This is a genomic window from Paraburkholderia gardini (genome assembly GCF_907164575.1).
GTDB classification, from domain to species: domain Bacteria; phylum Pseudomonadota; class Gammaproteobacteria; order Burkholderiales; family Burkholderiaceae; genus Paraburkholderia; species Paraburkholderia gardini.
Window position 1 is genome coordinate 171,777 of record NZ_CAJQYY010000005.1, and the last position, 45,778, is coordinate 217,554.

Annotated in this window: 43 protein-coding genes and 1 pseudogene (1 of these 44 running past the window's edge); 25 read left to right on the forward strand and 19 right to left on the reverse strand. The window is 63.9% G+C overall.

Annotated features, from left to right (window positions below; translation table 11 throughout):
• On the reverse strand, positions 1-310 hold the beginning of the coding sequence (locus LPA34_RS06135) for an ATP-grasp domain-containing protein (protein WP_228976018.1). It extends 770 nt beyond the left edge of the window; only the first 310 of its 1,080 coding nucleotides appear in the window; it begins with the start codon at positions 308-310; its stop codon lies beyond the left edge, outside the window.
• A 398-nt stretch (positions 311-708) separates the two neighbouring features.
• On the opposite strand from LPA34_RS06135, the gene LPA34_RS06140 reads away from it, so the two are divergent.
• From LPA34_RS06140 to LPA34_RS06185, 10 genes are all read left to right on the forward strand, one after another.
• Complete coding sequence (locus LPA34_RS06140; protein ID WP_228976020.1) at positions 709-2,085, forward strand: molybdopterin-binding domain-containing protein; 1,377 nt, start codon at positions 709-711, stop codon at positions 2,083-2,085.
• Entirely contained in the window at positions 2,082-3,791 is a 1,710-nt protein-coding gene (locus tag LPA34_RS06145; RefSeq protein ID WP_228976021.1) for a formylmethanofuran dehydrogenase subunit A, read from the forward strand. The genes LPA34_RS06140 and LPA34_RS06145 overlap by 4 nt, the downstream gene beginning before the upstream one ends.
• On the forward strand, positions 3,788-4,750 hold the full coding sequence (gene fhcD / locus LPA34_RS06150; protein ID WP_228976023.1) for a formylmethanofuran--tetrahydromethanopterin N-formyltransferase: 963 nt from the start codon (positions 3,788-3,790) through the stop codon (positions 4,748-4,750). The genes LPA34_RS06145 and fhcD overlap by 4 nt, the downstream gene beginning before the upstream one ends.
• The gene (locus tag LPA34_RS06155) at positions 4,747-5,565 is read left to right on the forward strand and encodes a formylmethanofuran dehydrogenase subunit C (RefSeq protein ID WP_228976026.1); all 819 of its coding nucleotides are present in this window, start codon (positions 4,747-4,749) and stop codon (positions 5,563-5,565) included. The genes fhcD and LPA34_RS06155 overlap by 4 nt, the downstream gene beginning before the upstream one ends.
• A 125-nt stretch (positions 5,566-5,690) precedes the next feature.
• Positions 5,691-6,257, forward strand: a complete 567-nt coding sequence (locus tag LPA34_RS06160) for a cytochrome b (protein WP_228976027.1) — start codon at positions 5,691-5,693, stop codon at positions 6,255-6,257.
• A 49-nt stretch (positions 6,258-6,306) separates the two neighbouring features.
• Positions 6,307-7,227: a pyrroloquinoline quinone biosynthesis protein PqqB gene (gene pqqB, locus LPA34_RS06165; RefSeq protein WP_228976029.1), complete on the forward strand. Its 921-nt coding sequence runs from the start codon at positions 6,307-6,309 to the stop codon at positions 7,225-7,227.
• Positions 7,228-7,273: 46 nt separating this feature from the next.
• Positions 7,274-8,011, forward strand: a complete 738-nt coding sequence (gene pqqC, locus LPA34_RS06170) for a pyrroloquinoline-quinone synthase PqqC (protein ID WP_228976117.1) — start codon at positions 7,274-7,276, stop codon at positions 8,009-8,011.
• Positions 8,008-8,307, forward strand: coding sequence for a pyrroloquinoline quinone biosynthesis peptide chaperone PqqD (gene pqqD / locus LPA34_RS06175; protein ID WP_228976031.1), 300 nt, complete (start codon positions 8,008-8,010; stop codon positions 8,305-8,307). Before pqqC ends, pqqD begins: the two co-directional genes overlap by 4 nt.
• A 5-nt stretch (positions 8,308-8,312) precedes the next feature.
• The gene (gene pqqE / locus LPA34_RS06180; protein WP_228976033.1) at positions 8,313-9,548 is read left to right on the forward strand and encodes a pyrroloquinoline quinone biosynthesis protein PqqE; all 1,236 of its coding nucleotides are present in this window, start codon (positions 8,313-8,315) and stop codon (positions 9,546-9,548) included.
• Positions 9,545-10,213, forward strand: a complete 669-nt coding sequence (locus LPA34_RS06185) for a response regulator (protein WP_228976035.1) — start codon at positions 9,545-9,547, stop codon at positions 10,211-10,213. The genes pqqE and LPA34_RS06185 overlap by 4 nt, the downstream gene beginning before the upstream one ends.
• Here the strand turns inward: LPA34_RS06185 and LPA34_RS06190 are convergent.
• Positions 10,177-11,199: an ATP-binding protein gene (locus LPA34_RS06190; RefSeq protein ID WP_228976037.1), complete on the reverse strand. Its 1,023-nt coding sequence runs from the start codon at positions 11,197-11,199 to the stop codon at positions 10,177-10,179. The two genes, LPA34_RS06185 and LPA34_RS06190, sit on opposite strands and share 37 nt — an antisense overlap.
• Positions 11,200-11,496: 297 nt before the next feature.
• Between LPA34_RS06190 and LPA34_RS06195 the strand changes: the two genes are divergently transcribed.
• Positions 11,497-13,836, forward strand: a complete 2,340-nt coding sequence (locus LPA34_RS06195; protein WP_228976040.1) for a TonB-dependent receptor — start codon at positions 11,497-11,499, stop codon at positions 13,834-13,836.
• A 79-nt stretch (positions 13,837-13,915) separates the two neighbouring features.
• On the opposite strand, the gene LPA34_RS06200 is transcribed toward LPA34_RS06195, so the two are convergent.
• Together LPA34_RS06200 and LPA34_RS06205 are read right to left on the reverse strand one after the other, a co-directional pair.
• A complete protein-coding gene (locus LPA34_RS06200; RefSeq protein WP_228976041.1) occupies positions 13,916-15,025 on the reverse strand; it encodes a beta-propeller fold lactonase family protein in 1,110 nt (369 codons plus the stop codon).
• 178 nt (positions 15,026-15,203) lie between these two features.
• Positions 15,204-15,692 (reverse strand): DUF3280 domain-containing protein, encoded by a 489-nt coding sequence (locus tag LPA34_RS06205; RefSeq protein WP_228976043.1) that lies wholly within the window; start codon positions 15,690-15,692, stop codon positions 15,204-15,206.
• On the opposite strand from LPA34_RS06205, the gene LPA34_RS06210 reads away from it, so the two are divergent.
• The 6 genes and pseudogenes from LPA34_RS06210 to LPA34_RS06230 all read left to right on the forward strand — a co-directional run.
• Positions 15,691-16,083 (forward strand): hypothetical protein, encoded by a 393-nt coding sequence (locus LPA34_RS06210; protein ID WP_228976047.1) that lies wholly within the window; start codon positions 15,691-15,693, stop codon positions 16,081-16,083. The two genes, LPA34_RS06205 and LPA34_RS06210, sit on opposite strands and share 2 nt — an antisense overlap.
• A 73-nt stretch (positions 16,084-16,156) precedes the next feature.
• Entirely contained in the window at positions 16,157-17,371 is a 1,215-nt protein-coding gene (locus LPA34_RS06215) for an NnrS family protein (protein ID WP_228976048.1), read from the forward strand.
• Positions 17,372-17,759: 388 nt separating this feature from the next.
• Complete coding sequence (locus LPA34_RS27060; protein ID WP_411178823.1) at positions 17,760-17,948, forward strand: DUF6984 family protein; 189 nt, start codon at positions 17,760-17,762, stop codon at positions 17,946-17,948.
• Between the two features lie 95 nt (positions 17,949-18,043).
• Positions 18,044-18,349 carry a DUF6966 domain-containing protein gene (locus LPA34_RS06220; RefSeq protein WP_228976050.1) on the forward strand — a complete coding sequence of 102 codons (306 nt, stop codon included), beginning with the start codon at positions 18,044-18,046 and terminating at the stop codon, positions 18,347-18,349.
• 312 nt (positions 18,350-18,661) lie between these two features.
• A complete protein-coding gene (locus tag LPA34_RS06225) occupies positions 18,662-18,919 on the forward strand; it encodes a hypothetical protein (RefSeq protein WP_228976052.1) in 258 nt (85 codons plus the stop codon).
• A gap of 177 nt (positions 18,920-19,096) precedes the next feature.
• Positions 19,097-19,291 (forward strand): annotated as a pseudogene (locus LPA34_RS06230) (transporter substrate-binding domain-containing protein); the annotation flags it as partial.
• Between the two features lie 143 nt (positions 19,292-19,434).
• Here LPA34_RS06230 and LPA34_RS06235 read toward each other — a convergent pair.
• Both LPA34_RS06235 and LPA34_RS06240 read right to left on the reverse strand, forming a co-directional pair.
• The gene (locus tag LPA34_RS06235) at positions 19,435-19,776 is read right to left on the reverse strand and encodes a zinc ribbon domain-containing protein YjdM (RefSeq protein ID WP_228976054.1); all 342 of its coding nucleotides are present in this window, start codon (positions 19,774-19,776) and stop codon (positions 19,435-19,437) included.
• A gap of 204 nt (positions 19,777-19,980) precedes the next feature.
• Entirely contained in the window at positions 19,981-20,379 is a 399-nt protein-coding gene (locus tag LPA34_RS06240) for a VOC family protein (RefSeq protein ID WP_228976055.1), read from the reverse strand.
• A 554-nt stretch (positions 20,380-20,933) separates the two neighbouring features.
• Between LPA34_RS06240 and LPA34_RS06245 the strand changes: the two genes are divergently transcribed.
• The 3 genes from LPA34_RS06245 (at position 20,934) to LPA34_RS06255 (ending at position 24,376) form a co-directional block, all read left to right on the forward strand.
• Positions 20,934-22,094, forward strand: coding sequence for an HPP family protein (locus tag LPA34_RS06245; protein ID WP_228976119.1), 1,161 nt, complete (start codon positions 20,934-20,936; stop codon positions 22,092-22,094).
• A 77-nt stretch (positions 22,095-22,171) separates the two neighbouring features.
• Positions 22,172-22,585 (forward strand): MarR family winged helix-turn-helix transcriptional regulator, encoded by a 414-nt coding sequence (locus LPA34_RS06250; RefSeq protein WP_228976057.1) that lies wholly within the window; start codon positions 22,172-22,174, stop codon positions 22,583-22,585.
• Positions 22,586-22,591: 6 nt separating this feature from the next.
• Positions 22,592-24,376, forward strand: coding sequence for a chloride channel protein (locus LPA34_RS06255; protein ID WP_228976059.1), 1,785 nt, complete (start codon positions 22,592-22,594; stop codon positions 24,374-24,376).
• A 40-nt stretch (positions 24,377-24,416) separates the two neighbouring features.
• Here the strand turns inward: LPA34_RS06255 and LPA34_RS06260 are convergent, their stop codons facing one another.
• From LPA34_RS06260 to LPA34_RS06270, 3 genes are all read right to left on the reverse strand, one after another.
• Complete coding sequence (locus LPA34_RS06260; protein ID WP_228976061.1) at positions 24,417-24,863, reverse strand: hypothetical protein; 447 nt, start codon at positions 24,861-24,863, stop codon at positions 24,417-24,419.
• A 143-nt stretch (positions 24,864-25,006) separates the two neighbouring features.
• Positions 25,007-25,252 (reverse strand): hypothetical protein, encoded by a 246-nt coding sequence (locus LPA34_RS06265; protein WP_228976062.1) that lies wholly within the window; start codon positions 25,250-25,252, stop codon positions 25,007-25,009.
• A 41-nt stretch (positions 25,253-25,293) separates the two neighbouring features.
• Complete coding sequence (locus tag LPA34_RS06270) at positions 25,294-25,824, reverse strand: lecithin retinol acyltransferase family protein (protein ID WP_411178816.1); 531 nt, start codon at positions 25,822-25,824, stop codon at positions 25,294-25,296.
• Positions 25,825-26,299: 475 nt separating this feature from the next.
• On the opposite strand from LPA34_RS06270, the gene LPA34_RS06275 reads away from it, so the two are divergent.
• Together LPA34_RS06275 and LPA34_RS06280 are read left to right on the forward strand one after the other, a co-directional pair.
• Complete coding sequence (locus tag LPA34_RS06275; RefSeq protein ID WP_228976065.1) at positions 26,300-26,587, forward strand: hypothetical protein; 288 nt, start codon at positions 26,300-26,302, stop codon at positions 26,585-26,587.
• 5 nt (positions 26,588-26,592) lie between these two features.
• On the forward strand, positions 26,593-27,363 hold the full coding sequence (locus tag LPA34_RS06280; RefSeq protein WP_228976067.1) for a PP2C family protein-serine/threonine phosphatase: 771 nt from the start codon (positions 26,593-26,595) through the stop codon (positions 27,361-27,363).
• A gap of 42 nt (positions 27,364-27,405) precedes the next feature.
• Here LPA34_RS06280 and LPA34_RS06285 read toward each other — a convergent pair whose 3' ends face one another.
• From LPA34_RS06285 to LPA34_RS06325, 9 genes are all read right to left on the reverse strand, one after another.
• Positions 27,406-28,737, reverse strand: a complete 1,332-nt coding sequence (locus LPA34_RS06285; RefSeq protein WP_228976068.1) for a sigma-54 interaction domain-containing protein — start codon at positions 28,735-28,737, stop codon at positions 27,406-27,408.
• Positions 28,734-31,790: a peptidase domain-containing ABC transporter gene (locus LPA34_RS06290; RefSeq protein WP_228976070.1), complete on the reverse strand. Its 3,057-nt coding sequence runs from the start codon at positions 31,788-31,790 to the stop codon at positions 28,734-28,736. The genes LPA34_RS06285 and LPA34_RS06290 overlap by 4 nt, the downstream gene beginning before the upstream one ends.
• Positions 31,791-31,794: 4 nt before the next feature.
• Positions 31,795-32,547 (reverse strand): peptidylprolyl isomerase, encoded by a 753-nt coding sequence (locus LPA34_RS06295; protein WP_228976072.1) that lies wholly within the window; start codon positions 32,545-32,547, stop codon positions 31,795-31,797.
• A gap of 78 nt (positions 32,548-32,625) precedes the next feature.
• Positions 32,626-33,999, reverse strand: a complete 1,374-nt coding sequence (locus tag LPA34_RS06300) for an HlyD family efflux transporter periplasmic adaptor subunit (RefSeq protein WP_228976074.1) — start codon at positions 33,997-33,999, stop codon at positions 32,626-32,628.
• The gene (locus tag LPA34_RS06305) at positions 33,977-36,475 is read right to left on the reverse strand and encodes an FHA domain-containing protein (protein WP_228976075.1); all 2,499 of its coding nucleotides are present in this window, start codon (positions 36,473-36,475) and stop codon (positions 33,977-33,979) included. The genes LPA34_RS06300 and LPA34_RS06305 overlap by 23 nt, the downstream gene beginning before the upstream one ends.
• A 211-nt stretch (positions 36,476-36,686) precedes the next feature.
• On the reverse strand, positions 36,687-38,069 hold the full coding sequence (locus LPA34_RS06310; protein WP_228976122.1) for an efflux transporter outer membrane subunit: 1,383 nt from the start codon (positions 38,067-38,069) through the stop codon (positions 36,687-36,689).
• Between the two features lie 393 nt (positions 38,070-38,462).
• A complete protein-coding gene (locus LPA34_RS06315) occupies positions 38,463-38,738 on the reverse strand; it encodes a hypothetical protein (RefSeq protein ID WP_228976078.1) in 276 nt (91 codons plus the stop codon).
• 374 nt (positions 38,739-39,112) lie between these two features.
• Positions 39,113-39,580: a DUF4399 domain-containing protein gene (locus LPA34_RS06320; protein WP_228976079.1), complete on the reverse strand. Its 468-nt coding sequence runs from the start codon at positions 39,578-39,580 to the stop codon at positions 39,113-39,115.
• A gap of 44 nt (positions 39,581-39,624) precedes the next feature.
• Positions 39,625-40,059 carry a DUF4399 domain-containing protein gene (locus LPA34_RS06325; RefSeq protein WP_228976082.1) on the reverse strand — a complete coding sequence of 145 codons (435 nt, stop codon included), beginning with the start codon at positions 40,057-40,059 and terminating at the stop codon, positions 39,625-39,627.
• A 354-nt stretch (positions 40,060-40,413) separates the two neighbouring features.
• Here LPA34_RS06325 and LPA34_RS06330 point away from each other — a divergent pair, with 354 nt between their 5' ends.
• Positions 40,414-42,345 (forward strand): SUMF1/EgtB/PvdO family nonheme iron enzyme, encoded by a 1,932-nt coding sequence (locus LPA34_RS06330; protein WP_228976083.1) that lies wholly within the window; start codon positions 40,414-40,416, stop codon positions 42,343-42,345.
• Between the two features lie 58 nt (positions 42,346-42,403).
• Here LPA34_RS06330 and LPA34_RS06335 read toward each other — a convergent pair whose 3' ends face one another.
• On the reverse strand, positions 42,404-44,554 hold the full coding sequence (locus LPA34_RS06335) for a serine/threonine protein kinase (RefSeq protein WP_228976085.1): 2,151 nt from the start codon (positions 44,552-44,554) through the stop codon (positions 42,404-42,406).
• Between the two features lie 424 nt (positions 44,555-44,978).
• On the opposite strand from LPA34_RS06335, the gene LPA34_RS06340 reads away from it, so the two are divergent.
• Complete coding sequence (locus LPA34_RS06340) at positions 44,979-45,254, forward strand: hypothetical protein (protein ID WP_228976086.1); 276 nt, start codon at positions 44,979-44,981, stop codon at positions 45,252-45,254.
• An 88-nt stretch (positions 45,255-45,342) separates the two neighbouring features.
• Positions 45,343-45,624: a hypothetical protein gene (locus tag LPA34_RS06345; RefSeq protein ID WP_228976088.1), complete on the forward strand. Its 282-nt coding sequence runs from the start codon at positions 45,343-45,345 to the stop codon at positions 45,622-45,624.
• Positions 45,625-45,778 lie beyond the last annotated feature (154 nt).

Consider the following 45,778-nt stretch of genomic DNA (forward strand, 5'->3'; position numbering starts at 1 on the left):
GCAGGCCGTCGCATTCCGGCGCGATCACCCACGCGTAATCGTGCTCGCGCGCCACGCGCGCAACGAACTGGCTCATCGGTTCGCCCGGCAGCGCGCGGCAATGCGCGAGCGACGCGTCGACATGCTCGAACCGTGAACTGGCGAACGTCACCTGCACGCCGTCGAGGGCGCGCAGGTCGGCGACGAGCGCATCGCGCATCGCGCGGCCTTCGACGATCAGCGCACTCAGGTCGGCGAGACTGCCTTCGCTGGCGAGATCGGGGTCGATGCCGCCGCCGGTCAGATACTCGTACACAAACAGCTCGGTCACGGGAGGTCATCCTTGCAGGTGAGATAGAGGCCTGTGTCGCGGAGGACCGCGCGCCACGCCGCTCCTGGGCCAGCGCCCCTGCACGACACAATATCCGTGCCACGCAGGCTGCGGGCGAGTGGCGTGTAATGCATTGGCAAGGCGGGGTGTTGCAGCGCGTAGCGGCCAGGTGACACAGTGTTTCAGAACGAAGCACATACTGTGCTGCGCGGGCGCGTGGCTTCCACCGGGTTTCACGTGCTTCACGCATGCCCGTTTCCCAGGACGGGCGACGCGGTCTGAAAATGAACGCGCTGTAATCCACATGTCGGGCGGATTCGCCACGCACGGGCTCACGTGCTCGCAAAGCCACGCGCCGATAACACGCTCCCGGCATGGTCCTTGCTGAAGACGCGACCATGCACCGTTCGTCCAACCATCCGTCGAGTGCCGGCCCGACGGGCGTGTCCACGTCCATCACGTCCGACTGGACCTGTCCTTTCTGTCCCCTGCTCTGCGACGACATCGCGGCAGGCGTGAACAGCGACGACAGCCTGAGCGCGCCCGCCACCGATTGCCCCCGGCTTGCCGGGGCGCTGGCGCTATACGGCGCCGCCGATACGCACTGCAAGGCATCGGTCGACGGCCGGGAAGCCGATCTCGATACCGCCCTCGCGCGGGCCGCCGACATCCTGTCGCAGGCACACAGGCCGCTGTTCGGCGGCATGGCCACCGATATCGCCGGTGCCCGCTCGCTGTATACGCTGGCCGCGCGCTGCGGCGCCATCGTCGATCATCTGCATGGCGACGCGCTGGCGGCCTCGACGCTCGCGCTACAGGATCGCGGTGCGTTCTTCACGACGCTCTCCGAAGTCCGCGCGCGCGCCGATCTGGTCATCGTGTTCGCGTGCCGGCCGTCGGCGCATCATCCGCGTTTCTACGCGCGCGCGACCGGCACGGCCGAAGGCGCGCCCGCGCTCACGCGCACGTTCAGGTTCGTGGGCTGCGAAGCCGATCCGGCAGTTGACGCACTCGATCACGCAGGCGCCACCTCGCTCCTTGCAGGACGCGACCTGTTCGACCTCCTCGCGCTCTGGTCCGCGCTGCTGGAAGGCCGTAGCGTCGAAGCGCTGGACGACGCGAGCGGCACGGCGCGCGAACTGGCGGCGCTCGTCGACGAAGTGAACGCCGCGCGCTACACGGTGTTCGTCTATGAGCCCGCTGCGTTGCCCGGGCCGCACGCGGCGTTGCTGATCGAAGCGCTGAACCGGATCATCAAGGCGGTGAACCGGACCGTGCGCGCCGGCGGTCTGGCGCTCGGCGGCGCCGACGGCGCGCTCAGCGCCAGCCAGACGTTCACGTGGCTATCGGGTTTTCCCCTGCGCACACGCATCGCCATGCCGGGACGTCTCGCCGAAGCGCCCCTCGATTACGACCCCACGCGTTATCGGACCGACACGCTGCTCGCGAACCATGAGGTCGACGCGTTGCTGTGGGTGTCGAGCTTCGGACCACAGCCGCTACCCGACACGCTCGATCCCGACGTGCCGGCGATCGTGCTCGGCCATGCGGCGATGGCGGCGATGGTCGCGGGCGCGGCCACCGCGCGTCGCGGGCCGACGGTCTTCATTCCTGTCGCGACGCCGGGCATCGACATCGGCGGTCACCTGTTCCGCACCGACGGCACGGTCGTCGTGCCGCTTTCCGCTGCGCGCCATGCCGCTCTGCCGGGCGTCGCCGACATCGCCACGCGCCTTGCTGAAAGCGTTACGAACACCACGCGGAGCGCGCCATGACCCTCGCGCGGCTAACCGGCGGCCTCATCTACGACCCGACGAACAATGTCGATGGCGAACGCCGCGACCTGTATATCCGCGACGGCCGTATCGTCGCGGAACCGCCAGCCGGCATGCCCGTCGATCATGACTACGACGCGACCGGCATGATCGTGATGGCGGGCGGCATCGACCTGCATTCGCACATTGGCGGCGGCAAGACGAACCTGTCGCGCCTGCTGCTGCCGGAAGACCACCGCAACGATGCGCCGCGCGGCGCGGATTACGAGTCCGCCGCCGATACGCAGGGCCGCTATCTGCGCATGCCGTCGTGCGGCATCTGCGCGCCCGGCACGCTCGCCACCGGCTATCGCTACGCCGAAATGGGCTACACGGCGGCGTTCGAGCCGGCGATGATGCCGTCCAACGCGCGCCACACGCATCTGGAGATGGGCGACACGCCGATCATCGATCACGGTGCCTATGTGATGCTCGGCAACGACGAACTGCTGCTGCGGATGCTCGCCGCCCGCGACGGTTTCGAGCGGCTGCGCGACTACGTCGGCTGGACGCTGCATGCCAGCAAGGCGCTCGGCGTGAAGGTGGTGAACCCGGGCGGCATCTCGGCGTTCAAGTTCAACCAGCGCTCGCTCGATGTCGACGAGGCGCATGTGCATTACGGCGTCACGCCGCGCGACGTGCTGCGCACGCTCTCACGCGCGCTGACGGAGCTGCGCGTGCCGCATCCGCTGCATGTGCATGCGAGCAATCTCGGCGTGCCGGGCAATATCGCCTCGACCATCGCGACGATGGATGCCGCCGACGGCCTGCCGATCCATCTCACGCACATCCAGTTTCACAGCTACGGCACGGAAGGCCCGCGCAAGTTTTCCTCGGGCGCGCGCGCGATCGCCGAAGCCGTCAACGCACGGCCGAACGTCTCGATCGACGTCGGCCAGATCATTTTCGGCCAGACCGTCACCGCTTCCGGCGACACGATGATGCAGTTCAGGAACGCGCCGCTCGGCTCGCCCCGCAAGTGGATCGTGGGCGATATCGAATGCGACGCGGGCTGCGGCATCGTGCCGTTCCGCTACCGCGAGCAAAGCTATGTGAACGCGCTGCAATGGATCATCGGCCTGGAAATCTTCCTGCTGATCGACGACCCGTGGCGCGTGTCGATGACCACCGATCATCCGAACGGCGGCCCGTTCACGAGCTATCCGCATCTGATCCGCCTGCTGATGGACAAAAGCTTTCGCGACGAACAGATCGCGAAGCTGCATCCCGAAGCGCAGGTCGCGAGCGCGCTGCCGGAACTCACCCGCGAACTGTCGCTCTACGAGATCGCGATCATCACGCGCGCCGGGCCGGCGCGCCTGCTCGGTCTCAAGGATCGCGGCCATCTCGGCGAAGGCGCGGCGGCGGATATCGCCGTCTATCGCGACGAGGCGGATCGCGAGCGCATGTTTTCGTCACCCGCGTATGTGTTCAAGGACGGCCAGCTCGTCGCGCGCGACGGCACGCTCGTCGCCACGCCGACCGGCGGCATCCACTACGTGTCACCCGACTTCGATCGCGGCATCGAAAAAACGCTGCGCGCGTACAGCGAGGCGAACCTCGTCGGCAACTTCGCGCACGCGGCGATCAGCGACGACGAAATCTGCGCGTGCTGCCGCGGCGGCCGGCTGCTGCCCGTCGCATGCCTCGCGGCGGTGAACCCATGACAAATGCCGCCGCGCCGATGGAAGTCAACGGCACGCTCATCGACGACACCTTCGCGGAAGCGTTCCCGATGAAGGCCACGAGGCTCGTCATCACCGCGCACACGCCCGTCTGGGCCAGGCACGCGGCGCAGTCGCTGACCGGCTTCGCCACCTCGGTCATCGGCTGCGGCTGCGAAGCGGGCATCGAGCGCGAACTGGGCAGCGACGAAACGCCCGACGGGCGGCCCGGCATCGCGGTGCTGCTGTTCGCGGTATCGTCGAAGGAACTGGCGAAGCAGATCGAGCGGCGCGTCGGCCAGTGCGTGCTGACGTGCCCGACGACCGCGATCTACAGCGGCATCGATCCCGCGACGAGCCGCGCGCCGCGCTCGGACGACGCCGCGCTCGGCAAGAACCTGCGTTTCTTCGGCGACGGCTGGCAGATTTCGAAGATGATCGGCACCACGCGCTACTGGCGCGTGCCGGTGATGGACGGCGAATTCGTCTGCGAGGAAACCGCCGTCACGGTCAAGGGCGTCGGCGGCGGCAACCTGCTGCTGCTCGGCACCGACATCGACGCCGCGCTCGCCGCGGCCGAAGCCGCCGCCGCCGCGATGCGCGCGCTGCCGAACGTGATCATGCCGTTCCCGGGCGGCGTCGTGCGCTCCGGCTCGAAAATCGGCTCGAAATATGCAGGCGCGACGGCATCGACGAACGACGCGTTCTGCCCGACGCTCACCGGCCTCGCGAAACGCAGCGAACTGACCGCCGAAGTGGGCTGCGTGATGGAAATCGTGATCGACGGCCTGACCGACGGCGACGTCGGCGCGGCGATGACGGCCGGCATCGCCGCGGCCGCCGCGCGCGGACGCGCCGCCGGCGTACTGCGGATTTCAGCTGGCAATTACGGCGGCAAGCTCGGTCCCTGGCACTTCCATCTGCACGAAATGGCGGCCGCTGCCGGGCGGAGGCCCGCATGAGCACGACCACGCTGCGCGTCAGGCACGCGCCGGGCTTTCGCGTGAACGCCGCGCGCCTGCTGCCCGCCGCGCTCGCCGCATTGCCGGTCGCGGACGTGGCACGCATCGCGTTGCCCGCCGGCAACGAAACCTGCGCGGCGGCCGACCTGTTCGACATCGCGCGCGCGGACAGCGAACACACCGCGCTCGTGATCGAAGGCGACGTGCGCTGGCTCGACCACGTCGGCGCGCAGCTCGACGAAGGCAGCCTCACCGTGCACGGTTCATGCGGCGATTACGCCGGGTTGCGGATGAACGGCGGCACGCTTCAGATCGAAGGCGACGCGGGCCGCTTTACGGGCTGCGAAATGCGCGGCGGACGCCTGACGGTGACGGGCAACAGCGGCGCGTTCGCGGCCGGTGCGCTGCCGGGCGACATGGAAGGCATGACAGGCGGCACGCTGACGATCCACGGCCACGCCGGCGCGCGCCTCGCGGACCGGATGCGCCGCGGCCTCGTGCTGGTGGGCGGCGACGCGGGCGAATGCGCGGCCTCGCGGATGGTGGCGGGCACGGTCGGCATTGCGGGACGCGCCGGCGCGCACTACGGTTATGGCATGCGGCGCGGCACATTGCTGCTGTTGCAGGCGCCCGCGCGGATTCCACCCACCTTCACCGAAGGCGGACGCGGCTTCGATGTGTTCTGGTCGCTGCTGGTGCGCTCGTTCGCGCAGGAAATCGCGCCATTTTCGGCGTTGCGCGGCGCGGCGCTGCCGCGACGGTACGCGGGCGATCTGGCGGTGGACGGTCGCGGCGAACTGCTGATCGTCCGTTAGCGGCAACGGATCGGCGGGCGGACCCTGGGTAAAACCGGATAGCCCGGGACGTACTAGAGGAACAAACAGAAAGTGGACGACGTGCAGTGTGAAAGCGGCGCCCACGACAGAAAATGGAGGCAGGCATGAACACTGCGCAATCGTCCGATGCGACCCGGAACGCCGGGGCACACGGGCCGCGCTATGCGCCGTCGCTGATCGCGTTGCACTGGCTGATCGGGCTCATCATCATAGGGATGCTGTGCATCGGCCTGTACATGGTCGGCCTGCCGAAAGGCCTGCCGTTCAAGGCGACGCTGATCAACTTCCACAAGTCGCTGGGCATGACCGTTTTCCTGCTGGTGCTGATCCGCATCGTGGTGCGCATGGCCGTCGGACGACCGGCCCTGCCGCCTATGCGAGCGTGGCAACGCGCCGCCGCGCGCATTACGCAGGTTCTTTTATATGTGGGAATGATCGTGATGCCGCTGACCGGCTATCTCGGCTCGTCGTTCAATTCATATGGCACGCGCTTCTGGGGCATCCTGCTGCCCAAATGGGGCTGGGACGACAAGGGATTGCGCAGTCTCTTCTTCGGCATTCATACGGTCTGCGCATGGGCCCTGATCGCGCTGGTCGCGCTCCATATCGCCGGTGCGCTCAAGCATCAGCTGATCGACCGCGACGGCCTGCTCGCGAGGATGCTGCCATGAGCGACGCCATGCTTTTCCTGCTCACGCCACCCTTTCGCGGAGACGCTCAATGAAAATCCGCGTACTCGGTTCCTCGGCAGGCGGCGGGTTTCCGCAGTGGAACTGCAACTGCCGCAACTGCGACGGCGTGCGTCGCGGCACGTTGAAGGCGACGCCGCGCACGCAGTCGTCGATCGTCGTCAGCGCGAACGGCGAGGACTGGCTGCTGGTGAACGCGTCGCCGGACATCCTCGCGCAGATCGCCGCGCATCGCGAACTGCAGCCGGCTCGCCGCCCGCGCGACAGCGGCATCGCCGCCGTCCTGACGATGGATGCGCAGATCGATCACGTCACGGGTCTGCTGATGCTGCGCGAGCGCGATACGCCGCTGCCGCTCTATACGACCGGTGTCGTGTGGCAAGACCTGAGCAGCGGTTTTCCCGTCACGTCGATCCTGTCGCATTACTGCGGCGTGGAGCGGCATGACGTGCCGTTCGACGGCGAGGCGTTGACGATCCCGGCACTCGCCAGCGTGCGCATCGAAGCGCTTGCCCTGTCGAGCAAGGCACCGCCGTATTCGCCGCATCGCGAGGCGCCGCAGCCGGGCGACAACATCGGCCTGTCGTTTGTCGATACGCACTCGGGCAAGCGGGCGTTCTATGCGCCCGGCCTCGGCGCGATCGAGCCGCACGTGATGGCGGCGATGCGCCGTGCGGATCTGCTGCTTGTCGACGGCACGTGCTGGACCAACGACGAAATGATCCAGCTCGGCCTGTCGAGGAAAACCGCCGCCGATATGGGGCATCTCGCGCAAACCGGTGCGGGCGGCATGATCGAGGTGCTCGATGCGATCGACCGTCCGGGCGTGCGCAAGGTGCTTATCCACATCAACAACACGAACCCGATTCTTGTCGAGGATGGCCCGGAGCGCCGCGTGCTCGCCGAACACGGTATCGAGGTCGCCCGCGACGGCATGGCCTTCGAACTCTGACGCACATCGACGTGAACCCGACCGATGGAGACCGCAGGTGAATACATTGCCCTTCCCGCCTCGCCGCAACGTTGAACCCACGCATGCCGGCGACGCGAAGCCCGCCTGGTCGCGCGAGGAATTCGAGGCACAGTTGCGCGCCAAGGGCGCGGGTTATCACATTCATCATCCGTTCAACGTCAAGATGAACGGCGGCGGCTGTTCGCATGAACAGATCCGCGGCTGGGTCGCGAACCGCTTTTACTATCAGATCAACATTCCACTGAAAGACGCCGCGATCCTGTCGAACTGCCCGGATCGCGAAACGCGCCGCCGCTGGGTGCTGCGCGTGCTCGATCACGACGGCTACGGCGACGACGAAGGCGGCATCGAGACGTGGGCGCGTCTGGGCGATGCGGTCGGCCTCACGCGCGACGCGCTCTGGTCGCTCGAACATGTCGCGCCCGGCGTGCGCTTCGCGGTGGACGCCTACGTGAACTTCGCGCGCCGCGCGCCGTGGCAGGAAGCGGTGTGCTCGTCGCTCACGGAAATCTTCGCGCCGCAGATTCATCGCGACCGGCTCGCGACGTGGCCTGAACACTATCCGTGGATCGAGCCCGCCGGGCTCACGTATTTCCGCTCGCGCATCTCGCTCGCGCAGCGCGACGTGGAGCACGGCCTCGCCGTCACGCTCGATTACTTCAGGACGCGCGAGCAGCAGGAACGTGCGCTGGACATTCTGCAGTTCAAGCTCGACATCCTGTGGACCATGCTGGATGCCATCGAAAAGGCCTTCCCGACATGAACGACAACGCTTCCCCGGAAAACGGCACGCAGGCGGCCGGCAGCGCATGGCGCCCCCGGCTGAAGACACTGTTTCGCCTGCAGTGGGAGCCGGCGCAGGACGCGCACGTGCTGCTCTACCCCGAGGGCATGGTGAAACTGAACCCGAGCGCCGCGCAGATCCTGCTGCGCTGCGACGGCACGCGCGATCTGCCCGCGCTCGTCGCGGACCTCGAACAGGCGTTCAACGTAACCGGCCTCGCGCCCGAGGTGCAGACGTTCGTCGACCACGCCCAGACGCGCGGCTGGCTGGAATAAACATCATGACCGACCTTTCCCGTCCCGATACGATTGCGCAGACCGCCGCGCGACCTGAAGCGAAACCGGATGCCATCGCGCCGCCGCTCTGGCTGCTCGCGGAGCTGACGTATCGCTGCCCGCTGCACTGCGTGTTCTGCTACAACCCGACCAACTACACCGACCATTCGCGCGAGCTCTCCACCGCGCAGTGGATCGACGTGCTGCGCGAGGCGCGTGCGCTGGGCGCGGCGCAACTCGGCTTTTCCGGCGGCGAGCCGCTCCTGCGCGACGATCTCGAAGTGCTGGTCGGCGAGGCGCGGCAACTCGGCTTCTATACGAACCTCATCACGTCCGGCATCGGCCTTACCGATACACGCCTCGATGCGCTGAAAGCGGCGGGCCTCGATCATATCCAGCTGTCGTTTCAGGACTCGACGCAGGAACTCAACGACTTCCTGAGCAGCACGCGCACGTTCGATCTCAAGAAGCGTGTGGCCGCGTCGATCAAGGCGCATGGTTTTCCGATGGTGCTCAACTGCGTGCTGCATCGCTTCAACCTGCCGCACGTCGACAAGATCATCGACATGGCGCTCGCGATGGACGCCGAATACCTGGAACTCGCGAACACGCAGTACTACGGCTGGGCGCATACGAATCGCGCGCAACTGATGCCGACCGCCGGACAGCTGCAGGAAGCGGAAGCCGTCGTGAACCGCTACCGGAAAGAAATCGGCGAGCGCTGCAAGATCTTCTTTGTCGTGCCCGATTACTTCGAAACGCGCCCGAAGCGTTGCATGAACGGCTGGGGCGCGGTGTTCCTCGGCATCGCGCCGGACGGCGCGGCGCTGCCGTGTCACACGGCGCGCTCGCTGCCGGGCCTCACGTTTCCGAACGTCACCGACATGCCGCTGCGCGAGATCTGGTACGAGAGCGACGCGTTCAACCGCTTCCGCGGTTTCGGCTGGATGAAAGAGCCGTGCCGCAGTTGCGACGAAAAGGAGCGCGACCTGGGCGGTTGCCGGTGCCAGGCGTATCTGTTGACGGGCGATCCGGCGAACGCGGACCCGGTCTGCGACAAGTCGCCGGAACACGAACACGTTGTGCAGGTCGTGCGCGCGGCCGCCACCCGCACGCCGGCGCAACAGATCACCAAAGAGCAACCCGTGCTGTTTCGCAACGACGCCAATTCGCGACGGCTCGCTGCAGCCGGCGATGGCCACCCACCGGATCACCCGGTCAGTCGAGGAGAGCGCACATGACAAACGCCCCCATCTCCGTCCTGCTGGTGGACGATCACGCGGTGGTCCGCGAAGGCTACCGGCGGCTGCTCGAACTGAGCCCCGACGTGCGGGTCGCGGGCGAAGCAGGCGATGCCGCGCAGGCCTATCAGCGCTTTTGCGCGTTGCAGCCGGACGTCGTCGTGATGGATCTCGCGTTGCCGGGTGCGAGCGGCATCGAGGCGATGCGGCGCATGCTCGCGCGCGAGCCCGATGCACATGTGCTGATCTTCAGCGTGCATGAGGAAACGCTGTTCGTGCGGCGCGCGCTCGATGCCGGCGCGCGCGGCTACGTGACGAAGGCCAGCGCGCCGGATGTGCTCGTGGAGGCGGTGCGTTCGGTCGCCCGGCGCGTGTGCTATCTGAGCGCGGATGTCTCGCAGGCGCTCGCGCTGCGCACGTCGTTTCAGGAAGGGCCGCCTGGGCGGCAGCTATCGGCGCGTGAATTCGAGGTGCTGCGTCTGCTCGTGCAGGGTTACACGCTGCCGAGCATCGCCGAGCGTCTCGGCCTGAGCCAGAAGACGGTCGCCAATCATCAATCCGTGATCCGGCAGAAATTCGGCGCGGACAATGGCGTGCAGCTCGCGCAGATCGCGAACCGCCTCGGCCTTCACTTTTCGGAATTCGCCGCGGCGCCCGCCGGTTGACTGGCTACGTTCGGCGTCGTGGGGCTGGCCTGAGCCGGCACGCGCGCGCAAAACAGAAATCCGCTGCCCGGCTCACTCGCGATGTGAAACTCGCCGCCGAGCGCCTCGACGCGCTCGCGCATGCCGATCAGCCCGAGCCCCTTGCGCGGGATCGACAGATCGACGCCCGGCCCGTCGTCGGCCATGGTGATCACGATCTCGCCGTCCTCGCCCGCCGTGCGCACCAGATAAATCTCCACGCGGGCGTTACGCGCGAACTTCGATATGTTCGTGAGCCCTTCCTGCACGAGCCGGTAGAGCGTGATGTTCAGCGCGTCGCCGGCCGCGGAGAAATCGCCTTCCACCGTCAGCGTGAACGAAGCACCCGGCAGCCGTTCGCGCCAGCCTTCGACGCAATGTTCCAGCGCGCCCGGCAGGCCGAATTCGTCGAGCCCGGTCGGGCGCAGCCGGCGGATCATCCCGCCAATCTCGCGATACACGTGATGCGCGCTTTGCATCAGCGCGAGGGAAATCCGGTGAATCTCCGGCTCGCGCGGAACCGCCAGATCGCGGATACGTGCGGCGTCGAGTGAAATCGAGTTCAGATACTGCCCGAGTTCATCGTGCAGTTCGCGGGCGAGGTGACGCCGCTCGTTCTCCTGCGCATCGATGCCCTGGCTCGCGAGCCGGCGATTGTCGGCGAGCAGCCGTTCGGCTTCCTCTTCCAGTTCGCGGCGGCGGATCAGTTCGCGCTGCGATTCGCGATAGCGGCGCCACGCGAACCAGGCAAGGCCGCTTGCCAGCACGAACAGCGTGGGCGGCAATTCGTCGACCTGAAAGCGCTCGGCGCCGCGCGTCCAGCGATAGAACCGCTCGCCGAAATCCAGCGTCGCGCACAGCACCGCCGCGATCACGGTGATCGCCGCCACGCACGCCAGATCGCGCCGCACCGTCGAGCGCGGTGCGATCTGGCGTGCAGCGGATGAAAGGTGGGAATCGGGTGGCATCACGAAACCTATTCTACGCAGCGAACCCGCTGCAGTTGCATGCGCGCGCAACGAAAACGGCCTTCAGGAACGCTTCCCTGCGCGATCGGGAGAACTTCCCGGGCCATGCGGGACCGCCTTGTGCGACGCTATCTGTAAGGTACCGGGCCGGCCCCGCGCGTACGCCTCGACATGCGCGGCAACGTGCGACACGCGAGACATCACACCGGCAACGATAGTCAATGTACTGGCAGCAACAACTTGCATGGGACCAGAGTAAGGCGCTAAAGCGCCAACTCTGGTCGACAGGAGACGACGATGAAGAGCATGCCGCACAAGCTGCCCCGGGCGCATCCGTTCAAACCCCGTGCTGCGCTGCGTCTGTGCTTTGGCAGTGCGCTGGCCAGCGTAAGCGTCGCCGCCGCGGCGCAGGACGCGTCGAGCAGTCCGGCAGCGCCCGCGGCTGCGTCTTCCGCGACACAGGCCGCCGCGCAGGAACTGCCGCCGATCCTCGTGATCGGCACCACGCCGCTCGTCGGTGTCGGCACGCCGCTCGAACGGGTACCGGCGAACGTGCAGACCGTACGGGGACGCGAGATCGAAAAACAGCACCCGGTCACGCTCGCCGATTACTTCGCAGCGAACCTGCCCGGCGTCGACATCTCCGACGCGCAGGGCAACCCGTCGCAGGCCGACATCAACTATCGCGGGTTTACCGCGTCGCCGCTGCTGGGAACACCGCAGGGGCTGTCGGTGTTTCTCGATGGCGTACGCATCAACGAACCGTTCGGCGACGTGGTGAACTGGGACCTGATCCCGCAGGCCGCGATCAATACGATCCAGCTGATTCCCGGCTCGAACCCGAGCTTCGGGTTGAACACGCTCGGCGGCGCCATCGCGGTCACCACCAGGAACGGCAACACGAACCCTGGCGGCAACGCTGAAGTCAGCTTCGGCTCGTTTGGCCGCAAGATCGCGCAGATCGAACAGGGCGGCGCGATCGGCTCGAACCTCGACTACTACTTCACGGCCAACGTCACGAACGACAACGGCTGGGCCGACCACAATTCGAGCCAGCTGCGCCAGGCGTTCGGCAAGCTGCGTTACCACGATTCCGACAACACGATTTCGCTGTCGATGGGCGGCGCCGACAACATGCTCAACGGCTCGCAGACCATTCCGAAATCGTTCCTCGACAACCGCAGCCAGGCGTATACATATCCGGATACCAACGACAACAGCGTCGGCTACCTGACGCTGTCCGGCGAGCACTATTTCACGCCGAACGTCGAACTGAGCGGCAACGTCTATTACCGGCACTATCGCAACACGAATATCAGCAGCAATGTCAACGACGACTTCGGCAGCATCGACGACGACGGCGACGTCGACACGATCCAGGCGACCAACGACCAGTCGGTGATCATCACCGACAGCTACGGCGCCAGCCTGCAACTCACGTTGCTGAACCGGCTGGCGGGCATGGATAACCAGCTCGTGCTGGGCGCCGCCGCCGATTTCGCGAACTCGCATTTCACGCAGCAGTCGCAGGATGCGTTCTTCACCGACACCCGTGCGACCGTGGGCATCGGCGGTTTCGAGCCGCAGACCGACGCGAAGACGCGCAACCAGACGTTCGGCGTCTACTTCGAGAACACGCTGGCGTTCAACGAGCAGTGGTCGATGACGCTCGCCGGACGCTACAACTGGGCGAAAGCCGTGATCGGCGACGAAAGCGGCATCCAGCCGCTGCTCGACGGCAACCATACGTTCTCGCGCTTCAACCCGGCGGTGGGCATCAACTGGAACCCGACGTCGTATTTCACGGCGTATGCGACGTATAACGAGGGCATGCGCTCGCCAACGGCGATCGAGCTGGCCTGCGCCGATCCGGCCTCGCCCTGCTCGCTGCCAAACGATTTCATCGCGGACCCGGACCTCAAGCCGGTCATCTCGAAGACCTTCGAGGTCGGGGCGCGCGGACGCATCGGCAGCGCGACGTCATGGAGCGCGGCGATCTACAGCACGACGCTCGACAACGACATCCAGTTCGTCAGCAGCAATGGCGCCGCGAGCACGCTGGGCTTTTTCCAGAACGTCGGCAAGACACGCAGACAAGGGCTTGAACTCGCGGGCCGCACGCAATACGGCCCCGTCGGGTTTAGCGCGAGCTACAGCTACGTCGATGCAACGTATCGCTCGACGTGGACGGAGAACAGTGTGAGCAACTCCAGCGCCGACGCCGACGGCAACATCACTGTCAAATCCGGCGACAAGATTCCCGGCATTCCCGCCAATACCATCAAGCTGCGCATCGACTATTCGCCGTTCGCGAAGTGGAACATCGGCACGAACCTGTCGTATCGCGGCAGCATCTTCGCGCGCGGCGACGAGGACAACCAGGATGTGAACGGCAAGATTCCCGGCTATTTCCTGATCGACCTCGATACGACGTACAACGTCACGAAGCAGCTGCAGATTTTCGGCAGCATCAAGAACCTGCTCAACAAGAAGTATTCGACGTTCGGTATCGTCGGCGAGAATTTCTTCAACGGACCGAATCACACGTTCGACGGCGCGAATCCGGTCAACGAGCAGTTTCTCGGTCTCGGCGCGCCTCGCGGCTTCTGGGTTGGAATGCGGTACGCGTGGAATTAAGGCGAACGGTAACGGCGAATGTAAAAGGCCGCGAGGATGTCGCGGCCTTCAGGTCAGTCATTTCAATTTCAGTGAGCGCTCAATGCGATTCGATCGAACCTGAACTGGCCGGATACGTGACGATGCCCCACGCGAGCGGCAGATCGTCGATCTGCTTGACGGTCTGATAGTTCGAAGCGTCCAGCACGTACACCGCGTTCGAACGGCCGCACGCGAGCAGCAGCTTCGAGCCGTCCGGCGTGAAGCTGAAGTGCCAGCAACGTTGACCCACGGGCGCGTCGCTGATGTGCTCGTACGTTTTCGCATCGAACACCTGCAGCGTCTTGTCACGCGCCGCCGCCACCAGCAGATGTTTTCCCGACGGATCGAAGCCGACGCCGTAAGGGCCGAGTTTCGTATCGACCGTCTTCACGATTTTCATGCTTCCGCTGTCGAGCACGACGAACTTGTTGGTGTTCTCGAGCGTGACGACATACTGCCTGCCATCCGGCGAAGCGCGGATGCCGCGTGGCCGCGAGCCCTTGGGCATCTTCACCTCCCGCACCGGCGTACCACTGCCGACGCGGTACACCGAAACGGTATCGTCACCTTCGTTCGTCACGAGCAGCAGCTTGCCGTCCGGCGAAAACTCGACGCCTTCCGTTTCATGACCGCTCTTCACCGAGCGCACCACTTTCAGCGTCTTCAGATCGACGATCGCGATTTCGGCGGGCGGCGAGTTCGCATCGTCGTCGTCCTTGCCGCCCTGTCCGTGCTGCTCGCCCCCGCCCGATGCACCCGCTGCGTTTGCGGCGCCCGGCACGCCAGGCGGCGGTCCGCTTTCGCCAGGTTCATACGTCACGTAGGCGAAGCCGCGATGCACGCGCACGAACTCCGGGTTCTTGCCGATCTTCGCGCGCCGCTCGACCTTGCCGGTCGCGGTGTTGATTTCCGCGAGATCGCCGGTCTTCTTGTTGGCGACCAGCAGATGCTTGCCGTCCGCGGTCAGGCTGAGCCCGCGTGGACCGTCGTCGCCGAGCGAGATCGTGTTCGAGAGCGTCATCTGGTCGAGATCGATGACGCCGACGCCAGCGGTCTCGCTCGTCACGTACGCCAGGGGGGTCGCCGCGCGCGCGATGCCGGCGCCCGATGCGATCGCCCCAAACGCGGATAAAAGTGCGAGATGTACCGTGGTTTTTGTGAAACGCATGATTGTCTCCAGCAGTCTATTGACGTGCGGTCCTCGGGGTTTGTCTGATTTGAAGCCCGAACCTCAAGTTAGCCCATCCGCCCTTTGTCTGGCAATGCGACGGGGCAGGAGAATTTCCCGAATTCCGCGCGGCCACGACCCTGGCAAAGCCGGACGGCATGATCCCGGGCGTGGCCCGCTACTTCTGCTTCTGCGCCTGTGCCAGCAGATCGACCAGCGCGTTCACGCCGCGCTGCCACGACAGATCGGTATTGCCGCGTATGTCGACGGAGCGCTGGAAGACCGTCGCGCCGCTCGCCACGTCTTCGATACGCAGGTTGATGTTCAGGATCAGGTTGCTGACTTTCTGCACCCAGCACAGGCCGACGCGCCCGGCGTTCAGCCGGCGCCCCACTTCGCGCTCGCACCCGTTGCACGCGTTGAGGTTCTGCATGGACTGCAACGACGCGATCAGCGCGGCAGCGGGCGCGTTGTCCGCGACGCGGTAAAGGCCGCGTTCGCGCAGCGCATCGCGCAACTGGCTGCTGATCATCGTGACGCGCAACTGCTGGACGCGGGTCACGTCGGCGTCGTTGTAGGCGGCGTTGTCGTCGATCAGCGTGCAGTCCGGGATCGCGATCGTCTCTCGCGCACTGGCGGGCTGCGCGAGCGACTCGACAGGTGGCATGGCCACGCAGACGCATATCAATGCTGCGACGACGTGGATTTTCCAGGTCAGGCGCGGTGCTCCAGGCAAACGGGTCACGATGGCGCATCTCCTCGAGGACGGCATGTACGGCGATATACCTGGCTCCATGCAAAAAGCGTGCGATGAAGCAGGAATGGAGCAATTCGCTGCATGGCACGGCGTGCGCGCTATTGCCACATGCGTGTCATCGCGCACATTCCTGAACAAAATCAGCTACCTGCGGTCACTCGACGGAACAATCCCGATGATTTTTCGCGGCCCTGCGATGAAATCCGCGCGTGTGCGTCGCATACTGGTTTGCGGGCATCCTGAGCGCCTGTCCGGCACCCTCGAAGCACGACGAGGGCCTGTGTCCCGGCAGGACGCGTGACACCTTGTCCGCCCGTTGTCGCGCAGTGCGACACGCTGCGTTCGCGCAGCAAACCTGATCACGCGGGACGCGTATGAAAATCTCAGAGCCAGGCCAGACCTTCGTCGCGCCGCCCAGGCGGCAGCCGTCGCATCGCTTCGCACTCTTCAATCTGGGCTTCCGGCCGCTCTATCTGGGTGGTGCCGCGTGTGCGGCGGTGGCGCTCGCGCTATGGCTGCTGGTGCTGCGCGGCGTGCCGCTGTCCGGCGGCTACCTGATAAAGCTCGATCCGGTCGCATGGCACGCGCACGAGATGGTGTTCGGCTTCGCCGCCGCGATCATCGCGGGTTTTCTGCTGACGGCCGTGCGTGCGTGGACCGGCATGCCAACCGCGCGCGGCTTCGCGCTCGCGCTGCTCGTCGCTACGTGGCTCGTGGCGCGCGTGCTGGTATGGAGCGGGCCGGCCGTGCCCGCGGCCGTGATCGACAGCCTGTTCCTGCCGGCCGCCGCGCTGTTGCTGCTGCGCACGCTGCATCGCGCGGGCAACCGGCGCAACTATTTTCTCGTGCCGGTGCTGCTGCTTTTCGGGCTGCTGAACGCGCTCTTTCATTACTTCATGCTGCATGGCGAAGCGGATTTCGCGCTGCGCTGCGTGATGGCTTCCGTGGGCATTATCGTGCTGCTCGTGAGCGTGATCACCGGACGCGTCGTGCCGATGTTCACCGCCAACGCCATTCCAGGTTTCGTGTCGCGCCGCTGGCGGCCGGTCGATCTCGCCGTGCCGCCGCTCACGCTGCTGGCGCTGCTCGCGGACGCGGTGCAAGCGGGCCCGTTCGTCGTCGCCACGCTCGCGGCGCTTGCGTGCGCGGCGCATGTTGCACGGCTGGTCATGTGGCGTTCGTACGCGGTGCGTCGTCCGCCGATCCTGTTGATCCTGCATCTCGCGTATGCGTGGATTCCGGTCGGCTTCGCGCTGCTCGTGCTGAGCGCATTCGGCGTCGTGCCGCATACGCTGGCCATGCACGCGTTCACGGCGGGCGCCATCGGCGGCGCGATCATCGCGATGATCACGCGCACCGCGCGCGGACACACCGGCAAGCCGCTCACCGCCGATCGCCGCGATATCGCGAGCTATACGCTCGTCATGGCAGGCTCCGCGCTGCGGGTATTCGGACCGCTCGTCGCGCCGCAGTTCTTCCTGTTCTGGATCACGGCGGCCGGCCTTTGCTGGATCGTGGGCTTCGGCATCTATGTCGTCGCATACGCGCTGCCGCTGTGCCGTCCGCGTGCGGACGGCAAGCCTGGTTAAGTGTGGGGTCTGTTTCGCTTAAGCATTGGGCGTCGCTTTTGGTGTGGAGGCGGTGCGGGCGTTAGACGATGAATGGTTGAGTTGGGCAGGAATGGTGTCGCCTCGCATCGCAGCTACGCGCGATGACAGAAACACGGAGAGTGAATCGCCCGTCGTGGGAATAGTTTCGGCCACAACCGGTCATTCGACATCGGCGCGTAGGTGGTCAACAATTGTCGCTGTCGGCCTGTTGGCAGCAACCGCCCATTGCGATGAAATCAAGACCTCTGGATCCCGCGGAAAAAGCACTCATTGAGCATATGCTTCAAGAGTCTCGCAGGCGGCAAGGTTTGGCCATTCGCTCTCGAACTGCCTTGTCGAAGATCTGGGTGGTGGCGGAAAGGGTAGTATTCGGTTCAATTCGCAGAGTACAGGTGAGCGCCGGCTCGGAGTGGACCTATGTCAATTGGGGTTTTTGGATTCCGATGGTGTTCCTATCCTCGTCACGTTATCCTTGGACAACTTTGGTCAGTTGTTCGAACTGGACGTGTGGAAGGTCGATTTTTCGGCGATTCAACGTTTTCCTTCGGTGCGTTGAGCGGAGCGCAGGACCGCATACGTTGACAATCAGCTCGCTCCTGCGTTTGGATACAGCACACCCTCTTGGTAACGCTCCAATGTCGAGGACGGTTAATGCCTTCTGAAATAGACGTTCTTGCCCATATGCTTGATCAGGCGGAAGCATTGCTGCGCTCCTATGGGCAGGTTCGATGGGCAGAATGGTTAGCCAAAGATGCGAGACTGATTCGCTCCCTCGATGGCTATGGCATCGAACATTTACTTTCCGCATACGGAGGAATGGGTAGCCTGAACGACGTCGTTCTACAACGGAGCAATATCGGCACCGAACTACTGATCCCTGAGGGCGACAACGAGCGCTTCGACGAGCTTCGCGGCGAAATTTATGCTCTGGCGCACATGCTCAGGACGTTAGAGTAACAGCCTGAATCGCGTATTACAGACAGGGCTTCGCCACTGCAAATGGACTTCACCTTTCATACTCGATGGAAATAAGAATTGGTTTGCTCGAGTTCGCTTGGCGAATTGGTTCTTGAGATGCCGATGGGGGTTCCTTCCATCTACCTCCCTACGGAAGCCGCGTGGCAGAACTCTGCGCCTGAATGGGCGCAACCATATTGGAGCAAAATCCACGCGCAGCTAGAGGCGTGGTGCGCACGGCACGGCTTTCCCCTCTACGTGGACAGTACTGCGAGCGTGTTCGCCCAGTAGCGCTTGAGTTGACCACCTACCATGACGAACATCGACCTTCTATCCAAGATTGATCGAGCGCTGATCAGTATCGATCCGAATTCGATTACGGCATCGGCAAATATAGGAAGTATCCATCGCCAACTCATATGGTGCCGCGCTCAGCTTACTGGGCAACCGTCGGGACTAAAGCGGGGACCGCTGACGATGGGTTTGATTGCGACGCGAGAATTTGACATGTGGGGCGATAACCCGGAACTTGCAGGCTTGATCAACGAGATCCAGCGCGCTTTCGAATGAGGTGAACGGCCGCTTTCGGCAAGCACGAAAGACCGTTTGGGGTCGATCCGAGCCGGTCGCCGTCGGACTCAGTTCGGCCAAAAGGCGACGTTCGATGGTGCCAGTAGAATCGTCGACAATCAGCTCCGTCGATCTTACGGGCCCATTCTGGCCGTTCACTTTTAGCGAGGAGAATTGATGAAAGTAAAGATCGCGTACATCGAAGAACCGCCATTCGGCTGGACGGAGCCGGATCGGGTTGCTACGGGAGCAGACATCGAGTTGGCGGAGACAGTACTACGAGCGATCGGCGTAACCCACATCGAGCATCACCTGACCACATTCAGCGAACTGCTGCCCGGCGTCGAGGCAGGTCGATGGGATGTCCAGATTCGGCCTCACTCACAAGGAAATCGATCCCGCGCTCGTTGTTGAATCTCCCGGGACGTTCAAGGACTGAGCCGGTGGCATGGACCCGGAAGGCAACCCGTTTCCGGGTCGGACCAACAGGCGCCAATCATGCGCCATGCGCCTGGTCACACCTTCTTGACGAATTCCGATTTCAGGCTCATGGCACCAAAGCCATCGATCTTGCAATCGATATCGTGGTCGCTGTCCAGCAGCCGGATATTTTTTACCTTGGTGCCCATCTTGATCACCCCGGCCGAACCCTTCAGCTTCAAGTCCTTGATGACAGTGACGGTGTCCCCATTCTGCAAGACATTTCCAGCTGAATCGCGATAAACCCTGTCAACCGTTTCGGTCGGCACAGCTGCTTGCACCGACCATTCATGCGCACACTCCGGGCAGATGTAGACGCCCGCATCTTCGTACGTGAACCCGGAATTGCATTTCGGACAGGAAGGCAATGCGCTCATGTGTAACTCCTGATGCCTGACGAAGGCAATAAAAGCGCGAAAGTATAGCGTCGTCCGATGGCTTGCTTGTCTTGCCGCGCTCATGACGTCAATGTCGGGCGTCTGTTTTCAGAATGTCTGAAGATCGGCTTCACGCCCTGAGTCAGTCAATCAGGCATTTCGAGGGGAGAGCACGTTGCTTCCCGCACCTGGCTGGTCGTTGTGTCAATTCGAGGCGGTGTGACATACCGCCTCTACACGATTGCCAGCCGGATCGAACAGGAACGCTGCATAGTAGTCGCCATGGTAGTGAGGTCGAAGTCCAGGTTCACCATCCGAACGTCCGCCGGCGGCGAGGCCAGCTGTAAAAAATGCGTCCACTTGTTCGCGAGACACCGCCTTGAAGCACCAATGCCGCTTGTTCACATCGATCCTGCCTGGGTCCAGATAGACGCTCAGGCACGTCGATTTTGTGTCGGCCGACGTGCAGCGCTCTCCGTAACCGAGCGCATTGGAACGGTCATAGACCTTGGTTGCTCCCAGTGCCTTCATGGTCGAGTCGTAGAATGGACGTGCCGCGTCAAGATCGGGAACGCCGATCGAAACATGATCGAGAAGCTGCATTGATTTTTTCTCCTGTCAAAGTTCAGGCAGTTACCTTACCGCCCGGCAGAGCAATTACCTTTTACCAGGCCGCATCGATCGACGTTTGAATGTCCGAAATTGAACGAGGCAAATGGCCGGAGTGGGCTCGGTTACGGTCCACGGCCTCGTGAACGACTGCGTGTCGGGTTGGGACGACGACTCAATTCTGGCCTCCGATAGCGACCCAAAAAGAACCAGGCGGCACGTCTCATCGACGCAGCCCGCGCCCCATCAAACTGTCCAACTTCCGGAAAGCAGCTCAAGCCATCCCGGGGTTTTCATGCCGAGATATATCACACCGTGAGATGTGTTCGAGCCGCGCATCCGGCGTTCCCCACAGCGACCACCCCGTATTTACAGGGCTTCCAGCCCAAAGCCCAAGCCGCTTCCCCTTTCGGCGAACCCCGATTTATATCACAGCAGCATACATTCATGAGAATAAGTTCTTTCCCTTAATCGAAGGTTTCGCTTATGGTGACGGCACTTTTCACCCGACCCGCCAGGCCGTGCTCCGTCCGAACCTCACCAATACGCTGTCCGCATCCTCCACGCTCTCGTGGCTTGCCCGCTTCGCCCCCGCCGCCCTCACCGTCCGCTGGCCGGAACGGGTCCGTGCGTGCCTCGGCGCGCTGATCGGCATCGGCTTCACCGGGGTACTCACGCATTTCCTCGTCGGGCCCCTCGCGCTCATTCCTCTGCTGGTGGCGCCGATGGGCGCATCCGCCGTGCTGCTGTTCGCCGTGCCGTCGAGCCCGCTCGCGCAGCCATGGTCGCTCATCGGCGGCAATCTGGTTTCGGCGACGGTCGGCGTGTTCTGCGCGCACTGGATCGCCGATCCGGTCCTCGCTTCGTCGCTCGCAATCGCGCTCGCGATCTGCGCGATGTTCGCGCTACGCTGCGTCCACCCGCCTTCGGGCGCGGTCGCGCTGACCGCGGTGCTGGGCGGCCCGGCCGTCCATGCGCTCGGGTTTGGTTTCGTGTTCGCGCCGATCGCGATGCAGTCGGCCGCGCTGCTGTGCGCCGCGCTCGTCTGGCACGCGATCACCGGGCACCGCTACCCCCATGCCGCGCACGCGTCGTCGGGCGCCGCGGCAGGCCGCAGCGAGCCGCGCGGCGGCGTCACGCGCGCGGATCTCGAAGCGGTCATCAATCGGCGCGGGGAACTGCTCGCCATCGATCCAGACGACCTGGAATCGCTGCTGCACGAAGCCGAGATGCGCACCTACGCGCGCACCTTCAGCGGGACCACCTGCGCGGACGTGATGTCGAAAGGCGTGGTCAGCGTTGCACCATCCACCACGGTCAAAGCGGCGCTGAACCTGCTCACGCGCCACGGCATCAAGGCGCTCCCGGTTACCGATGCAACCCGGCACGTGGTTGGCATCGTCACCCGCGCCGATCTGTCGGGCAACCCGACGGGCGCGCGGAAAAACCCGACCGAAAGCCTGTCCGCGCGCTGGTTCACCCGCGCGCCGAACCCCGAAACGACCGTCGACACCTTGATGAGCAAGAACGTGTGCGTCGTGGAGGCCAGCACGCCGATCGGCGACCTGGTGCCGCTTTTCGCGGACCACGGACACCATCACATCCCCGTGCTGGACGCGACACGCCAGCTCGCCGGCATCATCACGCAGGCAGACCTGATTTCCGGCTTGTACAAGCAGACGCAGGTTCAGCAACGCCTCGTCGCATGACTTTCCGAACGGCTGAATCAGTATCATATTGCGATATATTCGCCGTTTAATCTGCTTCACAGACAGGCCATTCCCGAATGAAAGTAATCACGCGCGGGCTGACGAAGCCGGACTTCGAGCAGCTGTCGGAGTTTCGTTACCAGATGCGGCGCTTCGAGCGTTTTTCCGAGCGGGCTGCACAAGGCGAAGGCATCACGCCGCTGCAGTATCTGCTGCTGCTTCATATCAAGGGCTACCCGGAGCGCGACTGGGCGACCATCGGCGAGCTGGCCGAGCGCCTGCAGGCGCAACACCATAGCGTGGTCGCACTGGTCTCGCGGTGCGAGGCGCTGGAGCTGGTGGCACGCAAAGTCAGCGAAACCGACCGGCGCCAGGTGGAAGTTCATCTGCTGAAGGCCGGTGAAAGAGTGCTTGCGCGTCTTGCCGAATTGCACCGCGCCGAACTCCGTTCGCTCAAGGGTGCCCTCACGATTCCTCAAATTGATCTGTAAACCACCATGCAACACGATACACACAAGCGGGATTTTTCAACCAACTCACGACTGCCCGGCATTTCCGCACTGGCAGCCGTCATCGGCGCGCTCAGCACGTTCGCGGCCTTCGTGCTGCTGAACCTGATCCATCTGTTCACGAACCTGTTCTTCTTCGGTAGTTTTTCGTTTGCGGACCGTTCGCCGGCGCTCAATACGCTTGGTGCATGGGTCATCGTGATTCCGGCGGTGGGCGGCCTGATCGTCGGATTGATGGCGCGTTTCGGCTCCGAGAAAATCCGCGGCCACGGCATTCCCGAAGCCATCGAGGCGATTCTCTTCGGCAAGAGCCGCATGTCGCCGAAAGTGGCGATCCTCAAGCCCCTGTCGTCGGGCATCGTGATCGGCAGCGGCGGCCCGTTCGGCGCGGAAGGTCCGATCATCATGACCGGTGGCGCGCTGGGCTCGCTGCTCGCGCAGTGCGTGAAGGTCACTTCGGCTGAGCGCAAGACGCTGCTGGTCGCGGGCGCGGCAGCCGGCATGACGGCGGTGTTCGGCACGCCCGTCGCGGCTGTCCTGCTTGCCGTCGAGCTGCTGCTGTTCGAATGGCGCCCGCGCAGCTTTCTGCCCGTCGCGCTCGCGTGCGCCGTGGCGGGTTTCGCGCGTGCCGCGTTCTTCGGCACCGGCCCGCTCTTTCCGCTCAATACCGCGGCGCCGGATGCCTGGTCGCTCGTCTCGTGCGTGGTCGCGGGCCTGCTGTCGGGTGCGCTCGCGACCGGTCTTTCCGCGGCGCTTTACAAGACCGAAGACCTGTTCGGCAAGCTGCCCGTTCACTGGATGTGGTGGCCCGCGCTCGGCGGCCTCGTCGTCGGTATCGGCGGATTTATCGAACCTCGCGCGCTCGGCGTCGGCTATGACGTGATCGGCGACCTGCTGCACCAGCACATCGCCCTCCAGATCGCGCTGGCGATCCTGATCGTGAAGGCGGTCATCTGGGTCGTGGCGCTGGGCTCGGGCACCTCGGGCGGCGTGCTGGCTCCGCTGCTCATGCTGGGCGCGGGACTCGGCGTCGTGCTCGGCCACGTGCTGCCAGGAAGCGAACCGGCGCTGTGGCCGCTCATCTGCATGGCGGCAACGCTCGGCGCCACGCTGGGCGCACCGCTGACGGCGATCGTCTTCGCGTTCGGCCTGACGCATGACGCCAACGCGTTGCTGCCGCTGCTCGCGGCGACGCTGGTGGCGCACGGTTTCGCCACGGTCGTCATGAAACGCTCGATCATGACCGAGAAAATCGCGCGTCGCGGCTATCACATCTATCGTGAGTACGGCGTCGATCCGCTCGAACGTCATTATGTCGACGAAGTCATGACGCGCACGGTCGACGCCATCGATGCAAAACTCACCGTGCGCGACGCCCTCGCCGCGTGGTTCGGCGAGACGCAGACGCGCCGTGCGTATCCCGTGGTCGAAGACGGCGCGGTGCTGGGCGTGGTGGACCGCGCGATGCTCGAAAGCGTGCGCGCCGCCGGCGCCGACACCGACGCCGCATCCAGCCAGACGCTCGCGGACGTGCTGCACATGCATTCAGCGGTGTTCGCGCTGGCCGACGAAACCTGCCGTCTCGTCGCGACGCGGCTCGCGGTACACGGTCTGGAACGGCTCGCGGTGGTGACGGACATGGATAGCCGGCGCCTCGTCGGCATCGTGTCGCGCAGCGATCTCGTCAAGCCGTCGATCGCGCATTTTGAAGAGGAACACAAGCGGGAGCGCTTTCGCCGTCTGCGCCCGCGCTTCGGCAAGCGCCACTCCTGACCCTCGCATCGCACGGCGGCACGCCAGCGCACCGCCGCCGCTATCGCCCGTCACACAGGATCGCGGTGATCAGAAGCGGGACCACCTGTTTGACGATGGCCCCGCTGCCCGCTTCGCGCACGCGCGACTCCACGGTTTCAGCGGGACCGTTCACCACGACGCCGTAAGCGGAATCGCTGATCGGCTCGCCACTCCCCTTCCTGAAGATCGCGTCGTCATGTTCATAGCCGAGCACGGCGTAGACGCGAAATCCGAAAGCAGTGAGATTGCTGCCGCGTATCGGCCGGAACGCGTTGATCGAGTTGGCCTCGACGCGCATCGGGTTCGGCTCGATGTACTGGCTGTTGAGCAGTTGGGAGATGTAGTCGTGCGCGTTCGATTTGCAGTCGAGTTGCGGATCGAGTTCGTAGGCGCGACACAGGACCGGCGTGAACATGACGCCGCCGGTGGCAAGCGCGATCAGTGCATGGACAGCGACCTTTCTCATGGTAGCGATGCCGTTTCCTCTATCGCGTCACCCTCTCACGCAACGGCGCGAGGCGTATGTACGCTAGCCACCAGTGTCACACACCCGCGTCATGCCTGCAGGCGCGCTGCCGGCTTCCTGACAGTGTGGACCGGAACAGGCGCTCATGCCGCGAGCCGGCGGCCGTCCATCGCGGGACGGGCGGCGGCGGGCGGGAATACGTTCCATGAGCCGTCGTCGTGGCGGAAAAAAATGATCGACAGCAGGCCGCCCGGACGCAGCGCCTCGACGCATACGTAGCGGCGACGCGCCACGCCGTGGCAAAAGCGCGTGACACGGGCGGGCATCGCGGGCGTCGGCGCAAGCCATTTGTCGACGGCCTCGTGCAACGACTTTTCTGCGGCGTTCATGATGGTCTCCTTTCTGCCGGTTCGGGAATACATGGGCGGTGTCAGGCGGCCTGCGCCGCGACATACGCATCGTTTCTGCCGCCTTCGACGAATGCCTTGACGAGGCACACGAGCGCGCGCACACCGGCACGCGGATGCATGAGGCAGGTCTGCACCTGCTCGCTATGGCTCCTGCCAAGCAGGCACCACGCGCAGAAGTGTTCGCAGTTGTTGGTGAGCAGGCGATAACGGTTTTCACCGAGACGCGAGCGTGCGCGGCGCACGGCTTCTTCGCTGCCGTAGCGGGCGTGCGGATAAGGACGGACCATCACCATGTGGCCGGCGGCGAACTGCGCCAGCGTGACTTCCTCGACCGGACCGCGATGCGTCGAGTTTGCAAAACCCGCGTAGTGCACCACCCGGCCGTCACCGACATAGATGCCGTGGTGTTCGTAGCCGCGACGTTCCGTGACGAGATGCGCGCCGGCCGGAAGTTCGCTGTACGTGCGCAGCGGAAGGTCCGGCGACATCGAAACGACGATGGGGTCCTTGCCCCATCCTTCGCTGCATGTCAGTTGCTGGTTGCTGTTCATGGCTGCCCCGATTCGTCTGGTTCGTCTGGTTGCTGCAAGCGGTGCCTGCATCCGATGGCCAACACTTCTGACCGGTATTGCGCATCAACCGGGCCATGCCACACAAACCATTGATTTATATCGATATTCACGTTTTCGCACAGGCCGGCACGACACCGGATGTGCGGCTCGGGCCGACACAATTTCTGGCGAACTGTTGGCGACGAACCGCCATTTCAAATCAGGGCGTGCCCGTGCGTCTTTACTTTCTGGGTGTTGGGTCGGCCACCGCCATGCGGCGGCCGCTGTTGGCGCTGGACCAACGAACAGGCGGGAAATGACGTGTGCCGGGTCCGCGCGCACGCCATTAATCTTCAAATAATCAAGGCGTTACGCGATACGCGTGTGACGCCGGGACTTTCGGCATGGCCCTTGCATATAGGGGCTCAGACTTCTTTTGACCCGGCCGGGACAGACGGCCAACCGGAGACCCACCATGGCTTCCATTACTGTGAATGACCTCTCGTTGAATCTCGCGCTGGATCGCAAGGCAATGGCCGCGATCCGGGGCGGCGGCGGTGCGCCGTGGGTGTATGGCTGGATCCAGCCCTACGTTCGAGAAACGCCAAGCTTCGGCCCGACCGTTAACCTGTACGAGATCTCGAACAGCTTCTATGCTAACCAGATGATCAACACGTTCCAGTCGGTCGACGTCAACAACACCGGTTCGAATTCGAACCTCACCGTTTCTCCCGACGCGCGCAGCAAAAACAATGCGGTGTAAATGTCGTGACCTGTGCAAGCCAGTTTCGATGGACGTCATCGGCGCGTTCCGACGTGGGACGCGTCCGTGAGATCAACGAAGACGCCTGCCTCGATCAGTCCGGGCTCGGACGCTGGGCCGTCGCCGATGGCATGGGCGGCCATGCGGTGGGCGATCTGGCGAGCCGTCTCGTCATCGAAACGTTAAGCCAGCTGGCGCCGCCCGCGAGCATGAAGCGTTTTATCGCGGATGCGCGCGCACGCCTGCAGGTCGCGAACAAACAGCTCCGCGAAGAAGCCGCGCGACGTCAGGTGCAACGCATTGGCAGCACCGTTGTCGTGCTGCTCGCGTGCGACCGGTTCTGCGGCTACCTGTGGGCCGGCGACAGCCGCATCTATCTGCTGCGGCAGGGCCAGTTGCGGCAATTGACGCGCGATCACAGCCAGGTCGAGGAACTGCGCCTGATGGGCCACCTCACCGACGAGGAAGCGCGCAATCACCCCGCGCAGCACATGATCACGCGCGCGGTCGGCGCGACGGACCGGCTCGATCTCGACGAAGCCGCCATCGAAGTCGTCGACGGCGACATCTTCCTGCTTTGCAGCGACGGACTCTGCAACGAGGTGAGCGACCGGGAAATCCTGGCTGCACTGGCATCGGCCGACTGCCTGCGCGCTTCGGATGAACTGGTGGAAATCGCGCTCGCACGAGGCGGGCGCGACAACATCACGGCCGTGGTCGTGCAGGCGGAAGACCCGGCTGCATCCGACAAGACGTTGCTCAACCCCGCGCCCTGAAACGCGTTTGCGTGGGCATTGCCCGATGCCGTATTTCGGACGTCAGCCTGCCTCTTTCTCTTCGCTGTCGTCGCGGCTTTCCTTGCTGGCGTGATTGCGAAAATCCTTCGAATGCAGGCCGTGTTTCTTCAGCAGCATCTGCAGATGCGAGCGGTTCATGTCGACGCGCCGCGCGAGTTCCGCCACCGTGCCGCCCACTTCGTGAAGACCGCGTTCGAGAAACGCCTTTTCGGCTTCATCGCTGGCGGCCCGCTTTGCGTCGCTGAGCGACATCAGGTTCGTGACGCCCTCGCCGTTCGCGCCGGCCGGATGGGCGCCACCCGAGGTCGCCGGAGCACTTGCCGCAGGCCGCATGTCGACCGGCAGATGTTCGATGTCGGCCGTATCCCCCGCGAGACACGACACGCGGTACATCACGTTGCGCAGCTCGCGGATGTTGCCCGGATACGCGTAGCTCAACAGGAAATCGCGCAGCCGCGGCGTGAGGCGAACCGGCCGCCGCTTGAGCGCACCGGCGGCTTCGTCGCCGAACCATGAAAACAGTAGCGGGATTTCGTCGCGCCGCTCGCGCAGCGGCGGCAGCGTCACGTGAATCACGCTTAGCCGGTAAAACAGGTCCTCGCGAAACCTGCCCTCTTCGCTCAGTTGCCGCAGATTGCGGTTGGTCGCCGCGACGATGCGCGTGTCGACGGCAATCGGCTCATCGGAACCCACGCGCTGGATTTCGTGCGCTTCGAGCACGCGCAGCAGTTTCACCTGGCCTGCCAGCGGCAACTCGCCGATTTCGTCGAGAAAGATCGTGCCGGTATGCGCGCTTTCGAACTTGCCCTTGCGATCGCTCGACGCGCCGGTAAACGCGCCGCGCCGATGCCCGAACAGTTCCGACTCCAGCAGGTTGTCGGGAATCGCGCCGCAGTTCACCGAGATATACGGCTTGTCCGCGCGGCCGCCGTTCGCGTGAATGACCTTCGCCATCAGCTCCTTGCCGGTGCCGCTCTCGCCGTCGATCAGCACAGGCAGATCGGTCGGCGCGGCTTTCTCCGCGATTTCGAGCGCTTCGAGCAGCCGCGGGTTGTCGCCGAATGTGCCTTCGAAAATGAAGCTGCGTTCGAGCAGCCCCTGGCGCCGCGCCTGGCGCGACTGCTCGATGCGCACCGGTTCGGCCACCGCCGCCTGCACGAAGCGCTCCTTGTGCGACATCTGCATGACTTCGTCGCGCAGCGTATTCGCCTGGCGCAGCAGCTTCTCGATATCCGCGCGTTCGAGCCGCGACGACCAGCGCAGCGTCGAGCGCAGGATTTCGATCTTCTCGATCAGGGCGGCGTACGAGATCGCGGGACTGCTGTCTTCGGGCTGGTCGAGTATCTGCATCACGCGCTCAACTGTTTTTGCACGAGCTGGTAATACATGCCTTTGCGTTGCACGAGGTCCTCGTGACGCCCCTGTTCCACAATCGCACCTTCGTACAGCACGAGAATCTTGTCCGCGCGCATGATCGTGCTGAGCCGGTGCGCGATAATGACCGCCGTGCGTCCCTTCAGGATATCGTGCATGTTGCCGAGAATATTGCTCTCGGACTGCGAATCGAGCGCCGACGTCGCTTCGTCGAACACCAGCAGACGCGGATCGTGATACAGCGCGCGTGCGATACACATCCGCTGGATCTGGCCGCCCGACAAACCGATGCCCCGCTCGCCGACGATCTGTTCGTAGCCGAGCGGCATCTTGCTGATGAACGCATGCGCGTCGGCCATTTTCGCGACTTCCTCGATGCGGCGGCGATCGGGCGTATCGTCGCCGCTCGCGATGTTTTCCGCGATCGTGCCGGAAAACAGCAGATTGCTCTGCATCACGTAGCCGATCTGCGCGCGGTAATACGCCTTGTCGATCACGTTGAGGTCGTAGCCATCCACCGACATCCTGCCTTCCGACGGCGCGTAAAAACCCACCAGCAGTTTCGCCAGCGTGGTCTTGCCCGACCCGCTGCGCCCGACAATGGCAACGAGCTCGCCTGGCTTGATATCGAAGCTGATGTTCTCGAGCACATACGCGCTATCGCTGTCGCCGTAACGGAAATACACGCCGTTCAGGCTGATTTCGCCCTGCAGATCGGGCAGCATCACGCGCGAGGCAAGGTCCTGCGGCTTCTGTTCAGGTTCGATATCGAGCACGTCGCCTAGCCGCTCCATCGCGACACCGGCATCGTTCAACATGCTCCACAATCCGACGAGACCCATCAGCGGGCTTAGCACGCTGCCCATGAACGCGTTGAACGCAATCAGCTGGCCGATCGTCATTTCGCGCGCAAGCACGAGATTCGCGCCGACCCACAGGATCGCGATCGTCGTCGCGGCGTTCAGCAACTGGCTGCCAAGTCCGACAAGAATGCTGAACGCGTGCGCGCGATACTGCACTTCGAGCGCCTTGGCGTATTTCTTTTCCCAGCGCAGACGCACCGGCCGCTCGATGCCCATGCCCTTCACCGTTTCGACGCCCGCGAGCGCTTCCATCAAAAACGACTTCGAATCGGTCGATGCGGTGAACGATTCGCGCGCATAGCGTTTGATCTTCGGCGTGGCGATGGCGGTGAGCGCCATGATCGGAATCACGAACGCGATCAGCACCAGCGTCATCTTCACGTTATAGAAGAACATGATCGAGAAGTAGATGAACACCATCAGCAGATTGAGCGCGGTGGTCACCGTCGATTCGGTCAGGAACGCGCGGATCGTCAGGTTCTCCTGAAAGCGCGCGAAGATGTCGCCGGTCTTGCGCTTTGCGAAGAACGAGAACGGCAGCGACATCGTGTGCCTGAAGAACTGCGACATCATCGCGAAGTCCATGTTGCGCACCATGAAGTTCGCCAGATACGCGCGGATCGACGACATCAGTTGGGAAAACACGTTCGCGATGATCAGCCCGACGATCAGCAGATGCAGCAGGCTCACGTTCTGATGCACGATCACGCCGTCGAGTATGTTCTGGATGATGAGCGGCGGAATCACGCCCAGCACCTGGATCACGAACGTCGCAAGGAACAGGTACGCGAGAATCTTCTTGTACGGCGTGAGATAGCCGACAAAGCGGATCCACGGTGAGCGCGACGCCGAGATCTGCACGAGATCCGGCCCCGCCGTGAACACCAGACACGTCCCGCTCCAGCCACGCTCGAAGTCCTCGACCGTGAGCTTGCGAAAGCCAAGTGCGGGATCGGCCACCCACACGTAATCTTTCGACAGGCCGTACACGACGACGTAGTGATAGCCTTCCCAGTGCACGATGAACGGCAGGTCGAAGCCGCGCAGCGAATCGAACGTGCATTGCACGCCGCGTGCGGTAAAGCCGAGCGATTCACCCGCGCGCGCGAGACTGTCCAGCGTCGCGCCCTGCGTCGTCACGTTCGCGAGTTCACGCAGTTTGCCGAGCGTCATCGGAATGCTGTAATGGCGGCACACCATTGCAAGGCACGCCGCGCCGCAGTCCATTTCCTCCGCCTGTTCGACGAGCGCAAAACGCCTGATGACCTTCTCGCCGAACTCGGGCTTCGTATGAAGATCGAGCATCAACGGCAGCTTGCGACGCTGCTCGATGCGCTTCTGGCGTTGCAGTTCGCGATCGCCGTAGCGAATCCGCTCGTCGAGTACTTCGCGCAGTTTCGGATTGCGCTCGAGAATGAAGTGGACGGTGCGCTCGGGAATCACCAGCAGACGCGTATCGGTCGTCGCTATCACGGAAGCCATCTGCTCCTGACGCATCAGGCAGGCTTTCTCGCCGAAAATCTCGCCTTCCTTGAGCGTGGCAAGCGTGTACGCGTTGCCGTCCTCGGTCCGCACGATCCGCACTTCGCCCTGACGCACAACGTAAAGACGGCGATCGTCGCGTGCGTCCTGCTTGAGGATTTCCTTGCCGGCCGTCACGCGCTTCACGCCGACGCTACGCACATATTCCTCGAGTTCGGCCTTGTTCAGCTTGCCGCGCAGATCGAACAGCTGCGCGACAAAGCCGCCCGCCGAACTGATCGCGACATAGCTCGCGATGAACGCCATCGCGGCCTGATTGCCCGCGATCACCGGTTCGATCGCGCCGCGTGGAATGAACAGCAGTTCGGTCTTCGCCGACGAACGCACCGACGATTCATGCATATACGCGCGCAGCATCGCGATATCGGCGAAGATTTCGCCTGCCTTGCGCACGCCCATGCTGATTTCCTTGCCGTGCTCCTCGGTAAAGATGCGTACCGATCCTGAACGGATCACAAAGAGGCCTTCCGCCGGTTCGCCCGCGTTGCACACGGTTTCGCCAAACGAATAGAAGCGCGGCTGCGCGTGTTCCGCGAGACGTTCGAGTTCGTCGCGCGAGAACGGCGACAGAATCTCGACCGTGGAGAGAAACTCTGCCGCCGAAGGCGTGGTCTGGGGCGCGTCCATGTGCCTAGCGCGCCTCGATCACGTGTTCCTGCGAACGCGCGATCAGCCAGCCCTCGCGCAGGAGGCGCCTCACTTCAGCGGCGACGTCGGCATCGAGCGTCGCGGGATATTTCGCGGTTACCGCGAAAATCTCATAGCAGGAACGGTCCGGCGAAGGAAACGGCCCGAGCAGATCGCCCACCTGCGCGTTGAAAATCTTCGCCTCGATATCGGGTTTCAGCGATCCGCGCAGCACCTTGCCGATCACGCCGCCCGCCTCGCGCGTATCGGCGATGGAATGTTCACGCGCCATGTCCGCGAAGCTTTCGGGATCGTCGTTCAGGTACGAGATCATTTCCTTCGCCTTGCCTTCGCTGTCGAGCACGATATGGCTCACTTCGATCGCATCGAACTTCGGCGAATTCAGCGAGAAATATTCCTCGATCGCCGCTTCGTTGCCGACCTGATCGAGCATCTTCTCCTGATACAGCCCGTCGGTAATGAATGCCTCGAACTCGTCGAGACTCACGTTGAGCGTGTCGAGATACTGGTTCATGTCGGTCGCGCGATGCAGGCCGCGCACCCGGCGAAACTGGTCGGCGCGCTGCTGGATTTCGTCGGCGGTGACGGTGATACCCTGCTTCTTCGCCGCATGCACGGTGAGCTTGTCGCGCACGAGCTGCTCGATCAGGCTTTCGAACTGGCCGGTCAGTTTAAGCAGCCGGATGAATTCGGCGACGTCCACGACTTCTTCATCGATTCGCACTATCGCGGTCATCTCGTCCGCTCCTCAGGTTGGGCCGCGCACCTGCGCGCGGCCTTCGGTTCTTCTCGTTGCCGCAACTTCGCGCTTCGATCAGCCGGCAATCTGCCGGAACGGATCGAGGCCCAGATCGATCAGACGCCGTTCGCGCACGACGATCTCCGCGGTCGCCGTCATGCCGTAACGCAACGGATAACGGGTGTCCGCGATCTGATAGTAGTTCTTGTCGAGCGTGACGCGGCCTTCATAGACAGGCTGCTTGTCGAGCGCCGAAGGTTTCGTCGCGGGCGATATGAATGCAAGCGTGCCGCTGATCAGCCCGTAACGCTGATAAGGAAATGCATTGAATTTCATCTTGACAGGCAGGCCTTCGTGCAGGAACGCGCGGTCGTGCTCGGGAATCTCGATCTTCAGCACCTGACGGGCGTCCTTGGGCGCAATGCCGCCAAGCGGCGCGTTCGCCAGGATCTTGTCGCCGGGCTGCGTCGACGTGACATCCGTGATCACGCCCGAAGTCGGCGCGAGAATCAGCAGGAAGTTGTCCTTGTCGATATTCTCGAAACGGATGCGCGCCGCGGCCTCCGCGACGAGCCGCGCGGTTTGCACCTGCAGCCGCAGCTTGTCTTCCGTCGTGGCGATTTCGCGCACGGCGGCGTCGTACTGGATCTGCAGATTGGTGGTCTCCTGCCCGCTCGTTTCGAGTTGCGCGTTCGCCTGCGTATATTCGTGGCTCAAACGGAAGTCCAGCTCCGCAAGTTTCGACTGCGCGACGCGATACGCGTTTTCCGCCGCCAGATACGCGGTGCGCTTCGCCTCGACCTGAAGCTCCGCGATGCCGCCACCGCCTGGCTGCGCAAAGAGCCGCGAATAGCTGTCCAACTCCTGCCGCGCCGCATCGCGCGAGCGTCGCGCGTTATCGAGGATGCTGCGTGCTTCGTCGAGTTCGGCTTTCTGGCCTTCGGCAAGCTTCGTCGTGCCTTCGGCGACACGCGTCTCGTGCTGGCGTGCCTCCACGTCGATCTGGTCCTTTAGCGCCGCGGCCTTGCGCTCCATCAGCGCCTTCTTTGCGGGGAACTGCTGCCATTCGCGCTCGGCGTCTTCGAGTTTCAGTTGCGCCTGGAGCGCGTTGCTCGCCGCCTCGATCGCGCCGCGCGCATTGAGCCGCGCAAGCACGTCGCCTTTCGATACGGGCTGGCCCTCGGCGATGTACACGTCGGCGAGTTCGCCGTCGATCGGCGCATAGAAGCGGCGCACGTCCGATTCCGGCGAGAGCGTGCCGGGCGCGCTCACGATCACATCCGCGCGGCCGACGAACGACCACAGCAGCCCGACGACCACCAGCCCCGCCATCGCCAGGATCAGCGCGTGGGCGAGCTTGACGGGCTCGGCCATCAGGATCGCGATGCCTTCGGCGCTATGGTCCGCCAGCGCCTCGGACAGCAATTCAGGGTGACTGTCGCGTTTCACTGCTGTCGCCTCCGATGAGTGCCAGCTTCGACTTCAACAGTCCGGGTTCGAGCACCATGCGCAGTTCTTCCAGTGAGCGGCGCTGCATATCCGCTTCGGCGTTGATGTCGGCAAGCAGCGTGTCCCAGTCGGACGGATGGTCGGCCTTCAGCTGCGTGTAGATGCGCATGCCCTGCTGGGCGAGCGACTGCGCTTCAGACAGTAGATGCGCCTGACTGCGAAAGCCTCCGGAGATGCCGGATTCGAGCCGCTGCGTGCCGCCGATCGCACCGTTCGCACGGTACTGGCGCCACTCGGCCTGCGCGCGCGTCAGCAGATCCTGCGCGCGGGTCAGCGCCTTGTCGTGCGTCGCGGTGACATCCGCTTCGATCGCGTGCATGAACCAGGTGTCTTCCGCCGGGTCGAGCGCGGCGTAGAACGACAGCAGGCGCCCGTCATAGTCCTTCGTGCCGCGCGACTTCCGCAGATCGGCGTACTGGTCGAGCACGGCCTTCTTGTGCGTCTGCTCCGCCGTCAGCACGTCGGACCACGGGTTCGCGGGAATCGCCTGCAACGCGGCGAGCGCCTGTAACCCGTCGCCGTGTTGCCACGCAGCCGTTACCGCGTCGTGCCGCTGGATGACATCGGCTGAAGGCAAGCGGCTCGCCGCGAGGCGCGCGTAGTGCGCCTCGAACGGTGGCGTCGAGAAATGCACGTGTTTCATCAGGGCAAGCAGCGGCGTGAGCTCTCGCGCGACGGCGTCACCCAGCAGTTCGGTGTATGCCTTCAGATCGCCGCGCACGCGGTCGAGGCCAGCGAGCCGCGGATAACGCTGCGCGTAATCATCGAGCACCGGCGGCAACGCATCGGGCTTGTCGCGCGCGAGCTCGGTGTCGATCGTCGCGTTCAGCCGGCCGATCGCGGCGAGATACACGGCGTCGTCGCTTTGCAGCTTGCGCAGATGGCTCAACGCCTGCGCGTAAGGGTCCGCGAACGCGGGCACGTACGACGCGATCCGGTCGAGCGCGCGCTGGTGAGCACGCGCATCGTCTTCCCAGCGCCTGAGCAGATCGCCGATCCGGCCTTCGTCGGCATAGATGCGGATCGGTGCATCCGGGCCGCCGCGTCCGACCACGAAGCGTTCGAGATCGCCCACCCATTGCAGTTCGCCGACGAGCGATGTCGCATCCGGATTCACCGCACCCAGCGTTCTGATACTTCCCAGCAGCGTATCGGCGCGGTCGAATTCGCGCTTCTGCAGCGCGGCGAGCCAGTCGGGCACCTTCGCCTTCAACAGCGCCTCGCTCGCCAGCGCCTTCAGATGCGCGTCCGCCGGGTGCTGTCGCACGTCGTCGTTCGCGACGTCCAGCGCCTGTTCGTAGTCGCCCGCCGCGAGCAGGTTCTTCAGTTCGCGCTCCGATGCGCCCCTCATATACAGCGCAACGCCGATACCCATCACCGCGATCACGCCCGCGAGCCCCCACCACGCGGCACGCTTTGTCGCGAGCTGCTCGCCGCCCGAGAACGCGTTCGCAAGCTCCGTCGCCAGCACGCGCCAGCGCCGCTGCGCGCGATGCGCATGCGTGTCGCGCTTCGTATCGTCGGGATCGGGTTGGCTCGCTTCGTTGACTTCGTCTTCGCGCTGCCGCGCCTGGTCGACGCAGAAAATATCGAGGAACGAATGCGCGGCGCCGACGAAGGTGGTCTTGTCGGCGTCGATTGCTTCGATCGGGGGGGAGGCCATCATCTGGGTCACGGTCGGCTCGAATTCGGGTGTTTGCTGCAGCTCCACCCTGTAGACGAAGTGATCGCCGCCGAATGCAAGGACGTCGCCCTCCAGCAACGCATGCGCCGATTCGTCGAGCCGCCTGCCGTTGACGAACGTGCCGTTCGTGCTGCCCAGATCCTCGACGTAAAGATCGCCCGCGCGCGCGAAAATATGCGCATGGCGCCGCGAAATGTAATTGACCTGATGTGGATAGCGCGCCTTGTAGCGTGCGAAAACGTCGTCGACCTTGCTGACCAGAAACGGGAACGCGCGCACGTCGACGGGTAAAAGGCCCAGATCGTCGCGCTCGGGCACGAGCGTGAGACCGGCCGGCTGCGCGGCCTGCGCGGCGGCGACAATGCGCGCGCGCGGCTCGATGGCGATCCGGTACGACAGCTCGCCGCCAAAACACAGTTCGTCGCCGGCGCGCACGCGGCCGGGCGTCTGCCGAACGTCCTTGCCGTTCAGCGTCGTGCCGTTCTTGCTGTCGAGATCCGCGACGTAGACCACGCCGTGTTCGGTGAAAATGCGCGCGTGCCGGCGCGACAGGCGGGTAAGCAGTTCGCGCGGGTAATCGACGAACGGCGGTTCGCTGCGGCCAATGGCAAACAGGGTGTCGATGATCCGGATCGCACCGAGCGCCGGGTGCGACACCGGCGAGAGCACGACGTCGAACGCCTGGTCCAGTGTAGTGCGCGCCTCGGCAATCTGGACTTCGCCTGGAGTCATGATCTGGATCACTAAGCGTTTACCCGCTGCCGCGAATGCGTCAGGGGCGCGCCGCTGGCATCCGCGGCGGATGCGGCGTGACAGGCCCGACCGCATGGGCCGCGGTCACACAAAGAGTGTAAGTCACGTATCGCGGTAGTCAATTGTCCGGCGCGGACGATGAACCGCGTGAGCAACCGTTCACCCTGCGCTTTTGTGTCGCCTGACCGGCTCATGGCTGCTTCACCTGCAACTGCACATCGACAGCGGGCCAGCCGCCGCCGAGCGCCTTGTACAGCAGCACCGTGTCCGACAGAATCTGCTGATGATTGGCAAGCAGATCCTGCTGGGCCAGCAGCAACGTGCGCTCGGTCTCGAACACTTCGAGCTGCGACACCACCCCTTCTTTTAGCTGCGCTTCGATCTGGTTCGCGACGATCTGCAGCCGCGATACTTCTTCCTGCAATTCGACGCGCTGCTGGCGATGCGCATTCAGATTGACGAGCGCGCTCTCCGTTTCTTCAAACGCGGCCATGACCGTGCTGCGATATTGCTGTTCGGCGACTGTCTGCTGCGCCTGCGTGGTCTTCACATGCGCGCGCACACCCGGATCGAGCAGCGGAATATCGATGCTCGGCATGAAGCCATACGTGATCGACTTCAGCAGATCGGTCAGCGCGAAGCTGGCGGTACCGCCGTGGCCCGTCAGGTTGATCGTCGGCAACTGCGCGAGCTTCGCTTCGCCGACGAGGTCGTACGATTCCAGCACGCGAAATTCAGCCGCGACCACATCGGGCCGGCGTGACAGCAATTGCGCGGGCAAACCGGCGGGCACGGGCGGCAACTGCACGCGCTGCTGGAGATGCCCGGCCGGCAGTCTGAATTCGCCGGCGGGCACGCCGATCAGCGTCGACAGCGCGTTGTTCGCTACGTCGCGCGAGCGGCGCAACTCCAGCAGTTCGTTAGTCAGACGATTGATCTCCGCCTGCTGGCGCAGCACCTGTGTCTTCGGCGCGAGGCCGTTGCGGTTCATGCCATCGTAGATCGCGAGGATCTGGCGGTTCGTCGCGAGCGTCTTCTGTTGCTGCTCGATCTGGTCGTCGAACTGCAGGATCTGGAAATAGGTCGTCGAGACGTTCGCCACCAGTTCCAGATAGCCCGCGCGCCAGTCGGCCTCGCTCGCATGGAATTCGGCCTTCTGCGCCTGTACGCCCTTCTCGACCTTGCCCCAGATATCGATGTCCCAGCTCACCTGGGTCGCGAGGTTGTACTGATGCGAAAACGGTTGCCCGGTGATCTTCTGGTAATTCGCGCCCGCGCCGAGATCCATCACCGGCAGCGCGCCGGCTTTCGCTTCGCCGATCTGCGTGCCGGCCACGTCGATGCGCGCGGCCAGCACCTTGATATCGAAGTTGCCGGCAATCGCCTTCGCGATGAGCGCGTTCAGGTACGGGTCCTGGAAGCCCTTCCACCAGTCGGGCTCGATTGTGTCGGCGGGTGAAACGATCGAGCCGGTCTTGTCGGACCACGATGCTTTCGCGGGCGTATCGGGGCGCTTGTAGTCAGGCATGCTGACATCGACGCACGCCGAAAGCAGCACGGCGCACAGCGCAATGGTGCCGAAGGTCCTGAACGTGCGGGCGGTGGGTGCGGCAGGGAGGGGTTCGGCGCCCGCTCCATCGTCCGCGACGCGGCGACTGGCTGGCGCGATGCGCCAGGTACGACGGACTGGGCAATGATGCAACGCTGACACGATAATCTCCGGTCAATCCAGCGGCACGGCATTCGGGTGCGCGCAATCAGGCAACACGCGTCCTGCACGTCTTCCGGTTGTGGAGCGTGGCGGGCGGTTAGCGCGGGGACAGGTGCGATGCAGTGCGGTGCGGCGGTCTATGAAAAGAACGATTGGTTGCGGTTTCTTTTTCATGAAAGCCGGCGTACGCGATGACGCAGCCGGCTTGTGTCCGCGGAGACGTCGAGGCCTCCGCGGTGGTCTCCCCGTCACGCTTTACATGTTGACGGTGTTGTTGCTGTCGATATACGGATTCGAGATCGTCTTGACGTTGTCGAGGAACGCCGAGCCGTCACCGGTAGCGATCTGCGAGCCAAGCTGGTTCTCGTTGAGCTGCTTGACGTAGGCCGTCTTGCTGGAATCGAACGTGATCGGCATGATGTTGACGAAGTTGTTCGACGGGAACGGCGTGAAGCCGCCGCGCACGGCGCTCATCTTCTTGCTGTCGAGGTCCTGGGCGTTCGAGAGGTCTTTGATCATCAGCGTTGTCATGATAGGTCTCCAAAGAGGAAAAGGTCAGTCTTGCGATTGGTTTCGAGCATCCTGTCTGCTCGGGTGTCACTAATGCATGGCCTGTGCCAGGCATGTGGTCCTTAGCGCGAAAATCCTGCGGAGCCCTGAAAACGCTGGGGTGTGCACGAGATGCGTCAATGCGCGGGGCGCGCAAGGAGCGAAATGGAATCGACCTGGGTGATGGGCTTTGACCGACAACACGCCTGACAGTGTTGGATCAGGAGAGACATTAAAGACTTCGGCTTCGTGCGTTTTCTTTAGCGGCGTGCTTAAGGATGTCTGGTGTGATCTTTAGCCACGCTTTAGCGCGCCGCCAGCCGCAGGCAACGTACCACGGCGCCTCGCCCCTCACCTCACTTCGCGATGACGGTGATCTTCTTCGAATACACGGGCGGATTGTGCGGGATGTGCATGTCGTCGCCCATCAGCAGTTGCAGCGTGTGTCTACCGGGAGGCAGCTCGATCATCGTCTCCGTTTCACCCGCGCCGAAATGCAGGTGGTTGCGATCGGAGGGAATCTCCTGGTCCATCGGCGGCAGATCGGTATCGATCAGCAGATGATGGTGGCCGGTATTCGGATATTTGACGCCCTTAGGCGCGACGCCCATATAGCGCAGCCCGAACCAGACGCGAAACGGCTTGTTGGCCGGCACAACCTGGCCGTCGTTCGGATAGCCGATATAGGCATACGCTCCCGCGGGCGATGGCGTCGTGCCCGCGAATGCCACTCCGGGCGCAACCGGTGCCAGCGCGACAAACGTAACGGCAGACGCTACGACAGACACCGCGACAGATGCGACGACAGCAATGATCTTGTACATGGATGGTGCTCTCCGTCCTGACAGGCCGAAGCGGCCGCGCTCGCTCATTTCACGATGATGGTGATCTTCTTCGAGTACACCGGCGGATCGTGCGGCACGTGGTTGTAGTCGCCGAGCAGCAGTTGCAGCGTATGTTTACCCGGAGACAGTTCGATGCGCGCATCCGTTTCACCCGCGCCGAAATGCAGGTGATTGCGGTCCGATGGAATTTCCTGATCCAGCGGCGGCAGGTCGGTATCGATCAGCAGATGGTGGTGCCCGGTGTTCGGGATGTTGACGCCCTTCGGGCACACACCCATGTTGCGCAGTCCCATGCGCACCCACAGCTTGCCGCCGTGAATCACGGTGCCGTCGGCGGGCCAGATGATGTACTCCTCGGCGCCGGGCGGCGAAGGCGTCCGGGCCGCGAACGCGGACGCGTTCGCAAGGAACAGCGAAGCAACGACATACAGCGCACCCAGCATTATTCTTTTTGGCATCGCGCATTCTCCCGAAGAGTTGTCCGGGTCGCCCCCTGCTCTGCAAAACGAGCCTGTCCGCGCGCGCTGGCGCGATGTGTGCATACGTGCGTGCCGGAACGACCGGTAAAAAAACCGATCTGTGTTGTCTGCTTTATGAATTAGCTTAGGACGGAACTTGCCAAAAAGATACGCCACTCTCGTTAACGTTTTGACGCGCGAACTGCGTGCTATCGTTGTTCATAGCGACTCGCATACATCGATACGCCAGCAGGGTCGTGCGCTGACACTGCCGCGCCGCGCGTGGCAGCCGCCGGTACCGGAGCACCGGTGGCCGGAAACCTGAGTTCGGTCCAGAACAGACAGGAATTAAAAATGTGGCGAAAACTCCTGCTCATCGGTGTCGTTGGGGCGCTCCACGCACATTGGATCGACGCTTTCGCCGCACCCTCGCCTGCCGGCACGACCGCTACGGCGAGTGCGCAGATCCTCTTTCCCGATAGCGGCATGACCCCACGCGGCGTCGCACTGGTGATCGGCAATGGCGATTACCCCGACCATGCGCTGGAAAACGCACCACGCGACGCGATGCGGATACGCGACGCGCTCGCGGCGCGCGGCTTCGATGTCATCACGCGCACGAATGCTTCGCCGCAAGCCATGAAGTTAGCGCTTGCCGAATTCGCACGACGTCTGCGGCACGGCGGTACCGGTGTGTTCTATTTCGCCGGACACGGTTTCCAGCTGGCAAACGCCACGATGCTGCTGCCATCGGGTGTCGATGCACGCGTGCCCGCTTCGCTCGTCAAGGATGGACTGAATCTCGATGCGGCACTTCAGGCGATGTCCGCGCCGCGTGCGCACAAGCTCAATCTCGTGATTCTCGATACCTGTCTGAACAATCCTTTCGATGCGGCCAATACCGGCGACATCGCACCGCCTGCGCGGACAATGATCGCGTACGCGACCGCGCCTGGCGGATTCGCGGCGGATGGGCCACGTGGCGGCGTCTTCACGGATGCGTTGCTGCATGAGTTGTCGGGCGCATCGGCACACGATGCAACGGCGCTCTTTGCGCGCGTAGCCGCGAACATTCGTGCGGCGACGGATGGCAAGCAACGGCCACGCGTGGTCTCATCGTTTGATGAAAAGCTTGCAGCGGGTGCTGTCGGGCACGACGCCATCCAACCCACGCGCATGTACGTCACGAGCGCGGATACCGAAGCTCCGATCACACTGCATAGCCGCGGCATCCTGCCAAAAGACAGCAGCGAGCAATACGAACTGACGTTCTGGGATTCCATCAAGGACAGCACGTACCCAAGCGACTACGAAGCGTATCTGAAGGCCTATCCGAACGGGCGCTTCGCGACGCTGGCGCACGCGCGTATCGACCGCTTGCGCGCCGCCGCGAAGACGCAAACCACGCCCGAAGCGACACGCACCGCGCCGGCCGCCACCCTGCCGCCGCTGCCGCCGGAAAAACCGCGCACGACGACCGCCGCGCCCGTACCCGCACCATCGGCACCCTCCGCGACAGCACCCGCAAAAGCGGCCCCGCCCGCGGTCGTGGCCAGCCGCGCCGCGAACAACGGTGAAAGCAGGGACTGCGCGGCCTGTCCGGTCATGGTTTCACTGTCGCCAGGATCGTTCACGATGGGCAGCGCCACCGACGATCCGTCGGAGAAACCCGTTCATCACGTGACCATCGAAGCGCCGTTCGCGATCGGCAAATACGAAGTCACGATCGAGCAATGGAACGCGTGCGTGGACGCCAAAGCGTGCCCGGCGCTTTCGAGCAACAACAACCCGTCGAAAACAGCACCGGCGCGCGATCTCAGCTGGGACGATGCACAGGTCTACGTGAAATGGCTGGCGAAAACCACGGGCAAGCCATACCGTCTGCCGACCGAAGCGGAATGGGAATACGCGGACCGTGGCGGCACGACGACGCAATACTGGTGGGGCGACAAGATGGTCAAAGGCACCGCGAACTGCAAGGACTGCGGCAACCCGTGGCACACGGAAGGGCCTGAGAACGTCGGCATGTTCGCCGCGAATCCGTTCGGCTTGCACGACATGAACGGCAGCGTCTGGGAATGGGTCAGCGACTGCTGGCACAACTCGTATCAGGGCGCCCCCACCGACGGCCACACGTGGGATGCCCCTGGCTGCGACATGCGCGTGATCCGGGGCGGTTCATGGCGCGAAGGGGCGAACTACATGCTCACGTCGACACGCTTCAGGTACAGCTCGAGCGTGCGTCAGTCGCAGGATGGATTTCGCGTCGCCAGGGATCTGAAGTGAGCGCGGCGTGATCGCCTGTTCGAACCACTGACGCCAGCGCCGCGCACGCAGCGCGCGCTCAATGCGAGTGGGCCTTCGTCGTGATCTGCGCGATGTCGACGCCGATACGATCGCGTCCGTATTTGTCCGCGATCTGCGCGAGCCGCGCATCGAGGGCATGTAGATAATCGGCGCGCGATTCGCTCTCCGGACGCATCCTGTCGAAGAGCGGCACAGGCGTCACCAGCAGTACCACCATTTCCGCTCCGAACGGCTTTGCGATCACCCAGTCGCCGCCACCGCCGATGGTCGCGGCATAGTGCGGCGGCGCCTGATTGTCCTTCGCGCGCGGCCCCGGCACCATGTGGACGACGCTGCCATCCAGCTGGTAATAGTCGAGATTCACGTAGGAGTCGTAGCCCGGCGTCGTCACATCGACGATGAGCGGATCACCTTCGGTCAACTGGCCGCCCGCCGGACGCACATGGAGCGCCGTGGCCCGCCCACCCTGCCAGTTCCTGACCCAGTAAGGCGCGAACGATTTCATCTCGTCGCACTTGTCGTCGGCGAGTGTCTGCACATCGAGTTTCAGCGTATCGACACCCGGCACCGCGCCTAACGTATTTTGCAACTGCGTCACGCCATAGCGCTGCGGCACGAAGCCCTGTACGTGCAACGTGTGCCCGTCCACTGTGGAAGCCAGCGCGGAACACGGCACCAGGGCAAGCGCGGGCGTCACCGCCGCCATCGAGAGCGCGGGTTTCGGCGCGGGCACAGGCGGAACAACCGGCGGCGCAGGCGAAGACGTCGCCTGAACCGCCCGCGTAACTGAAGTAAGCGACGCAGGCGACGCAACCGAAGCCGCCGAACCCAAAGGCGCGACGGACGCCGAAGAAGCCACGGAAGCAGAGGACGCCACGCCACCCGATGGCGCCGCTTCCTCATGCCCGCCCGACGACGCCCGGTACACCCCGACGCCGACGCCCGCCGCGACCAGCACCGCCACCCCGGCCGCGACGCCCGCCTTCACGCGCATGGCGGATTTCAGTGCGACTTTTTCCTCGGCGCCAAACTCCTCGACGAAACGCACGACAGTCGGCGTGCGCGTATTGCGGTCGAACGAGAGCGCCGAGCGCAACGCGCGCCACTGCCGCGTGCCGAGGTTTTCCGGCCGCTCCGGCTTGCGGCCGGTGCTGCGCGCCTGGGTCGCGGACTGCCGGTCGAACGGATGGCGCCCCGTCAACAGCTCGTAAGTGATGCAGCCGAGTGCATAGATATCGTCGCGCGGATCGGGCTCGCGATGTTCGAGCATTTCCGGGCTCGCATACGCGGGCGTCAGCGCGCCGAGCGTGCCGGGATCGAACACGGTCGCGTCGCTCTCCTCTTCGGGCCGCTGAAACACGCGCGCGATGCCGAAGTCGATCACCTTCACCTCGCCCGTATCCGTCAGGAACACGTTCGCCGGCTTGAAGTCGCAATGCACGAAGCCACGTTCGTGCGCATACGCGAGCGCGCCGCACATGCCGCGCACGATCGGCAGCGCCGCGCGCACCGGCATGCCGTGAAAATCCTCGGTGCGCAGAATCTGGCTCAACGCCCTGCCCGACAGATACTCCATCGTCAGATAGACGATCGCGCCGTCGCGGTCGAAATCGTAGACGGTCACGATGTTGCGGTGCGCGAGCACCTGTGCCTTGCGCGCTTCGCGCTGCAACGCGATCAGCGATTTCGGATTGCCGCGGAACTGGACGTTGAGCACCTTGATCGCGAGATACGGCTTGCGATCGGAGGCTTCGAGCTTGCGCAGGTCGAGCGCCTTGTAGACGGTGCCCATGCCGCCCACACCCAGGCATTCTTCGAGCACGAAGCGGTTGTTGAGCGTGTCGCCGGTGCCCTTGATCTGGTCGTGACCGGGCAACGGGCCCGCCGTGCCCATGCCGGAAGAACCGTGCGACGGCGCATCCACATGCGCCTGCTGCCGTGTTTGCAGACGCGTTTCCTCGCCGCCCGCCGCCAGGTTCGAAACCGGTAACTGCTCGATCCGGCGCCGCACTTCCGCGTGAAGGTCGGCGGGCAGCGGTGAGCGCGCGTGCGCTTCGTCGAGGACGTCCATCATCCGCGCGGGACTGAGGCTGTCCGTCGTCAGCGTGTTGTCGAGCCGTGCGATGAACTCATCGCGCGTCAGGCCGCCGCTCTGATAATCGCGGATCACATGCGCAAGGCTAGCCATATGTGCGAAGCGACGTGCTCCCGTAGGACCGGCAGGAGCGGCAGGAAACCGCGAAGAGGCCGGCGAACAACCTGTCGTAACCAGTTACATGTGCTGTTTCGATACTAGCCCGCAGGTGACGCTTTCGCAAACCAGGATTGCCCCGCGACGCGCGCGCGGACACGTGAGCCGCGCGGGTGTCGCAGCCGGACCAACGCCGTGACGCGGGCAGTTGGCTACGCGCCACCATCGCGGGCATACGTATGCGGTTCACAGCGACGCCATACGTATCGCGCAATTCGCGTTGCGCCTTGCGCAGCAGGCATCGCGCGGTTTTTTTACGGCATGCGCCGCGAACTGGCACAGCCTGTGCGTTAGTGACTCCCGAGCAAACAGGATGCTCGCAACCCGCTGCAAGACTTCTTTTTCCGCCAGGAGACCCGAAATGAAAACGCTGATGATCAAAGACCTGTCGCACACCGAACAACTCGACGGCAACGCCATGCGCGCCGTTCGCGGTGGCTACGTGTTCCCGACGAACAACTACTTCAACTTCTCGCCGATCACGGTCGATACGAGCAAGCACGTGTACGCCGACCAGTCGATCGCTTCGATGATGAGCGTTCAGGTAGCCACCGGCAACGACTCGGCTTTCCTCAACAACGTCACGTCGAACGTCAATCCTTCGATCGACGCGAAGAACACGATCAACGTGAGCTAACGCGTACGGAAGCAGGCCGCGCAATCCCGCCGGTCCGATGCGGGCGGCCCGCTTCCCTTTCTCTTCCCGATACTTCTGGAGCATCACCATGTCAACCATCATGATTCAGGATCTGTCCCAGGCACGCGAGCTCGACCGTCGTGCCATGTCGGCCGTGCGCGGCGGCACGGGCATCAGCAACCCCTGGCTGCAAGGCAAGGGTCCGGTTGCGAGCCCCACCGTGAACGTCAACGTGAACCAGAACATCCAGCAGTTGCAGTACGTCAACGTCGAGGCGCTGAACAATATCGGTGTGCTCGGTGCTAACCTGGGCCCGCTTGCTTTCGACGTGAGCCCGACGCAGTGGGCCGCCAACACGACCAGCTTTTGATCCCGCGCCGTGGCAGGGAACCCGGGGGTTCCCGCCACGGCCGGTTAAATAAAGAATCGCGGCATACGGGGTGAAGGCGAATTTCCTATACTGGTTGTGCGAAGCAGTCCGCGCACCGGCAACCATCGTGCGGCAACCGGCCACGCCGGTTGCC

What these genes read in the sequence shown, in the direction of transcription:
- LPA34_RS06260 (WP_228976061.1), bottom strand. Translation starts at nt 24,863, where the DNA reads ATGAGAAAGGTCGCTGTCCATGCACTGATCGCGCTTGCCACCGGCGGC.
- LPA34_RS06250 (WP_228976057.1), top strand. Translation starts at nt 22,172, where the DNA reads ATGAAAGTAATCACGCGCGGGCTGACGAAGCCGGACTTCGAGCAGCTG.
- pqqD (WP_228976031.1), top strand. Translation starts at nt 8,008, where the DNA reads ATGAACGACAACGCTTCCCCGGAAAACGGCACGCAGGCGGCCGGCAGC.
- LPA34_RS06330 (WP_228976083.1), top strand. Translation starts at nt 40,414, where the DNA reads ATGTGGCGAAAACTCCTGCTCATCGGTGTCGTTGGGGCGCTCCACGCA.
- LPA34_RS06305 (WP_228976075.1), bottom strand. Translation starts at nt 36,475, where the DNA reads ATGACTCCAGGCGAAGTCCAGATTGCCGAGGCGCGCACTACACTGGAC.
- LPA34_RS06235 (WP_228976054.1), bottom strand. Translation starts at nt 19,776, where the DNA reads ATGAGCGCATTGCCTTCCTGTCCGAAATGCAATTCCGGGTTCACGTAC.
- LPA34_RS06340 (WP_228976086.1), top strand. Translation starts at nt 44,979, where the DNA reads ATGAAAACGCTGATGATCAAAGACCTGTCGCACACCGAACAACTCGAC.
- LPA34_RS06240 (WP_228976055.1), bottom strand. Translation starts at nt 20,379, where the DNA reads ATGCAGCTTCTCGATCATGTTTCGATCGGCGTTCCCGATCTTGACGCG.
- LPA34_RS06255 (WP_228976059.1), top strand. Translation starts at nt 22,592, where the DNA reads ATGCAACACGATACACACAAGCGGGATTTTTCAACCAACTCACGACTG.
- LPA34_RS06295 (WP_228976072.1), bottom strand. Translation starts at nt 32,547, where the DNA reads ATGACCGCGATAGTGCGAATCGATGAAGAAGTCGTGGACGTCGCCGAA.
- LPA34_RS06335 (WP_228976085.1), bottom strand. Translation starts at nt 44,554, where the DNA reads ATGGCTAGCCTTGCGCATGTGATCCGCGATTATCAGAGCGGCGGCCTG.
- LPA34_RS06145 (WP_228976021.1), top strand. Translation starts at nt 2,082, where the DNA reads ATGACCCTCGCGCGGCTAACCGGCGGCCTCATCTACGACCCGACGAAC.
- LPA34_RS06270 (WP_411178816.1), bottom strand. Translation starts at nt 25,824, where the DNA reads ATGAACAGCAACCAGCAACTGACATGCAGCGAAGGATGGGGCAAGGAC.
- LPA34_RS06220 (WP_228976050.1), top strand. Translation starts at nt 18,044, where the DNA reads ATGCCTTCTGAAATAGACGTTCTTGCCCATATGCTTGATCAGGCGGAA.
- LPA34_RS06205 (WP_228976043.1), bottom strand. Translation starts at nt 15,692, where the DNA reads ATGCCACCTGTCGAGTCGCTCGCGCAGCCCGCCAGTGCGCGAGAGACG.
- LPA34_RS06290 (WP_228976070.1), bottom strand. Translation starts at nt 31,790, where the DNA reads ATGGACGCGCCCCAGACCACGCCTTCGGCGGCAGAGTTTCTCTCCACG.
- LPA34_RS06210 (WP_228976047.1), top strand. Translation starts at nt 15,691, where the DNA reads ATGGCCACGCAGACGCATATCAATGCTGCGACGACGTGGATTTTCCAG.
- LPA34_RS06200 (WP_228976041.1), bottom strand. Translation starts at nt 15,025, where the DNA reads ATGCGTTTCACAAAAACCACGGTACATCTCGCACTTTTATCCGCGTTT.
- LPA34_RS06190 (WP_228976037.1), bottom strand. Translation starts at nt 11,199, where the DNA reads ATGCCACCCGATTCCCACCTTTCATCCGCTGCACGCCAGATCGCACCG.
- LPA34_RS06185 (WP_228976035.1), top strand. Translation starts at nt 9,545, where the DNA reads ATGACAAACGCCCCCATCTCCGTCCTGCTGGTGGACGATCACGCGGTG.
- LPA34_RS06275 (WP_228976065.1), top strand. Translation starts at nt 26,300, where the DNA reads ATGGCTTCCATTACTGTGAATGACCTCTCGTTGAATCTCGCGCTGGAT.
- LPA34_RS06345 (WP_228976088.1), top strand. Translation starts at nt 45,343, where the DNA reads ATGTCAACCATCATGATTCAGGATCTGTCCCAGGCACGCGAGCTCGAC.
- LPA34_RS06320 (WP_228976079.1), bottom strand. Translation starts at nt 39,580, where the DNA reads ATGTACAAGATCATTGCTGTCGTCGCATCTGTCGCGGTGTCTGTCGTA.
- LPA34_RS06325 (WP_228976082.1), bottom strand. Translation starts at nt 40,059, where the DNA reads ATGCCAAAAAGAATAATGCTGGGTGCGCTGTATGTCGTTGCTTCGCTG.
- LPA34_RS06225 (WP_228976052.1), top strand. Translation starts at nt 18,662, where the DNA reads ATGACGAACATCGACCTTCTATCCAAGATTGATCGAGCGCTGATCAGT.
- LPA34_RS06140 (WP_228976020.1), top strand. Translation starts at nt 709, where the DNA reads ATGCACCGTTCGTCCAACCATCCGTCGAGTGCCGGCCCGACGGGCGTG.
- LPA34_RS06160 (WP_228976027.1), top strand. Translation starts at nt 5,691, where the DNA reads ATGAACACTGCGCAATCGTCCGATGCGACCCGGAACGCCGGGGCACAC.
- LPA34_RS06155 (WP_228976026.1), top strand. Translation starts at nt 4,747, where the DNA reads ATGAGCACGACCACGCTGCGCGTCAGGCACGCGCCGGGCTTTCGCGTG.
- LPA34_RS06315 (WP_228976078.1), bottom strand. Translation starts at nt 38,738, where the DNA reads ATGACAACGCTGATGATCAAAGACCTCTCGAACGCCCAGGACCTCGAC.
- pqqB (WP_228976029.1), top strand. Translation starts at nt 6,307, where the DNA reads ATGAAAATCCGCGTACTCGGTTCCTCGGCAGGCGGCGGGTTTCCGCAG.
- LPA34_RS06215 (WP_228976048.1), top strand. Translation starts at nt 16,157, where the DNA reads ATGAAAATCTCAGAGCCAGGCCAGACCTTCGTCGCGCCGCCCAGGCGG.
- fhcD (WP_228976023.1), top strand. Translation starts at nt 3,788, where the DNA reads ATGACAAATGCCGCCGCGCCGATGGAAGTCAACGGCACGCTCATCGAC.
- pqqE (WP_228976033.1), top strand. Translation starts at nt 8,313, where the DNA reads ATGACCGACCTTTCCCGTCCCGATACGATTGCGCAGACCGCCGCGCGA.
- LPA34_RS06265 (WP_228976062.1), bottom strand. Translation starts at nt 25,252, where the DNA reads ATGAACGCCGCAGAAAAGTCGTTGCACGAGGCCGTCGACAAATGGCTT.
- LPA34_RS06195 (WP_228976040.1), top strand. Translation starts at nt 11,497, where the DNA reads ATGAAGAGCATGCCGCACAAGCTGCCCCGGGCGCATCCGTTCAAACCC.